This is a genomic window from Microbacterium gilvum (assembly GCF_039543865.1).
Classification (GTDB): domain Bacteria; phylum Actinomycetota; class Actinomycetes; order Actinomycetales; family Microbacteriaceae; genus Microbacterium; species Microbacterium gilvum.
In genome coordinates this window covers 777671-835186 of the sequence record NZ_BAABKO010000001.1, presented here as the reverse complement: position 1 = coordinate 835186, position 57516 = coordinate 777671, and the positions used below count along the sequence as shown (strand labels likewise).

46 protein-coding genes and 3 tRNA genes (2 of these 49 only partly in view) are annotated in these 57516 nt (G+C 71.8%); 32 read left to right on the top strand and 17 right to left on the bottom strand.

Annotated elements, in window-relative coordinates; genetic code table 11:
- Positions 1–1262: the 5' portion of an aminopeptidase P family protein gene (locus ABD998_RS04220; protein WP_345436236.1), read on the bottom strand. 154 nt of this gene lie to the left of the window's left edge; 1262 of the gene's 1416 nt are visible here — the first part of the coding sequence; it begins with the start codon at positions 1260–1262; its stop codon lies off the left edge, out of view.
- Between the two features lie 60 nt (positions 1263–1322).
- On the opposite strand from ABD998_RS04220, the gene ABD998_RS04215 reads away from it, so the two are divergent.
- Positions 1323–1739 carry a DUF3054 domain-containing protein gene (locus ABD998_RS04215; RefSeq protein ID WP_345436234.1) on the top strand — a complete coding sequence of 139 codons (417 nt, stop codon included), beginning with the start codon at positions 1323–1325 and terminating at the stop codon, positions 1737–1739.
- Here the strand turns inward: ABD998_RS04215 and ABD998_RS04210 are convergent.
- Entirely contained in the window at positions 1718–2746 is a 1029-nt protein-coding gene (locus ABD998_RS04210) for an endonuclease/exonuclease/phosphatase family protein (protein WP_345436232.1), read from the bottom strand. The genes ABD998_RS04215 and ABD998_RS04210 overlap by 22 nt on opposite strands.
- Before the next feature lie 92 nt (positions 2747–2838).
- Here ABD998_RS04210 and ABD998_RS04205 point away from each other — a divergent pair, with 92 nt between their 5' ends.
- The gene (locus ABD998_RS04205; RefSeq protein ID WP_345436230.1) at positions 2839–3714 is read left to right on the top strand and encodes a PHP domain-containing protein; all 876 of its coding nucleotides are present in this window, start codon (positions 2839–2841) and stop codon (positions 3712–3714) included.
- Positions 3715–3736: 22 nt separating this feature from the next.
- Here the strand turns inward: ABD998_RS04205 and ABD998_RS04200 are convergent, their stop codons facing one another.
- Positions 3737–5152, bottom strand: coding sequence for a DEAD/DEAH box helicase (locus ABD998_RS04200; protein ID WP_345436228.1), 1416 nt, complete (start codon positions 5150–5152; stop codon positions 3737–3739).
- Between the two features lie 190 nt (positions 5153–5342).
- Between ABD998_RS04200 and ABD998_RS04195 the strand changes: the two genes are divergently transcribed.
- The gene (locus ABD998_RS04195) at positions 5343–6062 is read left to right on the top strand and encodes a ferritin-like fold-containing protein (RefSeq protein ID WP_345436226.1); all 720 of its coding nucleotides are present in this window, start codon (positions 5343–5345) and stop codon (positions 6060–6062) included.
- Between the two features lies 1 nt (position 6063).
- On the opposite strand, the gene ABD998_RS04190 is transcribed toward ABD998_RS04195, so the two are convergent.
- Both ABD998_RS04190 and ABD998_RS04185 read right to left on the bottom strand, forming a co-directional pair.
- Entirely contained in the window at positions 6064–6354 is a 291-nt protein-coding gene (locus tag ABD998_RS04190) for a hypothetical protein (protein WP_345436224.1), read from the bottom strand.
- A gap of 2 nt (positions 6355–6356) precedes the next feature.
- Positions 6357–6581, bottom strand: a complete 225-nt coding sequence (locus ABD998_RS04185) for a DUF3107 domain-containing protein (protein ID WP_345436221.1) — start codon at positions 6579–6581, stop codon at positions 6357–6359.
- A 139-nt stretch (positions 6582–6720) separates the two neighbouring features.
- On the opposite strand from ABD998_RS04185, the gene ABD998_RS04180 reads away from it, so the two are divergent.
- Together ABD998_RS04180 and ABD998_RS04175 are read left to right on the top strand one after the other, a co-directional pair.
- Positions 6721–9933 (top strand): PD-(D/E)XK nuclease family protein, encoded by a 3213-nt coding sequence (locus tag ABD998_RS04180; RefSeq protein ID WP_345436219.1) that lies wholly within the window; start codon positions 6721–6723, stop codon positions 9931–9933.
- On the top strand, positions 9930–13403 hold the full coding sequence (locus ABD998_RS04175; RefSeq protein WP_345436217.1) for an ATP-dependent DNA helicase: 3474 nt from the start codon (positions 9930–9932) through the stop codon (positions 13401–13403). The genes ABD998_RS04180 and ABD998_RS04175 overlap by 4 nt, the downstream gene beginning before the upstream one ends.
- Positions 13404–13460: 57 nt before the next feature.
- On the opposite strand, the gene ABD998_RS04170 is transcribed toward ABD998_RS04175, so the two are convergent.
- A complete protein-coding gene (locus ABD998_RS04170) occupies positions 13461–14735 on the bottom strand; it encodes a phosphotransferase (protein ID WP_345436215.1) in 1275 nt (424 codons plus the stop codon).
- A gap of 64 nt (positions 14736–14799) precedes the next feature.
- On the opposite strand from ABD998_RS04170, the gene nudC reads away from it, so the two are divergent.
- Positions 14800–15696: an NAD(+) diphosphatase gene (gene nudC / locus ABD998_RS04165; RefSeq protein WP_345436213.1), complete on the top strand. Its 897-nt coding sequence runs from the start codon at positions 14800–14802 to the stop codon at positions 15694–15696.
- The gene (locus ABD998_RS04160) at positions 15693–17402 is read left to right on the top strand and encodes an ATP-dependent helicase (RefSeq protein ID WP_345436211.1); all 1710 of its coding nucleotides are present in this window, start codon (positions 15693–15695) and stop codon (positions 17400–17402) included. Before nudC ends, ABD998_RS04160 begins: the two co-directional genes overlap by 4 nt.
- 785 nt (positions 17403–18187) lie before the next feature.
- Here the strand turns inward: ABD998_RS04160 and ABD998_RS04155 are convergent.
- Positions 18188–19588, bottom strand: a complete 1401-nt coding sequence (locus tag ABD998_RS04155; RefSeq protein WP_345436209.1) for a zinc-dependent metalloprotease — start codon at positions 19586–19588, stop codon at positions 18188–18190.
- A 121-nt stretch (positions 19589–19709) separates the two neighbouring features.
- Between ABD998_RS04155 and ABD998_RS04150 the strand changes: the two genes are divergently transcribed.
- The gene (locus tag ABD998_RS04150; RefSeq protein ID WP_345436207.1) at positions 19710–20834 is read left to right on the top strand and encodes a YlbL family protein; all 1125 of its coding nucleotides are present in this window, start codon (positions 19710–19712) and stop codon (positions 20832–20834) included.
- Positions 20835–20883: 49 nt separating this feature from the next.
- Positions 20884–23814 (top strand): UPF0182 family membrane protein, encoded by a 2931-nt coding sequence (locus ABD998_RS04145; RefSeq protein ID WP_345436205.1) that lies wholly within the window; start codon positions 20884–20886, stop codon positions 23812–23814.
- A 124-nt stretch (positions 23815–23938) separates the two neighbouring features.
- Here ABD998_RS04145 and ABD998_RS04140 read toward each other — a convergent pair.
- Positions 23939–24012 (bottom strand) — tRNA-Met (locus ABD998_RS04140).
- Between the two features lie 94 nt (positions 24013–24106).
- A tRNA-Met gene (locus ABD998_RS04135) sits at positions 24107–24180 on the bottom strand.
- 89 nt (positions 24181–24269) lie between these two features.
- Here ABD998_RS04135 and ABD998_RS04130 point away from each other — a divergent pair.
- Positions 24270–24743: a DUF6328 family protein gene (locus ABD998_RS04130; RefSeq protein WP_345436203.1), complete on the top strand. Its 474-nt coding sequence runs from the start codon at positions 24270–24272 to the stop codon at positions 24741–24743.
- Positions 24744–24752: 9 nt separating this feature from the next.
- Complete coding sequence (locus ABD998_RS04125; protein ID WP_345436201.1) at positions 24753–25550, top strand: carbon-nitrogen hydrolase family protein; 798 nt, start codon at positions 24753–24755, stop codon at positions 25548–25550.
- A gap of 28 nt (positions 25551–25578) precedes the next feature.
- On the opposite strand, the gene ABD998_RS04120 is transcribed toward ABD998_RS04125, so the two are convergent.
- Together ABD998_RS04120 and ABD998_RS04115 are read right to left on the bottom strand one after the other, a co-directional pair.
- Positions 25579–26367 (bottom strand): glucose 1-dehydrogenase, encoded by a 789-nt coding sequence (locus ABD998_RS04120; RefSeq protein WP_345436199.1) that lies wholly within the window; start codon positions 26365–26367, stop codon positions 25579–25581.
- A gap of 106 nt (positions 26368–26473) precedes the next feature.
- Positions 26474–27679 carry an aminotransferase class I/II-fold pyridoxal phosphate-dependent enzyme gene (locus ABD998_RS04115; RefSeq protein WP_345436197.1) on the bottom strand — a complete coding sequence of 402 codons (1206 nt, stop codon included), beginning with the start codon at positions 27677–27679 and terminating at the stop codon, positions 26474–26476.
- 107 nt (positions 27680–27786) lie between these two features.
- Here ABD998_RS04115 and ABD998_RS04110 point away from each other — a divergent pair, with 107 nt between their 5' ends.
- The 3 genes from ABD998_RS04110 (at position 27787) to ABD998_RS04100 (ending at position 32011) form a co-directional block, all read left to right on the top strand.
- Positions 27787–29268: a S1C family serine protease gene (locus ABD998_RS04110; protein ID WP_345436195.1), complete on the top strand. Its 1482-nt coding sequence runs from the start codon at positions 27787–27789 to the stop codon at positions 29266–29268.
- A 65-nt stretch (positions 29269–29333) separates the two neighbouring features.
- Positions 29334–30584 (top strand): CDP-glycerol glycerophosphotransferase family protein, encoded by a 1251-nt coding sequence (locus ABD998_RS04105; RefSeq protein ID WP_345436193.1) that lies wholly within the window; start codon positions 29334–29336, stop codon positions 30582–30584.
- Entirely contained in the window at positions 30581–32011 is a 1431-nt protein-coding gene (locus ABD998_RS04100; RefSeq protein ID WP_345436191.1) for a CDP-glycerol glycerophosphotransferase family protein, read from the top strand. Before ABD998_RS04105 ends, ABD998_RS04100 begins: the two co-directional genes overlap by 4 nt.
- A 9-nt stretch (positions 32012–32020) precedes the next feature.
- On the opposite strand, the gene ABD998_RS04095 is transcribed toward ABD998_RS04100, so the two are convergent.
- On the bottom strand, positions 32021–33052 hold the full coding sequence (locus tag ABD998_RS04095; RefSeq protein ID WP_425562935.1) for a glycosyltransferase: 1032 nt from the start codon (positions 33050–33052) through the stop codon (positions 32021–32023).
- Between the two features lie 130 nt (positions 33053–33182).
- Between ABD998_RS04095 and ABD998_RS04090 the strand changes: the two genes are divergently transcribed.
- Positions 33183–34409: a CDP-glycerol glycerophosphotransferase family protein gene (locus tag ABD998_RS04090; RefSeq protein ID WP_345436187.1), complete on the top strand. Its 1227-nt coding sequence runs from the start codon at positions 33183–33185 to the stop codon at positions 34407–34409.
- A gap of 8 nt (positions 34410–34417) precedes the next feature.
- On the opposite strand, the gene ABD998_RS04085 is transcribed toward ABD998_RS04090, so the two are convergent.
- On the bottom strand, positions 34418–35260 hold the full coding sequence (locus ABD998_RS04085; protein ID WP_345436185.1) for a 3'-5' exonuclease: 843 nt from the start codon (positions 35258–35260) through the stop codon (positions 34418–34420).
- An 80-nt stretch (positions 35261–35340) separates the two neighbouring features.
- Here ABD998_RS04085 and ABD998_RS04080 point away from each other — a divergent pair, with 80 nt between their 5' ends.
- Positions 35341–36225 (top strand): alpha/beta fold hydrolase, encoded by an 885-nt coding sequence (locus tag ABD998_RS04080; RefSeq protein ID WP_345436182.1) that lies wholly within the window; start codon positions 35341–35343, stop codon positions 36223–36225.
- Here the strand turns inward: ABD998_RS04080 and ABD998_RS04075 are convergent, their stop codons facing one another.
- The gene (locus ABD998_RS04075) at positions 36226–36699 is read right to left on the bottom strand and encodes an Lrp/AsnC family transcriptional regulator (protein WP_345436180.1); all 474 of its coding nucleotides are present in this window, start codon (positions 36697–36699) and stop codon (positions 36226–36228) included.
- Between the two features lie 135 nt (positions 36700–36834).
- Between ABD998_RS04075 and ABD998_RS04070 the strand changes: the two genes are divergently transcribed.
- A complete protein-coding gene (locus ABD998_RS04070; RefSeq protein WP_345436178.1) occupies positions 36835–37926 on the top strand; it encodes a polysaccharide deacetylase family protein in 1092 nt (363 codons plus the stop codon).
- A 39-nt stretch (positions 37927–37965) separates the two neighbouring features.
- Here ABD998_RS04070 and ABD998_RS04065 read toward each other — a convergent pair whose 3' ends face one another.
- Both ABD998_RS04065 and ABD998_RS04060 read right to left on the bottom strand, forming a co-directional pair.
- The gene (locus ABD998_RS04065; RefSeq protein ID WP_345436176.1) at positions 37966–38553 is read right to left on the bottom strand and encodes a histidine phosphatase family protein; all 588 of its coding nucleotides are present in this window, start codon (positions 38551–38553) and stop codon (positions 37966–37968) included.
- A 108-nt stretch (positions 38554–38661) separates the two neighbouring features.
- A complete protein-coding gene (locus ABD998_RS04060; RefSeq protein ID WP_345436174.1) occupies positions 38662–39513 on the bottom strand; it encodes a Sir2 family NAD-dependent protein deacetylase in 852 nt (283 codons plus the stop codon).
- A 73-nt stretch (positions 39514–39586) separates the two neighbouring features.
- On the opposite strand from ABD998_RS04060, the gene ABD998_RS04055 reads away from it, so the two are divergent.
- Complete coding sequence (locus tag ABD998_RS04055; protein WP_345436172.1) at positions 39587–40414, top strand: TrmH family RNA methyltransferase; 828 nt, start codon at positions 39587–39589, stop codon at positions 40412–40414.
- A gap of 7 nt (positions 40415–40421) precedes the next feature.
- On the opposite strand, the gene ABD998_RS04050 is transcribed toward ABD998_RS04055, so the two are convergent.
- Entirely contained in the window at positions 40422–41231 is an 810-nt protein-coding gene (locus ABD998_RS04050; protein WP_345436170.1) for an SGNH/GDSL hydrolase family protein, read from the bottom strand.
- Between the two features lie 119 nt (positions 41232–41350).
- Here ABD998_RS04050 and ABD998_RS04045 point away from each other — a divergent pair, with 119 nt between their 5' ends.
- The 14 genes from ABD998_RS04045 to ABD998_RS03980 all read left to right on the top strand — a co-directional run.
- On the top strand, positions 41351–43099 hold the full coding sequence (locus tag ABD998_RS04045) for a DEAD/DEAH box helicase (RefSeq protein ID WP_345436168.1): 1749 nt from the start codon (positions 41351–41353) through the stop codon (positions 43097–43099).
- Between the two features lie 35 nt (positions 43100–43134).
- Positions 43135–44256, top strand: a complete 1122-nt coding sequence (locus tag ABD998_RS04040) for a VIT1/CCC1 transporter family protein (protein WP_425562934.1) — start codon at positions 43135–43137, stop codon at positions 44254–44256.
- A gap of 108 nt (positions 44257–44364) precedes the next feature.
- Positions 44365–44449, top strand: a tRNA-Leu gene (locus ABD998_RS04035).
- A 60-nt stretch (positions 44450–44509) separates the two neighbouring features.
- Positions 44510–45070, top strand: coding sequence for a hypothetical protein (locus ABD998_RS04030; protein WP_345436164.1), 561 nt, complete (start codon positions 44510–44512; stop codon positions 45068–45070).
- 96 nt (positions 45071–45166) lie between these two features.
- Complete coding sequence (locus ABD998_RS04025; protein ID WP_345436162.1) at positions 45167–45871, top strand: HAD family hydrolase; 705 nt, start codon at positions 45167–45169, stop codon at positions 45869–45871.
- A gap of 35 nt (positions 45872–45906) precedes the next feature.
- The gene (locus ABD998_RS04020; protein ID WP_345436160.1) at positions 45907–46899 is read left to right on the top strand and encodes a LacI family DNA-binding transcriptional regulator; all 993 of its coding nucleotides are present in this window, start codon (positions 45907–45909) and stop codon (positions 46897–46899) included.
- An 81-nt stretch (positions 46900–46980) separates the two neighbouring features.
- Positions 46981–49434, top strand: coding sequence for a glycoside hydrolase family 32 protein (locus ABD998_RS04015; RefSeq protein WP_345436158.1), 2454 nt, complete (start codon positions 46981–46983; stop codon positions 49432–49434).
- A gap of 142 nt (positions 49435–49576) precedes the next feature.
- Positions 49577–50602, top strand: a complete 1026-nt coding sequence (locus ABD998_RS04010; protein ID WP_345436156.1) for a LacI family DNA-binding transcriptional regulator — start codon at positions 49577–49579, stop codon at positions 50600–50602.
- A gap of 68 nt (positions 50603–50670) precedes the next feature.
- A complete protein-coding gene (locus ABD998_RS04005; RefSeq protein ID WP_345436154.1) occupies positions 50671–52341 on the top strand; it encodes an ABC transporter substrate-binding protein in 1671 nt (556 codons plus the stop codon).
- 59 nt (positions 52342–52400) lie between these two features.
- Positions 52401–53378, top strand: a complete 978-nt coding sequence (locus ABD998_RS04000) for an ABC transporter permease (RefSeq protein ID WP_345436152.1) — start codon at positions 52401–52403, stop codon at positions 53376–53378.
- A 39-nt stretch (positions 53379–53417) separates the two neighbouring features.
- Positions 53418–54398 (top strand): ABC transporter permease, encoded by a 981-nt coding sequence (locus tag ABD998_RS03995; protein WP_345436150.1) that lies wholly within the window; start codon positions 53418–53420, stop codon positions 54396–54398.
- Complete coding sequence (locus ABD998_RS03990) at positions 54395–55312, top strand: ABC transporter ATP-binding protein (protein ID WP_345436148.1); 918 nt, start codon at positions 54395–54397, stop codon at positions 55310–55312. The genes ABD998_RS03995 and ABD998_RS03990 overlap by 4 nt, the downstream gene beginning before the upstream one ends.
- On the top strand, positions 55309–56340 hold the full coding sequence (locus tag ABD998_RS03985; protein ID WP_345436146.1) for an ABC transporter ATP-binding protein: 1032 nt from the start codon (positions 55309–55311) through the stop codon (positions 56338–56340). The genes ABD998_RS03990 and ABD998_RS03985 overlap by 4 nt, the downstream gene beginning before the upstream one ends.
- Positions 56337–57516 carry the 5' portion of a glycoside hydrolase family 32 protein gene (locus ABD998_RS03980; protein ID WP_345436144.1) on the top strand. The gene runs 326 nt beyond the window's last position, so the window shows 1180 of its 1506 coding nt (coding positions 1–1180); the start codon lies at positions 56337–56339; its stop codon lies beyond the right edge, outside the window. The genes ABD998_RS03985 and ABD998_RS03980 overlap by 4 nt, the downstream gene beginning before the upstream one ends.

Here is a 57516-nt window from a genome sequence, read left to right as displayed (position 1 = left end):
ATCTGGAAGTAGAGGCCGGGCTCGATCGTGAACACCATGCCGGGGGCGAGCTCGCCGTCGTAGTACATCTCGCGCCGCGCCTGCGCGCAGTCGTGCACGTCGATGCCGAGGTGGTGGCTGGTTCCGTGCACCATGTAGCGGCGCTGCTGGCCGCCCCGGTCGGCGTCCAGGGCCTCCTCCGCCGTCACGGGGAGCAGACCCCACTCCGCCGTGCGGCGGGCGATGACGGCCATGGCGGCCTCGTGGACGGCGCGGAAGCGCACGCCGGGGCGCGCCGCCGCGAACGCGGCGTCCGCCGCCTCGCGCACCGTCTCGTAGACCCGGCGCTGGATGTCGGTGAAGGTGCCGCTCACGGGCAGCGTGCGGGTGATGTCGGCCGTGTAGAGGCTGTCGACCTCGGCGCCCGCGTCGACGAGGATGAGGTCGCCCGGCACGACGGCTCCGTCGTTGCGCGTCCAGTGCAGGTAGCAGGCGTGCGGGCCGGACGCCGCGATCGTGTCGTAGCCCTCCCAGTTGCCGTCGCTGCGCGCGCGCTGGTGGAACACGCCCTCCACGACGCGCTCCCCGCGCGGGTGGGCGACGATGCGGTCCAGCGAGGACACGATGTCGTCGAAGCCGTCGGCCGTCACGGCGACCGCGAGCCGCAGCTGCTCGATCTCGTACTCGTCCTTGAGGAGGCGGAGCTCGGAGACGAATCGCGTGAGCTCCTCGTCCTCCTCGAGCACGCGGTCGGCGTCGGAACGGGCGAAGTCGTCGACGTGCGCCGTCGCGAGGTCGAGATCCGCCGCCACCTGCGCGAGCGACGGGCGAGGGCCCACCCAGAACTCGCCGATCGTCGCGTCGCGGTAGAACTCGGGCGTCTCGCGCGTGGCCCGGTCGCGCACGTACAGCGTCGCGACGTGCCCGTCGCCATCCGGATCGAGCACGAGCACCGAGTCGGCGACGGCGTCGACGCCCCAGCCCGTGAGATGCGCGAAAGCCGAGTGCGCGCGGAAGGGGAAGTCGGTGTCGTTGCTGCGCTGCCGGAAGCCGCCGGCGGGGATGACGAGGCGATCCCCGGGGAAGGCGGCGGAGAGCGCTGCGCGGCGCCGGGCGGCGTACGCGGCCTGCGGTCGCGCGTCGGGGAGCGACTCCGGCCGCTCCGCCCAGCCGCGGGAGATGACGTCGAGGAAGCCCTGCGGGTAGGGCTGCCGACGGTTGGTGGTGGAGTCCTCCGCCTTGTGGGCGTCGGTGGCTTCGGTCTGGGTCTCGCCGCTCGTCATGCGTCCAGTCTCTCACCGGCCGCGCCCGCACCGGGGGCCGGTCGCGCCTACGCTGGGATGATGAGCGCGCCCGCAGCCCCGCCCCGCCCGTCCGTCGTCGCACGGGGCGTCGTCGCGTGCGCCGCCGTCGCCGATCTGCTCGTCGTCCTCGTCTTCGCGGCTCTGGGGCTCGCGAGCCACGACGGCGTGGTCGACGCCGTGGCGCTCGCGCGCGTCGCGTGGCCCTTCGCCGTGGCGCTCGCGGCCGGGTGGGCGCTGGCGCGCGCCTGGCGGCATCCGCTCGCCCCCGTGCGGACGGGGCTCGTCCTGTGGGCCGCGACGGCGGTCGTCGGGCTCGGGCTGCGGGTCCTCACGGGCGGAGGGGCGGCGCCGGCGTTCGTCGTCGTGACGGCCGTCGTCCTCCTCGTCCTTCTCGTGGGATGGCGGCTGGCCGTGACGCTCGTGGTGCGCCGCCGTCAGCCGGCGGGCTCAAGCTGAACCACGAGCGGGCGGTGGTCGCTGCCCGCGTCGTCGAGGTTCGTCAGCACGAGCGACCCCGTCGCCGTCCACGATGCCGAGTGCATGACGTGGTCGATGGGGGTCGACAGGAGCGCCGGGATGTCGGTGGGCCACGTCCCGACGGCGCCGTTGCCCGTCGATGCCGCCGCGTCGACACAGGCGCCCAGGTCGCCGCCGTCGACGCCGAGACCGGCCATGTTGTCGAGCGTGGCGTTGAAGTCGCCGGCGAGGATGACGTCCCCTCCCGCGCACTGGTCGGCGATCCACTGCAGGTCGTCGACCCACTGGTCCATGTACTCCGGCTGCGGCGAGACCGCGTGCACGGCGACGACCGTGGGTCCGACGCCGTCGACGGGCATCGCGACGACGCTCGGCACCACCTCGGTGTTGCTCGTGAGGTCGGTGGAGGCCTCGATGACCGAGTAGTCGCCGAGGTCGGGCGAGATGAGGACGGTCGTCACCCACGCCTGCGGGCCGTCGGCGATGTCGGGGCGCAGCGCCACGTGGTGGACCCACATGGGGCTCCCCATGTCGCGCATGGCGACGGCCACCTGCTCGCCCACCTCCTCGGAGGTCTCAGGGAGGGCGACGATGTCGACGTCCATCGCGACGGCGGTCTCCGCGATCTCGGCGGCGCCCATCGCGTTGCCGGCCGTGTTCCAGGTCATGACCCGCACGCTCGTGGCCGTCGCGTCGGGCAGCGACTCCGTGCCGTACCCCCGCACGCCCAGCACCACGCCGCCGGCGATCGCGCCGATCGCCGAGACGAGCGCCATGGAGAGGGCGAAGCCGCGCAGCGGCCGCGCGATGGCGAGCAGGAGGAAGACGATGGTGACGAGCGCGAACGCGACGACGAGCACACCGCGCAGAGCCGCGAGCTGGGCGATCGGGAAGACGCGCTCGACGTGGAAGAAGGCGGGCCAGGTGAGGACGGCCGTCGCGATCGCGAACAGCACGGTCACGAGGATCCCGACCAGACGCAGCACGTCTGCGAGCCTAGGCAGGCCCGCTGGGAAACCGTCGCGAGCACGCGGCGCAGGCGCCGGGAGACCGGCGCGAGCACGCCTACGATGAGGGGATGGACCAGGGCAGGATGCGCGACGTCGACGAGCCGGCCGACCTGCACCTCCACTCCACCCGCTCCGACGGCACGGAGCCGCCAGCCGAGGTGATCGCGTCCGCGCACGCGCACGGCGTGCGCACCGCCGCGCTCACCGACCACGACACGACGGCGGGGTGGGCGGAGGCTGCGGAGGCGGCGGCGTCGCTCGGGATGTCGTTCCTGCCGGGCGCCGAGCTCTCCACGCGGCTGGGGTGGCGGAGCGTGCACCTGCTGGCGTATCTCTTCGATCCCGACGACACCGCGCTGCGCACGCAGATGGACGAGGTGCGCGGCGACCGCGTCGGGCGGGCGGAGCGCATCGTGGAGAATCTGTCGCGCGACTACGACCTCCGCTGGGCGGACGTCGTCGCGCAGACGCGCGAGGGGGCGACGGTGGGCCGCCCGCACATCGCGGACGCCCTCGTCGCCCGCGGGATCGTGGCCGATCGCGGCGAGGCGTTCGCCGGCATCCTCCATCCGCGCGAGGGCTACTACGTGCCGCATGAAGCGCCGGACGTGTTCGCGGCGATCTCGGTGGTCCGCGCCGCCGGCGGCGTGCCCGTCATGGCGCATCCGGCGACCGTGTCGCGGGCGGGGATGATCCCGGTGTCGACCCTGCACGACCTGGTCGACGCGGGCCTCGCCGGGTTCGAGGTCGATCACCGTGAGAACACCGCGGACGGACGGGCGGCACTGCTGCACCTCGTGGCGGAGCGCGATCTCATCGCGACGGGGTCGAGCGACTACCACGGCCTCGGCAAGCCCAACCTGCCGGGGGAGAACACGACGCCGGCCGCGATGGTCCGGAGGATCATCGCGGCCGGCAGCGGATCGCGCCCCGTGATCGCCTGAGCGGCAGCGGGACGCGGCAGGGTCAGGCGCCCTGCTGCGCCTGACCCGACGCGCGGCGGCGCCGACGCCGGCGGCGGGCGGGAGCCGGCTTGCCGTCGTGGTGCTCGCGGCCCTCGCCGTCGTGCGTGCCGGCGCCGGCCTCCGCCTCGCCCACGGCCTCGGCGGGCGCCGCCTCGGGACGACGGCGCACGCGGCGCGGCTGCGACGGCCGGCCCGTCCCGTCCGACGTGGCGATCGCGCCCGTCACGGGTGCCTTCACGATGCGGCCCTTCGTCCCGGCGGGGATGTCGAGATCGGTGTACAGGTGAGGACTCGACGAGTAGGTCTCGGTCGGCTCGGGCTGGCCGAAGTCGAGCGCGCGGTTGATGAGCGCCCACTTGTGGAGGTCGTCCCAGTCGACGAAGGTGACGGCGATGCCGTTGCGGCCCGCGCGCCCCGTGCGGCCCGCACGGTGCAGGTACGTCTTCTCGTCATCGGGGATGGTGTGGTTGATGACGTGCGTGACGTCGTCGACGTCGATGCCCCTCGCCGCGACGTCGGTCGCGATGAGGACGTCCTTCTTGCCGGCCTTGAACGACGCCATGGAGCGCTCACGCTGCTCCTGGCCCATGTCGCCGTGCACGGCGGCCGCGTTGAAGCCGCGGTCGTTGAGCTCGTCGACGAGCTTCTGGGCGGCGCGCTTGGTGCGCGTGAAGATCACCGTCTTGCCGCGGCCCTCGGCCTGCAGGATGCGCGCGACGATCTCGATCTTGTCGAGGGCGTGGGCACGGTAGACGATGTGGCGGATGTTCGCCTGCGTGAGCCCCTCGTCGGGGTCGGTCGCGCGGATGTGGATCGGGTTCGACATGAACCGGCGCGCGAGCGCGATGATGGGGCCGGGCATGGTCGCGCTGAAGAGCTGCGTGTGCCGGCGCGGGGCGACCTTCTGGAAGATCTTCTCGATGTCGGCGAGGAATCCGAGGTCGAGCATCTTGTCGGCCTCGTCGAGGACGACCTCGGTCGCGTTCGAGAGGTCGAGCAGACGCTGCCCGGCGAGGTCGATGAGGCGTCCCGGGGTGCCGACGACGATCTGCGCACCCGCCTTGAGCTGCTCGATCTGACCCTCGTAGGCCTTGCCGCCGTAGATCGCGACGACGCTCGTGGAGCGGTTGGAGGTGAGCAGGTCGATGTCCTCGTACACCTGCACGGCGAGCTCGCGCGTGGGGACGACGATGAGGGCCTTGACGCCCGGTTCGGGATCGGGGCCCAGACGCTGGATCACGGGGATGCCGAAGCCGAACGTCTTGCCGGTGCCGGTCTTGGCCTGGCCGATCACGTCCTGGCCCGGCAGCGACAGCGGGATCGTCTGCTCCTGGATGGGGAAGGCGTCGACGATGCCCCGCGAGGCGAGAGCGTCGACGATGTCCTGGTCGATGCCGAGTTCGGCGAATGACGTCATGGAGTTGTGTGCCTGTCTCGACGAGCCGGTCCCGGTCGGGGGAAGGGCCTGCCGCTGGATGCGTCCACGCCCTCTCAGTCACAGGCGCGGTGCCCCGATCCGTCGCCGGGGCCGCCTCCAGCCTAGCCGAGGGGTGCTGCGCAGCGCGGCGGCGCCACGGCCGGGCGCCGCGAGGTCGTAGGCTCTCCCCGTGGTGAACTGGCAGTTCTGGAAGCGCCGGACGCCGGCGCGCATCCTCCGTCTGCGTCCGCGCGGCGAGCTCTCCGACGCCGTCCGCGTCGAGTTCCCCGAGCTCGCCCCCGATGTGCGGACCTACCTCGGTCAGGCCGCGTACCTGCAGCTGGGGTACTTCGAGACCCTCACCCGGCTCATCCGCGCGACCCCCGACCTCGCGGAGAAGGAGGCGCTCTCGCTCGCGGCGGGGGCGGCGCTCCGCAAGCACCTCGCGCTCCTCGCCGAGATCCGCGAGGAGGACGCGGACCCCGCCGAGCTGATGGAGCCCTTCCGGGAGCCCCTCGACGCCTTCCGTCGCGCCACCGTGGGGGCGCGCCCGCGAGAGACGATGCTGACCGTGCACATCACGGCCGGCCTCCTGGACGACTTCTACCTCGCGCTCGCCTCGGGGTACGGCGAGCGCGGACGCCGGGTCGCGCGCATCCTGAGGGCCGACAACGACCGCCGTCAGCTCGCGGAGCTCCTCACCGAGACCATCCGGGGGGACGAGGAGTGGCGGGCGCTGCTGTCGTTGTGGGCGCGCCGCCTCGTCGGCGACACGCTTCTCGTCGCTCGAGGGGCGCTCCTCCTCGACGGGGACGGACGCGGCGAGGCCGCGCGCGCGGTCGAGCCGGTCTTCACGGCGCTCATGGCCGCGCATGCGCGGCGGATGGACGCGCTCGGCCTGGCGTCCTGAGTCAGCGCACGCCAGCGGCCCGTGCGGCCGCGGCGTCGCGAGCCCCGCGGATCCGCGTGAGCACGAGCGACGAGCCGACGGCGGCGGCCGCCGCCGCGGCGAGCACGATCGCCCACTGCCAGAAGCTCGCCTCGCCCAGCCCCGCCCACGTCAGCGCCGTATAGAGGGCGGCCGCGACGGCGGCCGCCACGGCGGGGATGAGCGCGACGCCCCTCAGCTCGCGCCGCGGCGTCGCGAAGTGGACGGCGATGCCGACGACCGCCGCCGCGATGAGCGCGAGCAGGATGTACATGCTCAGGCCACGAAGCCGACGCGGCGCGTCTCCTCGGTGCCGATCTCGACGAAGGCGAGGTTGGCGGAGGGGACGAAGTAGGAGTTGCCCTTCACGTCCGTGAAGGAGAGGTGGGTCCTGCCCTCGTCGAGGGCGGCGGCGACGGCCGTCTTGACGGCGTCTGCGCTCTCCGCCGTCTCGAAGGTCAGCTCGCGGCCGGAGTTCGTGATGCCGATGCGGATCTCCACGGTGACTGCCTTTCGTCTGCGGTGTCGTTGCACCCTGAACACTACGGCACCGGTCGCGGCAGGGAGCGCGCGAACGCTCAGGGCGAACGCGCGCCCGCACGGCGCGGCGATGTCGGAGGCGCTCGATACCGTGGGACGCATGCCGAGCTGGGAATGGGATGCCGCGCAGCGCGCCGTCCTCGATCTGCCGATCGACGCGTCCGCCGCGGTCGTGGGAGGGCCGGGCTCCGGCAAGAGCGCCGTGCTCGTCGCGCGGGCGGCAGCGATGGCGGTCGACGGCGTGGGCGCAGACGAGTTCCTCGTGCTCACGCCGACCCGCGCGTCGGCGAGCCTCCTGCGCGACGTGCTCGGGGTCGCGGTGCCGGTGGCGAGTCCCGGTCCACTGGCGCGGTCGGCGGGCTCGTTCGCCTTCCAGATCGTGCGCGCCGACGCCGTGCGCCGGGGTCTCGAGACGCCGCGCCTGCTCACGGGCGCCGATCAGGACCGCATCGTCGCCGACCTGCTCGCGGGCGACGCGGAGGACGAGGCGGAGGGCGCCGCGAGATGGCCGGCCCATCTGGGGGCGCCCGTGCGCGCGACCAAGGGCTTCCGGTCCGAGCTGCGTCAGCTGCTCGCCCAGATCGCCGAGCTCGGGGTCTCTCCCGACGAGCTCGCCGCCCTCGGCTCCGAGACGTGGACGGCCGTCGCCGGCTTCCTCCGCGACTACGAGATGGTCCGGGACGGGATGCGCTCCCCGCACCGCGACGTGTCGGAGCTCTTCGCCCAGGCCGCCGCCATCGTGCGCGGCGGCGGCGCGGTGCCGGGCCTCGAACGGCTGCGCGCCGTGCTCGTCGACGACGCCCAGGAGCTCACCCGGGGCGGGGTCGGCCTCGTCGAGGCCCTCGTCGGCCGCGGTGTCGCCGTCGTCGCGTTCGGCGACCCCGACATCGGATCCGGCGCCTTCCGCGGCGTGGCGCCTGAGCTGTTCGCGCGACTGGCCGACGCGCTGGGCACGCGGCTCGTGCTGCGCGAGCCGCACCGCTCGGCACCCGGCATCGCGCGGCTCGTCCGCACCGCGACGCAGTCGATCGGCGCAGCCGGCGTCGTCGCGCACAGGCAGCCGCCGGGGCCGCCCGTCGGCGGCGACCGATCCGTCGCGGCCGTGCTGTGCGGCTCTCCGTACGAGGAGGTCGATCGCATCGCTCGGGCGCTGCGCGGCTGGCACCTCGACGAGGACATGGCGTGGAGCGGGATGGCCGTGATCGCGCACGACACCCGCCAGGTCGCGACGCTCGAAGCGGAGCTCGCGGCGCGCGAGGTGCCCACGAGGGCGGCCGGCGTGCAGCGTCCGCTGGGGAGCGAGTCGGCCGTCCGCGACATCGTCGAGGTGGTGCGTCTCGGGCTCCTGCCCGCCGCCGAGCGCACGGACGACGCGCTGCTCGATGCGCTCCGCTCGCCCTTCGGCGGTCTCGACGGCGTGGGACTGCGACGGCTGAGGGCGCACCTGCGGCACGCCGAGCTCGCCGCCGGCGGCTCGCGCCCCGCTCGCGAGCTCCTCCGAGACGCCATCGCCCACCCCGTCGCGCTCGACCTCGTCGACACGGGGGAGGCGCGCACGGCCGCGCGCTTCGCGCGAACGCTCGCGGTGCTGCACGACGACGGCGCCCGCGGGGCGACCATCCACGAGCTGCTCTGGACCGCGTGGGAGCGCGCGAGGACGAGCGAGGGCAGGCGCCTCGAACGAGTCTGGCACGAGCTGTCGCTCGCCCAGGGGCCGCTCGCCGCGGAGGCGGGGCGCGCGCTCGACGGCCTCGTGGCGCTGTTCGCCTCCGCCAAGCGCTCGGTGGAGCGGAACCCGCACGAGGGGCCGCTTCCGTTCATCCGCGAGATCCTCGACAGCGACGTTCCCGAGGACACGCTGTCGTCGCCGGATCGCGACGACGCGGTCGCCCTCCTCACCCCCGCGAACGCGCTCGGGGTCGAGTACGACGCCGTCGTCATCGCCGGAGTGCAGGACGGCGTCTGGCCGAACCTGCGGCTGCGCGGCGGCCTGCTCGAGACCTGGCGCTTCGCGGACGCCGTCGACGCCCACCGCGCCGGCCGCGCCGACATCGCGGCCGACGTCGTCGACCGGCGCAGGGCCGCCCTCCACGACGAGCTGCGCCTGTTCGCGCGTGCGGCCTCGCGCGCTCGGCGACGGCTGCTCGTGACGGCGGTCGACGACGACGACATGGGGCCGAGCCCGCTCTTCGCCCTCCTGCCCGCCCCCGACCCGCTCGACGAGGCCGCTCATCCGCTCACGCTGCGAGGACTCGTCGCCCACCACCGGCGGACGCTCACGTCCGGGCACGATGCATCCGCTCGGGCGGAGGCGGCAGGGCAGCTGCGGGCCCTCGCCGCCGCGGGGGTCGCGGGCGCCGATCCGCGCGACTGGTACGGCGTCGCGGAGCCGACCACCGCGGCTCCGCTGCGGGATCTCGCCGTCGAGCCCGCACGCGTCTCGCCGTCGCGGCTGGAGGCCTTCGAGGAGTGCGGCCTCGGATGGGCGATCTCGTCGCTCGGCGGCGACACCGCGACGGCGCCGTCCGCCGGCATCGGGACCATCCTGCATGCCGCCATGGAGCGGCACCCCGACGGCGATCTCGCGGGCCTGCGAGCGGTCGTGGACGAGCGATGGGGCGAGCTCGACTTCGAGACGCCGTGGATCGCGCGGAAGGAGCGCCGGCGAGCGGACCAGTACGTCGAGCGGCTGCACGCCTACCTCCGCGAGGTCGCCCGCGACGGAGGGAGGACCCTCGCATCCGAGGCGGAGTTCCGGTTCGGGGTCGACACGCGCGGCTCCGAGGGCGGTGAGCCCGCGGTCGTCGTCGGCGATGCCGTCGCGGCGGCGGGGCTCGCCGTCGTGCGCGGCAGCATCGACCGTGTCGAGGCGTATCCGCCCGGCGGCGGCGAGCACGCGCCCGCGCGCGGCCCGAAGTGGACGCCCATGGCCGACGGCGAGCGCGTCGTCGTCGTCGATCTCAAGAGCGGCAAGGGCGAGAGCCGGACGAGCGAGGCCGCCGTCGCCGAGCACGCCCAGCTCGCGGCATACCAGATCGCCGTGCAGGAGGGACTCGTCCCCGGCGCCGATCCCGCCGCGCTCGCCGGAGCGCGGCTCGCGATCGTGTCGCAGACCCTCGCCAAGAGCGACTACCGCGTCGCGCACCAGCACGCGCTCGGCCCCGAGTCGCGCGCCGCGTTCCTCGAGCGCGTCGTCGCCGCCGCCCGCGGGATGTCGGCGGCGAGCTTCACGGCGCAGGTGGAGGACCACTGCGCCGATGCGCAGCGTGTCCAGCTCTGCCGCATCCACACGATCGAGGCGGTGAGTGCATGACGGGCACCGCGTCGCCCAGCGGCTCCGCGGGACTCGGGATCGCCGCGACCGATCTCGCCGCGGCGCTCGGCCAGCCCGCCCCCACGACCGCGCAGCAGCGCGTCATCGAGGCCCCGCTCGCGCCCGCGCTCGTCGTGGCGGGTGCGGGGAGCGGCAAGACGGAGACGATGGCCGGCCGCGTCGTCTGGCTCGTCGCCAACGGCCTCGTCCGCCGCGACGAGGTGCTCGGCCTCACCTTCACGCGGAAGGCGGCGGGCGAGCTCGCCGAGCGCATCGCGGCGCGGCTCGACCTCGTCGACGAGTTCGGTCGGCGGGGGCTCCTCCCGCACCTCCCGCGGATCGTCGCTGAGGGCGGTCTCGCGCGCATCGAGGCGGCGCAGCCGGGGGCGCAGCGCGACGCCGTGCGGACGCAGGTGCTCGACGCGCTCGCGCGATCGTACGGCACCGACTGGTCGCCGTCCGCCCCCCGGGCGTTCGGCGACCTGCTCGCGCGGCCGCGCGTCGCGACGTACAACGCCTTCGCCGACGGCATCGTCCGCGAGCATGCCGCGCGGATCGGCCGCGACCCCGATGCGGCCATGCTGAGCGCGTCGGCGTCATGGCTCATCGCCCGCGCCGTCGTGCTGAGGGCCGACCTCCCCGGCATCGAGGATGTCGACCGGGCGCTCTCCACCCTCATCGACTCCGTCCAGGGGCTCGCGGGCGACATGCTCGACCACCGCGCCGACCCCGACGAGGTCGACGCCGTGGCGCGACGGGTGGCGGCCTCCTTCGAGCCCTACGCCGAGCGCAGGAACGTCGAGAAGGCCCTCGCGAACCTCACGAGCCTCCCCGTCCTCACGCAGCTCGTGCGCGCCTACCAGGACGAGAAGGCGCGGCGCGGCGTGCTCGACTTCGCCGACCAGGTCGCCGGCGCGTCCGACATCATCCGGGCCGCGCCCGCCGTGCGCGAGGAGCTCCGCGCGCAGCACCGCGTCGTCCTGCTCGACGAATACCAGGACACGTCGGTCATCCAGACCCGCTTCCTCGCCGAGCTGTTCGGCGACAGCGCGGTCATGGCCGTCGGCGATCCGCACCAGTCCATCTACGGGTGGCGCGGTGCCAGCGCCGACAACCTGTACGCGTTCGCGGGCGCCTTCGCTCCGACGGGCGAGGCGGAGACCTTCAGCCTCATGACCAGCTGGCGGAACGACCGGCGCATCCTCGACGCCGCGAACACGGTGCTCCGTCCGCTGCAGCGGGCCGGGGCGTTCGCGGTGCCGCCGCTCGAGCCCCGACCGGGCGCGGGCGAGGGCCGCGTGTCCGTGCGCTTCGCCGACACCGTCGACGACGAGGCGCTCGCCGTGGCCGACTGGTTCGCCGAGGCCCGCGAGGCGCATGCGCACGCAGGGTCGGCGAAGCCGCACACGGGCGCCGTGCTGTTCCGCTCGAAGCGCCACATGCAGACGTTCGCGGCCGCGCTCGGAGCCAGGGGGATCCCGCACCGCATCCTCGGCCTGGGCGGCCTGCTGTCGACGCCCGAGGTCGCCGACGTCGTCTCCGCGCTGCGGGTCGTGCACGATCCCGCGTCCGGGTCGGCGCTCATCCGGCTGCTCGTCGGGCCGCGCTTCGCGGTGGGCGTGCGCGACATGGCGGCGCTGTACGACCTCGCGGCCACGCTCGCCGTGCGCGATGCGGCGCTCGAGCCGCTTCCCGACGACGTCCGCGAGCGGGTCAGGGCCTCGTCCGGGGCCGACGAGGCCGTCTCGATCGTGGACGCGGTCGAGTTCGTGCGGACGGCGCCCGACGGCTACCGGCTGCTCGAGGCCATCACGCCTGACGGACGCCGGCGTCTGCGCGAGGCGGGGGAGATGCTCGAGCGGCTGCGTCGCGCCGCCGGGCAGCCCATCCCCGACCTCATCCGCCTGATCGAGCTCGAACTGCGCATCGACATCGAGCTGGCCGCGAACGAGTCGCGCGGGCCCGCACGCGTCGCGGGGCTGCAGCTGCGCGCGTTCGTCGACGAGGTGAGGGCCTTCCTCTCCGCCGATGAGCGCGGCACGATCGGGAGCCTGCTCGCCTGGCTCGAGCGCGCCGAGCGCGCCGACGAGCTCATGCCGCGTCCCGAGCCCCCCGAGCCGGGGGTCGTCCAGCTCCTCACGATCCACGGATCCAAGGGACTGGAGTGGGATGCCGTCGCGGTCGTCCGGCTCGTCGACGGCGAGCTCCCCGGCACTCCCAAGGACACGTCGGGATGGTTCGGGTTCGGCGCGCTGCCCTTCGAGCTCCGGGGCGACGCCGCCGCCCTCCCGCGCTTCTCGTGGGATCCGGACGCCGAGATGCGACTGGCGGGCGACGACCCGGCGAAGCGGCACAAGGCCGCCCTCGACGCGCTCGCGAGCGGGGTCACGAAGGCGCGCCCCGAGGGCGGCGCGCTCCACCGCTTCCAGGGCGCGTACCGCTCGTATCAGCAGGCGGAGGAGCGGCGGCTCGCGTACGTCGCCATCACGCGCGCCCGGTCCGAACTCCTGCTCACCGGTGCCCACTGGGCGGGGCAGAAGACCCCGCGCACGCCGAGCCCGTACCTCGTCGAGACGATGGCGGCGCTCGGTCTTCCTCCGATCCCCGGGACCGACCCCGAGGACAACCCCTACGACGGAGCCGCGCATACGCGGCAGTGGCCCCTCGACCCGCTCGGCACCCGCCGTGCGCGTGTCACGGAGGCGGCCGAGCTCGTGCGCGCGGCGCCGGAGGCCGCGCCCTCGCCGCAGCTCGCACGCCTGCTCGCGGAGCGGGCGGAGCGCGAGCGGGGGAGGACGTTCGCCGTGCCCACGCGCATCCCGGCCTCGCGCTTCAAGGACTACGTCGGGGACTTCGGCGGCACGGTCGCCGCGATCGCACGGCCGCTTCCCGAACGGCCCTACCGGCAGACCCGCATCGGCACGCTGTTCCATCAGTGGGTGGAGCAGCGATCGGGCGCCGCCGGCGCCGGGGCGTCGATCGACGATGCGCTGTGGGAGAGCGACGAGGAGGGGTGGGAGGACGCCGCCGGTCCGACGACCGAGGTGTCGGCGGACGACGAGGCGGCGCTCGACGCGCTCCGCGCCGTGTTCCTGCGGAGCGAGTGGGCAGGACTCGAGCCACTCGAGGTGGAGTCCGAGATCGACTTCCCGCTCCCCGCCGTCGACGGCGCCCCGCGGCACATCGTCATCTGCAAGCTCGACGCCGTCTACGCCCGGGGCGACCGGATCGAGATCGTGGACTGGAAGACGGGCCGCGCGCCGCGCACACCCGAGGAGCGGGAGGAGCGCATGCTCCAGCTCGCGCTCTACCGCCTCGCGTACTCGCGGCGTCACGGCGTGCCGCTCGACCGCATCGATGTCGCGCTCTACTACGTGCCGGACGACCTCGTGCTGAGGGACGAGCGGCCTCTCACGGCGGAGGAGGTGGCGCGCCGCTGGCATGCCGCCCAGGGATCGCTCCGCCGCTGACGGCGGGCTCGCCGCCGGGGCGGCCGGTCGGCGCGCGCTTCGCGGCGCGCGGCGGCGCTACCCCTGATTGCGTCGCCGCTCGGTCTCGCGCTCGAGCGCGATGAGCTCGTCCATGTCGAGCGGCACGGTCGCGTTCGCGGCGTCGTCGGCCGGCTGCGCGGACGGCAGACGGATCTCGGGGACCGTGTCGGTGGGCACGGCGCCCGTCCGCACGTCGTCGGGGTGCGCCTCCGGCTCCGGCGCGTCCCAGCCGACCTCGGCGTCGAGCGAGAGGAGGGACGGATCGTACGCGTCGGTCTGCATCGACGTGTCGGCCGACGGGGGCGCGGCGGCGGTGTCGGGAACGCGGTCGATCGCGGCGAGGGCGTCGTCGACGTCGGACGAGCCGGCGGCGAGGCCTGCCAGCAGGCGATCGTCGCGCACCCCGTCGGAGAGCGACTCGAGCAGTGCTGCGGCGTCGTCCACGACGTCGGGCCGGTGCGTCTCGAGCCCGTGCACGAGCCAGTGCGCGAACTCCAGCTCGGCGTGCAGGCGCGCGCGGACGCGAAGCGCGGCATCGGGGGCGCGATGCGCCGCGACGGCATAGGTCTCGAGGATGGTGTCGGCCGAGCGCGGCGCGGACGCGGTCCACCGCAGATCGAGTGCCGGGTCGTCGATCGACAGGCCGTGCCAGTCGAGCACGCCGGCGACCTTCGCCACGCCGGCCAGGTCGTCGGCGACGGCGTAGGCGGTGGAGGCCGCCCCGCCGAGGCTCACGGCCGACTCGAAGGCCCACAGCCGATCATCCTCGAGAGCCTCGCGCCAGCGCACCATGAGCCTGACCGGGACGCGTCCGCTCGCGCCGGCGGCGTCGAGCACCCTCTCGACCTCCGCCCTGGCCTGCTCGGGGGAGCGGACCGGCAGACCCGCCGACCGGACGACGGAGCCCGGGAGCGAGTGCACGGCCGCGATGGCGGCGCCCATCGAGCTCGCTGCCCCCCGGCCGGCGGGGATGTCGGCGGGCTCCACCTGCGAGCCGCGCACATACGACGTCACGACCGCGGTGGTGCCGTCGAACGGCACGGTGCCGTGGAAAGCGGGTGCGTCGAACGGGAGGATCCGCCGGACGCCGGACGTCAGCGCGCGCAGCGCCACGACGTCGGCGGAGAGCTCCCGCTCGGCCGCCTCGTCGACGGGGACCCGCACGACGAGCTCGCGGCCGTCGGCGAGCGTCGCGACCGCGGCGCTGTTGCGGCCGGCACCGCCCGACGTCAATGCGCGGACGCCCGTGACCTCCGCACCGGGCACGGCGGCCGTCGCGGCCGCGGCTAGAGTGAGGAGAGAGCGTGGCATGGAGACCAGGTTAGGTCGACGCCGCGCCCGTCCCCCCGCGCCACGCCCGTGAGAGAGGTACCGGATGGCCGCGCATGCCGCCCCGCTGACGATCGACAGGAGCGCGGGGGAGCGCATCGCGCCCGGCCTGCTCGACGCTCTGCTGCACGATCCCGCGACCCGCGCCCTGGTCGTCCGCGGCGATGCGGCGCCCGTCGCCGCCGGCGGTCTGCTGCTCGTCCCGACGGCGGCGGTCGCGGAGGGCGCCCGCTGGGCGTTCCTCGGCCGCGACCGGACGGGCGCCGGCGTCGTGGTGGCCGCCTTCGCCGCCGATGGGGAGCCGTTCGCCGCGGCGGGGCCCGATGCCGCCCCCGAGTGGGCCCCGCTGCGCCAGGTCGGCGCGCATCTCGCCGACGGCGAGCTGGAGGCGCTCGTCGCGGCGATCGCCATCGGCCGCTGGCTCGTCGAGGCGCCGTTCTGCCCCGCGTGCGGAGGGGCGACGACGAGCATGCAGGCGGGATGGTCGCGCGTGTGCGATGTGTGCGGCCGCGAGCACTTCCCGCGGACGGATCCCGCCGTCATCGTCGCCGTCGCGAGCGAGGACGGATCCCGCCTCCTCCTCGGCGCGAACGCCGCGTGGCAGGGCCGCATGTACTCGTGCTTCGCGGGCTTCGTCGAGGCGGGCGAGTCGCTCGAGACGGCCGTGCACCGCGAGATCGCCGAGGAGGCGGGGGTGCGCGTCGCGGACATCCGCTACGTCGGCTCGCAGCCCTGGCCGTACCCCCGTTCGCTCATGCTCGGGTTCCACGCCGCGACCGTCGCGGACGACGAGGCGCGCGCCGACGGCGAGGAGATCCTCTCCGTGCGCTGGTTCTCGCGGGACGAGATCGGAGAGGGACTCGCGGGCCGTGGCGACGTGTCGCTCCCGGGACCCGCGTCGATCGCGCACCGGCTCATCCGCTCCTGGTACGAGGGAGCGTGAGCCCGCTCGACGCCCTCGACGAGCAGCAGCGGCGCGCGGCCTCTCTGCTGCGCGGTCCCGTCGCGGTGCTCGCGGGGGCCGGGGCGGGGAAGACGCGCGTCATCACCCACCGCATCGCGCACGGTGTGGACACGGGCGCGTACACGCCGAACCGGGTGATGGCGGTGACGTTCACGGCCAAGGCCGCCGGCGAGCTGCGCGGGCGCCTCCGCGCCCTCGGCGTGGAGGGCGTGCAGGCCAAGACGTTCCACGCCGCCGCGCTCGCGCAGATCAACTTCTTCTGGCCCACCGTGACGGGCGATGTCGCGCCCACGATCGTCGACAACAAGGTCCGCCTCCTCGCGCACGCGGCCGACGGGCTGCGCCTCCGGCCCGACACGGCGACCCTGCGCGACGTGGCGGCGCAGATCGAGTGGCGCAAGGTCACGATGCGGTCGATCGCGCAGTACGCGATTCTCCAGCGCTCGGTCGGCGCCCTCACGCCGTCGGCTCTCGTGGACCTCATGCGCGCGTACGAGCGCGTGAAGGACGAACGCCGGCAGCTCGACTTCGAGGACGTCCTGCTCGCCTGCGCGGGGATGCTCGAGGCCGAGCCGCAGGTCACGCGGGCGGTGCGGGAGCAGTACCGGCACTTCACGGTCGACGAGTACCAGGACGTGTCGCCCCTGCAGAGCCGGCTGTTGGACCTGTGGCTCGGCGACCGGCGCGACCTGTGCGTCGTCGGCGACGCGAGCCAGACGATCTACTCGTTCACGGGGGCGGAGTCGAGGTTCCTGCTCGACTTCGAGCGCCGCTACCCGGATGCGACGGTCGTGCGGCTGGAGCGCAACTACCGGTCGGCGCCCGCCGTCATCGCCGTCGCCAACGCGCTCATGCGGGGACGGCCCGGCGCGCTCCGGCTCGAGCCCGCCCCGGATGCCGCGGCGGGCGACGTGCCGGTCGTGACCGGCTACCACGACGAGCACTTCGAGGCGGAGGGCGTCGCCGACGCCATCGTCGCCCAGCTCGAGACGGCGGCGCCGTCGGACATCGCCGTGCTGTACCGCGCGCATGCGCAGTCGGCGGAGATCCAGGACGCGCTCGCCCGGCGGGGCGTGCCCACCACGGTGCTCGGCGGGCGGCGGTTCTTCGACATGCCGGAGGTCCGGCAGGCCGTCATGGCGCTGCGCGGCGCGGCGATCTCGCCGGGCGAGGGCGGCTTCGCCGACACCGTCCGCGACGTGCTGCGCAGCCTCGGACACAGCGACGAGGCCCCGGCCGCGGGCGGGGCGCTGCGAGACGCGTGGGAGGCGCGCGCCGCCATCCTGCGCCTCGCCGAGGAGGCCGCTCCGGGCACGACGCTGCGCGCCTTCACGGAGCAGCTCATGGCGCGCGCGAAGGACCAGCACGAGCCGACGCTGCGCACGGTGACGCTGTCGACCCTGCACGCGGCGAAGGGCCTGGAGTGGCCGCACGTCCACCTCCTCGGGCTCGCCGAGGGGCTGCTGCCGATCTCGTACGCCACCTCCCTCGAGGGAGTGGACGAGGAGCGGCGCCTCGCCTACGTCGGGATCACGCGCGCGCGGCGATCGCTCTCCCTGTCGTGGCCGCGCGCTTCGGCGTCGGGTCGACTGCAGCGTGAGCCGTCGCGCTTCCTCGCGGAGATCGGCACAGGCACTCTGCGTGCGGGCGCCGGCTCCGCCACTCGCGGCTCCCGTCGAGCCTGACGACGGCGGAGCGCGTCGTGCCGGCATCGGCTCGCAGCAGCTCGGAGACGATCCAGGCGGCGCTCACCGTGAGCGCGTCCGGCACGGGCGCGGGCGGCCGCGCGAGCAGCTGCACCGCGAGGGATGGCCACGCCGGATCGCGGTCGCGCTCGTGCGCCGCGAGGCACGACAGGCACGGGCCGGTGCCCGGGCGGACGACGGGGCCGATCTCCGCGCGCTCGGCCGCGAAGACGACGGGCGCGTGCACGGCGTCGGCGCGCATGAGCGGCGCCCATGCGGAGGGTGCGACGGCGTGATGGGCGAGCAGGACGACGGGGACGCGGCTCCCGGCGGTGTGCGGCGGCACCCACTCCGCCGCCCATCCGCAGCCGGCGAGCGCCGTGCACAGCGCCGTCACCGTCTCCGCGGCGACCGCGTCCGACGTGACGACGTGGACGGCGGCGGGGTCGGGACGACGCAGCACGGCGGGCGCGAGGGCGGCGAGGAACGACTCGATCTCCGCCGGCTCGGCGCCCACGGCGAAGCCGAGCGACACGGGGTCGTCCTCCACGCCGTCGATGAGCCGGGCGATGAGACGCTGCTGCCAGGGCGCCGGCTCGACGACCCGGATATCGGAGTCGACTCCGAGCTGCAGCGTCGCCTCGTCGCGCCACAGCGGCGGCCGCGCGGGGTCGAGGAGGAGGAACGCCATAGCGCGATTGTGCTCCGCTTCCGCGGGCCGCGCGGCGGCTGTCCACAGGGGCGGCGACGGCGTCCGGCCGGAGCCGCCCCTGTGGACAGGAGGTTCACACGGGGCGGTCGCCCTCCGGGCGCTCGTCGTGGTCCGGGCGCTCGTCGTGGTCCGAGGACGGCTCGTCCGAGCGGCCAGCCTCCTCGGCGAGGAGCCGGGCGAGCGCGTCGTCCACCTCGTCGGCCGCCGGCTCCTCCCCGCGCGCCGTCGCCTCGAGTCGCGCGACGAGGGCGGCGGGGTCGTCGATGTCGGAGGCGTCGGGGATGAGGTCGGGGTAGTCCCAGAGGCTGTCGCGCGCGGCGATGCCGACGGCGTCGGTGACGGCGCGCCACATCGCCGCGGCCTCGCGCAGGCGCCGCGGACGCAGGCGCAGGCCGACGAGCGCTCCCAGCGCGTCCTCCGCCGGTCCGCCCTCCGCACGCCGACGGCGGATGGCCTCGGCGATCCGGTCGAGGTGGGGCACGCGCGACGTCGCGTCGGCCGTGACGACGTCGATCCAGCCCTCGACGAGCGCGAGCAGGTTCTCCAGGCGCTCGAGGGCCACGCGCTGCGCGTCGCTCTGCGCGGGCAGCAGGGCGCCGCTCTCGAGCGCGCGGCGCAGCTCCTCGGGATCGGAGGGGTCGAGCCGCGACGCCATGTCCTCGAGCGCCTCGACGTCGACGTGGATGCCGCGTGCGTAGTCGGCGATCTGCGACATGATGTGCAGCCGCAGCCACTTCGCGTGGCGGAAGAGGCGCGCCGAGGCGAGCTCCCTGGCGGCGATGTAGAGCGCGAGCTGGTCGTCGGGGATCTCGAGCCCGGCGCCCAGCTCGGCGAAGTTCTGCGGCAGGATGACGGCGGCTCCGGCGGCGAGCACGGGCACTCCGGCGTCGGCGCCGCTCACGACCTCGAGCGACAGCTTGCCGACGACCTGGCCGAGCTGGGTGGCGAACAGCGTGCCGCCGACGCCGCGCATGAGGCGGCCGGCGTTCTGCACGAGCTCCTGCATCTCCTCGGGCACCTGCGTGCGCAGCGCCTCGGTGAGGGCGTCCGCGATGCTCGTCGCGACCGGCTCGGCGATCTCCTGCCAGACCGGCAGCGTCTCCTCGACCCACTGCCCGCGCGTGACCACGCGGGGGACCTCCGCGGTCGCGGAGAGCGTCGTCGCCTCGCCGAGCCACAGGCCCGCGAGCGCGAAGGCCTGGTCGAGGTCGGTCTTCTGGCCGTCGGTCACGATGCGGCCGTCCTGGTTGGCGATGTGCAGGGCCTGCCGCCGGGTGGCGTCCCACGAGATCGCGCCGTCCTGCGCTCCCGCGAACATCCCCTGGAACTGCTGCATCATCTGGCCGAGCGCGGCCGGATCGACCGGCATGCCCGCCATGCGGGCGAGCTGCTCGGGATCGAGGGATCCGCCGCTCATGAGCCGGCGCATGAGCTCCTGGAACTCCTCCTCCGGAGTCCTGTCGTCGTCTGCCACGTCAGCCGCCTTTCAGCCGGTCTCGCTCTGTCCGATCTAGGCTAATCGCGCCCGTCGCCGCACCTCCCGCGGCGAGGCGGATGCGCTTACGCCACCCGCGAACGACAGCCGAAGGACGCCCGTGACCCTCACCGACGATCAGCCCCGACCGGAGCGCACGCGCGGGGTGTCCGCTTCGCGTCGCACCGTCGCGGGGATCTGGGCGCTCACGGCCGCGCTCCTCGCGCTCGTGGTCATCACCTTCCTCCCGACGTCCTTCGTCATCCAGCAGCCGGGTCCCGTGTACGACACGATCGGCGGCGTCGTCGACTCGGACGGGCGGGAGGTGCCGCTCATCGAGGTCGCGGACGCCGAGACGTACGAGACGTCGGGATCGCTCGATCTCACGACGGTTCAGGTCGTCGGCAACCGCGAGCGCACGCCGTCGTGGTTCGAGCTCGCGCTCGCGTGGCTCGACCCCGCCCGCGCCGTCGTGCCGCTCGACTCCGTCTTCCCGGAGGGGCAGACGACCGAGCAGCGCGAGGAGCAGAACGCCGTGGCGATGGTCGACTCGCAGGCCGAGGCGACCGCGGCGGCGCTCACGCAGCTGGGCTACGACGTGGGTGCGCACCTGCGCGTCGTGGGACCCACCAGCGACGAGTCGCCCGCGGCCGGCGTGCTCGCGGAGGACGACGTCGTCGTCGCGGCCGACGGCGAGCCGGTGTCGGACGTCGAGCACCTGAAGGAGATCATCGCGGCGGGCGAGGGCGACGCCGTCGTCCTCACGATCGAGCGCGACGGGGCGGAGCAGGACGTCGAGATCGTCCCCGACGAGGTGGAGGCCGACGGGGAGACCTCCTGGGCGATCGGGGTCTATCTGACGACCGCGTTCGACTTCCCGATCGACGTGACCATCCAGCTGGAGGACGTCGGGGGACCGAGCGCCGGCACGATGTTCGCGCTCGGCATCATCGACACCCTCACCCCGGGCGCGCTCACGGGCGGCGAGGAGATCGCCGGCACGGGCACGATCGACGCCGCAGGCACGGTGGGGGCCATCGGCGGCATCCGCCAGAAGCTGTACGGGGCGTCCGGCGCCGGCGCCGACTGGTTCCTCGCTCCGGCCGAGAACTGCGACGAGGTCGTCGGGCACGTCCCCGCGGGTCTGCAGGTGTTCTCCATCTCGACCCTCGACGACGCCCTCGCCGCCGTGGAGGCGATCGCGGCGGGAGAGACCGGCGCGCTGCCCACCTGCACGACTGGCTGAGCGTTGCCTCTGTCCGGGCGATGCCCGGGCGGTGCATGCCTAGGATGGCATGGTGACCTCGACCTCGGCGCCGACTCCGGCCACGACTCCGTCCCCCTTCCGAAGAATCGTGACGATCTCGCTGGCGGTCATCGCCGCGCTCGTCGTCGCCTTCTTCGCCTTCGCCTCGCTGTACACGGACTTCCTCTGGTACCAGCAGCTGGAGTTCGAGTCGGTGCTGCTCACGCAGTGGACGGCGCGCGTGATCATGTTCGCGATCGGCTTCGCCGGGATGGCCGTGCCGGTGTGGCTCGCGATCTTCCTCGCCTACCGCCTGCGTCCGGTCTACGCGCGGCTCAGCTCGCAGCTCGACCGCTATCAGGAGGTCGTCGAGCCGCTCCGTCGCCTCGCGATGTGGGGCATCCCCGTGTTCTTCGGCTTCTTCGCGGGCTTCGCGGCGTCGTCGCAGTGGGAGACCGCATGGCTGTGGGCGAACGGCACCGCGACGGGCGACGCCGACCCGCAGTTCGGTCTCGACACCGGCTTCTACATGTTCGCCATGCCGTTCTACGCGGCCGTCGTCGGCTTCGTGCTCGCGGTCGTGCTCATCTGCCTCCTCGTGACGGCGCTCGTGTCGTACCTGTACGGCTCGGTCCGCATCGGACAGGGCGAGCTGCGCATCTCGAAGCCGGCTCGCATCCAGCTGGCGATCACGGCGGGTCTCTACCTGCTCGCGCAGGCCGCGAGCATCTGGCTCGACCGCTTCTACACGATGGTCGATCAGGGCGACCGCATCACGGGACCCGGCTACGCGGGCGTGAACGCCGTCATCCCCGGGCAGACCATCCTCGCGATCGTCGCGGCGCTCGTCGCCCTGCTGTTCTTCGTCACGGCGATCATCGGGCGCTGGCGGTACCCCCTCATCGCGACCGCGCTCCTCGTGGTCACCTCGCTCGTCGTGGGCGTCGGATATCCGTGGGCGGTCACGACCTTCCAGGTGCGCCCCAACGAGCAGGCGTACGAGCTCGACTACTTCCAGAAGAACGTCGACGCGACGCGCGCCGCGTACGGTCTCGACGGCATCGAGACGGTGCCCTTCGCGGCCGAGACCGACGCCGAGGCCGGCCAGCTGCGCGACGACGCCGACACGACGGCCTCGATCCGCCTCATGGATCCGGGTGTCATCAGCCCCACGGTCCAGCAGCTGCAGCAGTTCCGCGCGTACTACGGGTTCCAGGACACGCTCGACGTCGACCGCTACGAGGTCGACGGCGAGACGCAGGACACCGTCGTCGCCGTGCGCGAGCTCGACCTCGGGCAGCTCGACGCCGACGCGCAGACGTGGAACAACACGACGCTCGTGTACACCCACGGCTACGGCATGGTGGCGGCGAAGGGCAACGAGCGGACGAACGAGGGCGAGCCCGTCTTCATCGAGAGCAACATCCCCTCCAGCGGCATCCTGTCCGACCTCGAGTACGAGCCTCGCGTCTACTTCGGCGAGAGCAACCCGGCCTACTCGATCGTGGGCGCCCCGGAGGGCACGGAGCCGGTCGAGCTCGACTACCCGGCCGGCGAGGAGGGCGCCTCGCAGACGAACACGACGTTCGAGGGCGACGGCGGCCCGAGCGTCGGCAGCTTCTTCCACCGCATCCTGTACGCGCTCAAGTTCCAGTCCGAGCAGATCCTCTTCTCCGACTACGTGAACGAGGACTCGCAGATCCTGTACGACCGCGACCCGCTCACCCGCGTGCAGAAGGCAGCGCCCTATCTGACGCTCGACAGCGACCCGTACCCGTCGGTCGTCGACGGCCGCATCGTCTGGATCGTCGACGGCTACACGACGAGCGCCACCTACCCGTACTCGTCGCAGGTGAGCCTGTCGCAGGCGATCAGCGACTCGACGAACCCGACGCCCAACCTCCTCATCGACGAGATCAACTACATCCGCAACTCGGTGAAGGCGACGGTCGACGCGTACGACGGCTCGGTCACGCTGTACGCGTGGGATGAGGAGGACCCGGTCCTCCAGACGTGGCAGAACATCTACCCGTCCACTCTGAAGTCGATCGACGAGATGTCGGGCGAGCTCATGAGCCACGTCCGCTACCCGACCGACCTGTTCAAGGTGCAGCGAGCCATGCTCGGCACGTACCACGTCGACAACGCGCGGGCGTTCTACCAGCGCGACAACGCGTGGACGACGCCCAACGACCCGACGAACGACCAGGCGCTCCAGCCGCCGTACTACCTCTCGATGCGCATGCCGGACGAGGAGGAGCCGACGTTCTCGATGTTCACGACGTTCATCCCCGACGGCGGGTCGCGCAACGTGCTCATGGGGTACCTCGCGGTCGACTCGGACGCCGGTTCGGAGGCGGGCGCGGTGAGCGATGAGTACGGCAAGCTGACCATGCTCGAGATCTCCGCCGACACCACGGTCCCCGGACCCGGTCAGGTGCAGAACTCGTTCGACTCGGACTCGGCGATCGCGAACGAGATGAACATCCTCACGATCGGCTCGTCCGACGTGCAGCTGGGCAACCTGCTGACGCTCCCGGTCGGCGGCGGCCTGCTGTACGTGCAGCCGGTCTACGTGCAGTCGACGAGCGGCACGTCCTACCCGCTGCTGCGCAAGGTGCTCGTGGCCTTCGGCGACCAGCTCGCGTTCGAGGACACCCTCGCGGAGTCGCTCGATGCGCTGTTCGGCGGCGAGTCCGGCGCGGAGACGGGCGACTCCGACGTCACACCGGTCGACCCCGAGACCGAGCAGCCGATCGACGAGGGATCGACGGAGGAGCCGTCGACCGATCCGACGCCGCAGCCCTCGGCGCCGTCGACCGACACGTACGAGGCGGCTCTCGCCGACGCGCAGACGGCGCTGAACGAGAAGCAGGCGGCGCTCGAGGCGGGCGACATGGTCGCCTACGCCGAGGCCGACGCCGACCTCACCGACGCGCTCGAGCGTCTGCTCGCGTTCGAGGACGCCGCGGGGGAGTGACCCCGTCGGATGGCGCCTCGCAGGCTCGACCTGCGGGGCGCCGTCGCGTGCGGGGACCGTGCGGATGGCGCCCGCGCGGGGGAACGCAGAAGGCCCGGATCCGAAGATCCGGGCCTTCTTCTTGTTGCGGGGGCAGGATTTGAACCTACGACCTCTGGGTTATGAGCCCAGCGAGCTACCGAACTGCTCCACCCCGCGGCACAAGGGACAACACTAGCACGGGAATCGGCGTGTGTCGAATCGGCGGGGGAACGCGGAAGGCCCGGATCCGAGGATCCGGGCCTTCTTCTTGTTGCGGGGACAGGATTTGAACCTGCGACCTCTGGGTTATGAGCCCAGCGAGCTACCGAACTGCTCCACCCCGCGGCACTCCTCCAGTTTAACCCGGGATGGCCGTCACGTCGAATCGAGGCGTCCGGATGGTGAACCCGGGCGTGGCGCGGGAGGATGGCCCCATGAGTGCGGCGGATGGACTGCGGCCCGGCGAATCCGAGGCGGAGAGGTACGACAGGAACTGGACCGATGTGCTGCAGGAGCTGCGGGTGCTGCAGACGGGCTCGCAGATCCTCACGGGCTTCCTCCTCGCACTGGCCTTCCAGCCGGCGTTCGCCAACCTCGACGACGCGCAGCGCGTGCTCTACCTCGTGCTCGTCGTCCTGTCGGCCGTGAGCGCCGTCGTCGCGCTCGCGCCCGTCGCCCTGCACCGCGTGCTCTTCCGCGAGGGGCGGAAGGGGCTCATCGTGCGGGTCGGCCACATCGCGCTCGTGACGGCGATGGCCGTCGTCTCGGCGCTCCTCGTGGGCGTCCTCGCGTTCGTCTTCGACGTCGTCGCGGGGGAGCAGGCGGCGTGGACGGCGGGCGGCGCGCTCGGCGTCCTCGTGGTCCTGCTGTGGGCCGCCGTCCCGCTCGCGCTGCGCTCGCGCCGCTAGGCTGGCGGCATGCCGCAGGTCGGAGTCGCCGTCGCCCAGTTCTCACCCGGAGCGGACGCTCGCGCCAACCGGGAGGCTGTGGCGGACCTCGTGCGCACGGCCGCGGAGCGCCGCGCCGGTGTCGTGGTGCTCCCGGAGTACTCCTCGTACTTCGTCGACCCCTTCGATGCGACGCTCGCCGCGCACGCCGAGGACCTCGACGGCCCGTTCTCGTCGCACCTGCGCGCACTCGCGGAGGAGACCGGCACGGTCGTCGTCGCGGGACTGCTGGAGCGTGCGGACGGCCGCCGCGTGCGCAACGCCGTCATCGCCGTCGACGCCTCCGGCGTGCGGGCGGTCTATCGGAAGGCGCACCTGTACGACGCGTTCGGCCAGCGGGAGTCCGACTGGGTGGAGGCGGGCGATCTGTCCGCTCCCGAGACCTTCGACGTCGAAGGGCTGCGGTTCGGGCTCATGACCTGCTATGACCTGCGCTTCCCCGAGTCGGCGCGCGTGCTCGCCGATGCCGGCGTGCACGTCGCGCTCGTGCCCGCCCAGTGGGTGCGCGGGTCGCTCAAGGAGCATCACTGGCGCACGCTCGCGACGGCGCGCGCCATCGAGAACACGATGTACGTCGCGGCCGCCGACCATACGCCTCCGCTCGCGGTCGGCAACTCGCTCGTCGTCGACCCGCAGGGCACAGCCATCGCGAGCGTCGGCACGGCGACCGACGTCGCGGTCGCGTTCGTCGATGCGGCCGTCGTCGAGAACGTGCGCCGCGTGAACCCCGCCCTCGCGCTGCGCCGGTACCGGGTCGCACCGCGCTGAGCGATGCGCGCCCGGGACATCGCCGGCGTCAGTAGGCGGCGGACTGCCCGCCGTCGATCGGAAGCACCGTCGCGTTGACGTAGGACGCATCGTCCGAGAGCAGGAACGCGACGACCGCGGCGATCTCGGGGGCCTCGCCGTATCGCTTCGTCGGGTTCGCCTGGATGAACTGCTCCGCGGCCTTGCGGGGGTTCTCGGGGTCGAGCTGCTTCATCGAGTTCTCGACCATCGGCGTCCAGATGGCGCCGGGAGCGATCGCGTTCACCCGCACGCCGTAGCGGCCGTACTCGATCGCCGAGTTGCGGGTGAGCCCGACGACACCGTGCTTCGCGGCCGCGTAGCCGGACTGGTTGCCGATCCCGCGGATGCCGCCGACGCTCGCGGTGTTCACGACGGACCCCGAGCCCTGCTCGCGCAGGAGGGGCAGCACCTTCTCGAGACCGAGGAAGACGCCGCGCAGGTTGATGGCCACGACCTTGTCGAACTCGGCGGCCGTGAAGTCCTCGGTGAGGTTCTGCCGGCCCTCGATGCCGGCGTTGTTGAAGAATCCGTCGATGCGGCCGAACTCCGCCTTCGCGGCGTCGACGTACGCATCGACCTGGGCCTCGTCCGAGACGTCGGCGACCGTCGTGATCACGCGCGAATCCGGAGCGACCGCACGGATCGCGTCGACGGTCGCGGCGAGCCCGGTCTCCGAGACGTCGACGAGCGCGAGCTGCGCGCCCTCCTCCGCGAGCCGGATGGCCGTGGCGCGGCCGAGACCCGATCCGCCTCCCGTAATGATGATGGTCTTGTCGGAGAACCGAGCGGTCGTCATAGCTGCCTCCTGGGCGGGTGATCGACGATCGGCGCTGCGCGCATGCGGGCGTCGGTCGGGCCGGCCGGTCGGGCCGGCCGACGTCTATTCTACACCTGCTGTGCATTCATGTGAATGGTTTGTTCGCGAGCCGGAGGGCCGCCTCCTCGAGGACATCCATCCGCTTGCAGGCCGCGAACCGGACGAGCGTCGCGTAGGGCGTCCGACGCTCGGGCGCGGCGAACGCCGTGAGGGGGATGGCCACCACCCCTGCGCGTTCCGCGAGCTCGAGGCAGAAGGCCCGGGCGTCGACCGCGCCGAGCGGCGCCGCGTCGGCGACCGTGAAGTACGACCCCCGCGGCGTCGAGACGTCGAACCCGGCGGCGCACAGCCCCGCGCCGAGCACGTCGCGCTTGGCGCGCATGTCGTCGGCGATGCCCGCGAAGAAGGAGTCCGGCAGCCTCAGGCCCGTCGCGATGGCGGGCTGGAAAGGCGCGCCCCCGACGTACGTGAGGAACTGCTTGACGGCGAGCACGGCCGTGACGAGGTCGGCGGGGCCCGACAGCCATCCGATCTTCCACCCGGTCGTGCGGAACGTCTTGCCGCCGGACGAGATCGACAGCGTGCGCTCGGCCGCGCCGGGCAGCGTCGCGATCGGCGTGTGCGGGGCGTCGAAGACGAGGTGCTCGTAGACCTCGTCGGTGACGATGAGCGCGTCGTGGCGGTGGGCGAGCCGCACGATCTCCTCGCGCACGGCCGCGGAGAAGACGGTGCCCGTCGGGTTGTGCGGGTCGTTCACGAGGATGATCCGCGTGCGGTCCGTGACGGCGCGCGCGAGCTCGTCGAGGTCGGGCTGGAAGTCCGGCCACCGCAGCGGTACCGTCCGCAGCCTCGCCCCGGCCAGCGCCACGCACGCGGCGTACGCGTCGTAGTGCGGTTCGAAGACGACGACCTCGTCGTCCGGCCCGTCGCACAGCGCGAGCAGCGTGGCCGCGATCGCCTCCGTCGCGCCCGCTGTCACGAGGATCTCGCTGCCGGGGTCGAGACGGATGCCGTAGTGCCGCGCCTGGTGCTCGGCGACGGCCTCGAGGAGGTCGGGGACGCCCCGCCCCGGCGGGTACTGGTTCGCCCCCGCGCCGATCGCGGCACGGGCGGCCTCGAGCACCTCGGCCGGCCCGTCCTCATCGGGGAAGCCCTGACCGAGGTTGATCGCGCCCGTCGAGGCCGCGAGGGCCGACATCTCTGCGAAGATCGTGGGGGTGACGGCCCCGTCGGCTCCCAGGAGCCCCGCCCCTCCAGCTGTCCGCCTCCAGGCGCCCGGGATGTCTCGCACCCGGTCAGGGTACCGGTCCGGGAAGTCACGGAGCGGCCATACCCGCGACATAGGAAGCGCACAGGCTGCGGGAACACTCTGAGGGGGACGTGGAAGAAGGAGCACCCATGGACGACCAGCGTTCCGGCGACACCCCGGACCAGACCCCTCAGGACCCCGCGGCCCGCGCGCAGGCCGCGCCCGCCGCGTACCCGAACCCGACGAGCATTCCGCCGCGGCCCGCGCCGCCGACGGGATACGGCGCCGCACCGCAGCAGCCCGCTCCGTCCGCGCCGGGCGCGGCCTTCGGGCCGGCGGCCGACACCCAGCCGACGGCGCCGCTCCCTCGCGACGGCGAGACGCAGCCCTACGGCCAGCACTACGCGTGGGCGCCCGCCCCCGTGAAGGAGCGGAAGAAGGGCTCCGGTCGCGTGGCGGCGGCCATCCTCGCCGCGGCCCTCGTCGGCGGCGCCGCAGGATTCGGCGGCTCCTGGGCGGGCAACGCGCTGTGGGGCGGTTCCACGACCGTCGCGTCCTCCTCGGACGGCTCTCCCTCCAGCATCACCGTGAACAACCCCGGGTCGGTCAACGAGGCCACCGCCGTCGCGACGGAGGTGCTGCCCAGCGTGGTCACCATCGAGGTCTCGGGTGCGTCGGCGTCGGGCAGCGGATCGGGCGTCGTGCTGAGCGACGACGGCTACGTCGTGACGAACACGCACGTCGTGACGCTCGGGGGCGCCGAGAGCGACGCCGCCATCCGCGTGACGACGAGCGACGGCCGCATCTACGACGCGACCGTCGTCGGCACCGACCCGACGTACGACCTCGCCGTCATCAAGCTGGACGGCGCGAGCGACCTCACGCCGATCGAGTTCGCCGACTCGTCGGAGCTGAACGTCGGCGCCACGACCGTCGCGGTCGGCGCCCCGCTGGGGCTCGCCAACACCGTCACGACGGGCATCGTGAGCGCCCTCAACCGCAGCATCGAGATCGCCTCGTCCGCGGCGCCCGAGGGTGACAGCACGGAGGGCGACGACAGCCAGGGCGACGAGTCGAGCCCGTGGTACTTCGACATCCCCGGCCAGGAGGAGCAGCAGACGGCGACGGAGTCGATCGCCATCTCCGTCATCCAGACCGACGCGGCCATCAACCCCGGCAACTCCGGCGGCGCGCTCGTCGACAGCGAGGGAAGGCTCATCGGCGTCAACGTCGCCATCGCGACCGCGACCTCGAGCTCGGAGGAGTCCGGTTCCATCGGCGTCGGCTTCGCCATCCCGTCGAACGTCGTCCAGCGCGTCACGGACGAGATCATCGAGACGGGGGCCGCGACGCACGGCCTCCTGGGTGCGAGCGTGCAGCCATCGAGCCAGGTCGAGGGCGCGACGATCACGGGCGCCTACATCGCCGACGTCGTGTCGGGCGGGGCGGCGGAGGCCGCCGGTCTCGAGGCGGGCGACATCGTCACCGCGTTCAACGGGGCGTCGGTGAACGACGCGATCGACCTCACCGCCCAGGTGCGCGCCGCCGCCGCGGGCAGCGAGGCCACCGTGACCTTCGTGCGCGACGGCGAGGAGCGCACCGCGACGGTGACGCTCGGCACGCTCGAGTGACAGCCGTCCCGCCCGGACGGGGCGGGACGACGAGGAGGACGCCGCCGCACGAGTACGCTCGTGGGGTGGCGTCCTTCTCGTTCGGTGCGGGCAACGCGGCCAAGATCGCCCGCATCCCGCTGTACGCCCTCGGCCGGCTCGGCACCCTCGTCATCCCGCGCGGCTCGACGTGGGCCTTCGGCTGCGGGGCGGGCGTCGGAGACGGCCCGCTCGCGGTGCAGAGGATCGCGGCCGCCGACGGGCGGCGGACGGTCTGGCTCGCCGCGACCGCGGACGAGGCCCGCGCTGCGCGGGTCGCCGGCCTCCGCGTCGTGCCCCGCCTGTCGTGGCGCGGGTACTGGGAGACGGCGCGCGCGGGTGTGCTCGTCGTCGGCTTCGGCACGGGCGACGTGAACCCCTACGCCGTCTCGGGCGGCCTCCTCGTGCAGCTGTGGCACGGCATCCCGCTGAAGCGGATCGGGCTCGATTCCGCGGAGACCCTCCGCACGGGCGCGCTGCCCGACGTCCCGCTCGTCCGCGGCGCCATCCGCCTGCTCTACCGCGCGGCACAGCGGCGCATCGCCCTCCTCCCAGCTGCCTCCCACCTCGTGCGCGGGCGGCTCGAATCGGCGTTCGGGCTGCCCGACGACCGCATCGTCGTGACGGGCGAGCCTCGCGTGGACGTGCTGAGCGCGGGCGACCCCGGCGAGAGGAGGCGCGGGGCGCGCGCGCTCCTCGCACGCGTCGCCGGAGGGTTCCGCTCGACGACGCGCCTCGTCCTCTACGCCCCCACCTGGCGCGACGGCGCGCCCGATCCGGCTGTGCCGTCGACGGGGGAGTGGCGGGCGATCGTCGACATGCTCGACCGTCGCGACGCCCTCCTGCTCGTCCGCTCGCACCGTCTCGGCGCCGGCTCCTACACGCCCCCGTTCCCCACCGACCGCGTACGCGATCTCGGCGCCGATCGGCTCCGAGACATCACGGCCGCGCTCCCCGGCGTCGACGTGCTCGTCACCGACTACTCGTCGCTCGTGTACGACGCGGGTCTCGTCCCGCTCCCCGTGATCGCGCTCGCGCCCGACCTGGAGGAGTACCGTGCGCGTCGCGGCTTCTACGGGCGCTACGAGGACGCCGCGGGCGACGATGCGGCGCGCACATGGGCGGACGCGCTCGCGCGGCTGGACGCGGTCCTCGGCGACCCGGCGCTGCTCGCAGAGGGCGCCGCGCGGTCTGCGAGACTGAGCGCACGCGTGCACGCCTTCCGCGATGGAGGGAACGCCCGCCGCGTCTACGCGGCCATCCAGGCGCGCGCCGCGCGCAGGAGAGGAAGACCATGACGACTGCCCGGTTCGAGCCGGACGGCCCGCTCCTCGTCGTGGAGGGCGAGGGCGAGCGCCCCGCGTCCGCCGTCCTGGAAGGGGCCCGCGTGCGGGTGCCCGCGCGGATGACCGGACGCGGTCGCACCTGGAAGGCGCGATTCCCCCTCACCGCGGCGCGATGGGGCGGCGAGGAGCTTCCGCTCCCGTCCGGCGAGTACCGCGTCTCGATCGACGGCGTCGACGTGGCGACGACCCTCCCTGTGCGGCTGCTGCCGGGCCTGCGCGCGGGGCTCGAGGGCGGACGGCTGCGGGTCGGACCGCCCGTCGACCCGGTCTACGACGAGCCGGAGGCGCAGGGCGCGCTCGAGCGACGGTACATCTCGCACACGGCGCCGCTCGAGGACGCGGTCTTCTTCGAGAGCTTCTACGGGCGCAATGCGAGCTGCAATCCGCTCGCGATCGACCGCGAGCTGGCCCGCCGCGCGCCGCAGGTGGTGCGCTACTGGAGCGTCGTCGACCTCTCTGTGGCCGTGCCGGACGGTGCTGTCGCGGTCGTCGAGGGGAGCCCCGAGTGGTGGCGCGCCCGCAGCGTGTCGCGCCTGCTCGTCGTGAACGACTGGCTGCGCAGGACCTTCGCGCGCCGTCCGGGCCAGCGCGTCGTCCAGACATGGCACGGCACGCCGCTCAAGCGGCTCGCGCTGCACCGCCGCGGCTTCGCGCCGCGCCGTTGGGGCGCGATCGTCAAGGAGTCGCGCCGGTGGGACGTGCTCCTTGCCCAGAACCCGTACGCGGCGGGCATCCTGTCGCGAGCGTACGCGTTCCTCAGGCGCCCCGTCTGGGTGGAGGGGTATCCCCGCAACGACGCGCTCGTGACCGGCGACGCGGCCGCCGTCCGCCGGCGGCTGGGCATCCGCGAGGGGGAGCGCGTCGTCCTGTACGCGCCGACCTGGCGCGACGACCGCGAGCGGATCGTCGACTTCCTCGACCCCGCCCGCCTCGCTGTCGACGCCGACGCCGTCGTGCTCGTCCGCGGCCACTCCCGCACCCTCATCCCCGGACATGATCTCGAGGGTCCGCGCGTCATCGACGTCACGGCCTACCCCGACACGGCGGAGCTGCTGCTCGCCGCCGACGAGCTCGTGACCGACTACTCGTCGATCATGTTCGACTTCAGCGTCACGGGGAAGCCGATGTACTTCCTCGCCCCGGACCTCGAGCACTACCGGGGCGAGCTGCGCGGCTTCTACTTCGACCTCGAGCGCCGGGCGCCGGGCCCCGTCGTCCGGAACGTCGAGGAGCTGATCGCCGCGCTCGCGGCGGACCCCTCCGCCTACGCCGGCAGGTACGAGGCGTGGCGGCGCCGGTTCAACGCACGGGAGGACGGCCGGGCGGCCGAGCGGGTCGTCGCCCGCCTCCTGGACCAGGGGATGATCCCCGGCGTCTGACGGCGGACGTCAGGGGAGCGGGGTGTTGCGACCGGACAGGCGCGACGTGTCGACCGTGTCGTCGGCGCCGCGCATCGCGCCGACGACGAACCCGGCGCCCCACGAGAGGTGCATGGTCGGGAGCACGGCGGCGAGCCACATGCGCTCCCTCGCCCCGAACGGGTGGATGCCCCGTGCCGTGAGCGCGACGCCCGCGACGAGCAGGGCGTAGGCCGCGACCGGCAGGTAGACGAGGGACGCGACGGCGGCCGCCGCCCCCGCGAGCACGCCCGTCGCCTGCAGCGCTCCGACGACGGCGGCGAGCGCCAGGACGACGAGGAGGACGGGCGGGGCGAAGTACTTGAGGGAGTTGCGTCGCCCGAAGCGGCGGAAGAGCTCCCCGCGCCATCGGCCGGTCGCGCGGAACTGGCGCGCGAGGCGCGCCCAGCTCTCCCGCGGCCAGTAGGTGACCGAGAGGGCGGGGTCGAACCACACGCGGTAGCCCGCCGAGCGGATGCGGAGGTTGAGCTCCCAGTCCTCCCCGCGGCGCACGGTCTCGTCGAAGAGCCCGATCTCGTCCAGGACGGCGCGGCGCATCACGCCGAGGTACGCAGACTCCGCCTCCGCCTCGCGCGACCCGCCGTGGTAGGCGCCGCCGCCGAGGCCGATGGGGGAGTTGTACGCCCACGCGGCGGCCCGCTGGAACGGCGTGCGGCCGTCCGCCCGCATGATGCCGCCGACGTTGCCGGCGCGCGTGCGCTCGAGTGTCGCGAGAGCGCGCGCGGCGTACCCGGGCGACAGCTCGGAGTGGGCGTCGACGCGGATGACCGTCGGGTGCCGGCTGGCCCGGATGGCCGCGTTGAGTCCCACCGGGATGTCGGCTGCCGGGTTGTCGACGAGGACGATGCGCGGGTCGTCGGCCGCGAGGGCGCGCGCGAGCTCGGTCGTCCCGTCGGTCGACGGCCCGAGGGCGAGGACGAGCTCGACGGGGCCGTCGACCTCCTGCGCGAGCGTGCTCTCGACGGCGCGCCGCAGGTAGTCGATCTCGTTGAGCACCGGCATCACGAAGGAGACGCCCGGCGCCGCGGGCGGCGCATCCCGCCGCGGCGCGCGTGGGCCCGCGGGAGGATCGTTACGCATTCGACGATCATCCCATGCCGGGGCCGCCGCGGCTCGCGGGTAGCCTGGAGACGTGGGTGCGGTGCGTGAAGCGAGGAAGTCGTTCGGTCTCCTGCGGAAGGCGCTCGCATCCCGGGTGCTGCAGAAGCGCACCGCGCGGGCTTTCGCGTCTCGTCCGCTGACGCCGCACCGCTTCCGCGTCGCTGTGTACTTCGCCGACAGCGACGTCAACATGTACCAGATGCGGCAGTGGTACCGGCCGCTGCAGGAGCTCTCCGAGACGTGGCCGGTGGTCGTCATGGCGCGCAACGCCCTCGGAGCCCGTGCGCTCCTCGACGACGGCGCCCTTCCCGTGACCTTCGTGCCGAGCGTGCTGAGCGTGGAGCGCTTCCTCGAGTCGCAGGACATCCGCGTCGTGCTCTACGTCAACCAGAACACGCGCAACTTCCAGATGTTCCGGTACGGCCGTCGCTGGCACGTGTTCATCAACCACGGCGAGTCCGACAAGATGTACATGACGACGAACCAGTACAAGGCGTACGACTACGCGCTCGTGGCCGGTCAGGCCGCCCGCGACCGCCTGACGCGCGTGCTGTGGGACTACGACGTCGACCGGCGCACGATCGAGATCGGGCGCCCCCAGGCCGACCACTACTCCGGTGCGCTCCCGTACACGCCCGACGAGCGCACGGTCGTGCTGTACGCGCCCACGTGGGAGGGCGACCGTCCGGCCGCGCACTACGGCTCCGTCCTCTCGCACGGCGTCGAGCTCGTGGCGGCGCTCCTCGCGACGGGGCGCCACCGCGTCGTCTACCGCCCGCATCCGCGCAGCGGCGTCGTCGACGCGGCGTTCGGCGAGGCCAACCAGCGCATCATCCAGGCCATCCGCGCGGCCAACGAGCAGGACCCGTCGGCGCAGCACGTCTACGACGACAAGCCGGAGCTGGGCTGGCAGCTCGCCGCCGCCGACGTCGCGATCGTCGACATCTCCGCGATGGTCTACGACCGGCTCGCCGCCGGCAAGCCGCTGCTCATCACGCGCCCCGCCGACCATGCGGCCGAGATCGACGAGGGTGGGTACCTGTCGGCGTGCGAGTGGCTCGAGCCGGAGGCCGCCCTGCGCATCGTCGACGAGGTCGACCGCGTGCGCGCCGACCCCGCGGCGACGGAGCGCCTGGCGCATTGGGTGGGCCACTACTTCGGCGACACGGCACCGGGGGCCGCGACGGCGAAGTTCCACGCGGCCGTGCAGCTGCTCATGGACCGCTGGGACGACTGGGACGCGCGCTCGACGTCCTGACCCGACCGTCAGCGGATGGGCCAGCTGCCGTCGAGCGGCTCGCTCGCGTCGATGCGGCCGATGCGCACGAAGTACTCCGTGAGGCTGGCGGCCTGCTCGCGCGCCCATCCGATCTGACGCGCGTGGAGCTCGCCGACGTCGTCGGGCATGAGGTCGGCGTACCGCTCCGCGATGGCCAGCGCCACGCGGCCCGCCGCCACGGCATCGGCCGATGCGTCGTGCGCGCCTTCGAGCGCCACGCCGTAGTGCGCGGCGACGATCTCGAGCGTGCGCTTGCCCTTCCGGTAGCGATCCCAGGTCTTGTCGACGACGAGCGGGTCGATGACCGGCGCGGGCGACGCGATCGCCTCGACCCCGTGCCGCACGGCCTCGTGCTTCAGCATCGAGAAGTCGAACGGCGCGTTGTAGGCGACGACGGGAGCGCCCTCCGCGAAGATCTCGCGCAGCGCCGTGACGACCTCGGCGACGACCTCCGCCGCCGGTCGGCCCTCGGCCCTGGCGCGTGCCGTCGTGATGCCGTGCACGGCCGTCGCCCCTTCCGGGATGTCGACTCCGGGGTCGGCCATCCAGTGGCGTTCGCGGACGACGGAGCCGTCGGCGGCGAGAAGGCCCACGTACGCCGTCACGATGCGGTCGTCCTCGACGTCCACTCCCGTCGTCTCGAGATCGAACACGCCGAGCCGCGCGAGCCCGCGCGATGGCGGCTCCTCGAAGACGAGATCGAGCGCGGCGGGAGCCGGGGTCGCGCCTCGCGCGGGCCGGGAGGACGCGCGGCGCCCGAACCACGTGGGGCGCTCGCCCGCGTCGTCGACGTCGAACAGGGGCGGCGGATCCGGCCATGATGTCGCCATACAGCGAATGTAGGGCGCGCCCCCGACAATCGCGCGGAGCCACCCCGGGCGCGTCCAGGACGCGCCCGTAGACTCGATCGGTGCCCGTCGCCTCCCCGTATGCCGAGCAGCTCTCGCGCATCCCCGTCGTCCGCGCCGAGATCGACGTGCTCGGCACGCCGACGGCGTTCTGGACCTACGGCCCCCTCGACGCCGAGACGACGATCCTCGCGGTGCACGGATTTCGCGGCGACCACCACGGGCTCGAGCCCGTCGTCGCGCATCTTCCCGGCATCCGCGTCGTCATGCCCGACCTGCCGGGGTTCGGCGAGACGCCGCCGCTGCCGGGACGGACGCTCGACCTCGACGCGTTCGCCGAGTGGCTGACGGCCTTCGCCGCAGCGGCCGCGCCAGGCGCCGTCGTGCTGGGCCATTCGTTCGGATCCATCGTCGCGGCCGCGGCCGTCGCCCGTGGTCTCCCGACGCCTCGCCTCGTGCTCGTGAACCCCATCGGCGCGCCGGCGCTGGAGGGGCCGCGCGGTCTGCTCACGCGCCTCGCCGTGCTCTACTACGACGCCGGCGCCCGCCTTCCCGAGAAGCTCGGCACCGCCATCCTGCGCCACCCCGCCATCGTGCGGGTCATGAGCATCGCCATGGCGAAGACGCGCGACCGTGCGCTGCGGCGCTGGATCCACGATCAGCACGACCGCTACTTCTCCGGGTTCGCCGACCGCGACGCGCTGCGCGACGCCTTCGTCACGAGCGTGTCGCACGACGTGCGCGCCTCCGCGCCGGCCGTCGCGCAGCCGACCCTCCTCATCGCGGCCGACCGCGACGACATCACCCCCATCGAGGCCGAGCGGACGCTCCGCGGCCTGTTCCCCGACGCGCGACTCGTCGAGATCACCGGGGTCGGGCACCTCATCCACTACGAGAAGCCGGCCGAGGCGGCCGCGGCCATCCGCGACTTCCTCGCCGAGGGGTGATCAGCGCTCGCGGCGGGCGAGCTCCATGAGCCCCGTGACGCGGTAGGGGATGGCCTCGCTCATGACGAGCGAGGTCTCCGTGCGCTCGACGCCGTCGACCGACAGGATGCGCGCGTCGACGTCGAACAGGTGGCGGGCATCGCGGCACGCCACGAGGGCGAGGAGGTCGACCTGACCGCTCACGCCGTAGACCTGGACGACCTCGGGGATGCGGCGCAGCTCGTCGGTGATGACGGGGAGCTGGGGCTGGCGGACGCCGATCGACAGGAACGCCTGCAGCGGGAAGCCGAGCACCTCGGTGGAGATCGCGCGCTCGAAGGAGTGGAAGACTCCCGCGCGCTCGAGCCGGGCCATGCGGGCCTGCACCGTGTTGCGCGAGAGGCGCAGCCGCTCTGCGAGGGCGACGACCGTCGCGCGCGGGTCCTCCGAGAGCGCGGCGAGCAGCTCGAGGTCGACGTGATCGAGGGTGGCCATAGAGTCAGACGCTAACACGCGCAGCGACCAGCGATTGCGCATCCTGCTCAGTCGTTATCGGATCGATTGCGCGACGTGGCTCGCTGGCCGCGTCGGTGCGGAACCGACTGCGCGTCTCGATATCCTGGTCGGGCCATGAGCCCTTCCCGCCGCGCGCCCGCACGTCCGCTGCTCGCCCTGGTCGTCGTCACGGCGCTCGGCCTGTCCGGCTGCGCGGCCGACCGGGTGCCGCCCGAGCCGACGGCACCCGCCGCATCGGCCGCAGTGCCGGGGGAGGCGGCGCCCGACGCCCTGGAGGCGCTGCTCGCCTCCTCCGGCGACCCCGCCGCGTGCGCCGTCTCGTTCGACGGCGCCGATGCGCCGCCCGTGCTGCAGTCGGACGGATCCCTCTTCGCTGAGCTGCCCCTTCCGCGCCGCGAGGGCGCCGTCTTCGCCGGCTGGTACTCCGACCCGGAGGCCGCGGCGCGCCGCGATGCCGCCGCCCGCGTCAACATCGCCGATGCGGTGGCGTGCGGCGACGGCGACCGGCTGGTGCTCCACGGTGCGTGGGCGACTCCCGAGGAGGCGGCGGGGCTCGATGTGGGCGTGCCCATCCTCATGTACCACCAGTTCACGGATCGGCCGGAGGGCGTGGACGATCCGCTGCGGCTCAACTGGGCGTACGCGGGCGATTTCGAGGCGCACATGGCCTATCTCGCGGACGAGGGCTACTACCTGCCGAGCTGGTCCGAGCTGTCTGCCTTCATCGACGGGGAGCTCGTGCTCCCGGAGAAGTCGGCGATCGTGACGGACGACGACGCGCACTCCTCGTGGTTCGACCTCGCCGTGCCCGTCCTCGACGCGCATCACGTGCTGGCGACGTCGTTCGTCATCACGAAGTGGAGGTCGGAGGAGACGCCGTCGCCGTACGTGCTGCAGCGCTCGCACACGCACGACATGCACGATCCCGGTGCGGACGGGCGCGGCCGGATGGTCAACTGGACGGCGGAGGAGATCGCGGCGGACCTGCGCACGTCGGCGGATGTGCTCGGGGCGAGCGAGGTGATCGCCTACCCGTTCGGGCACTACGACGAGCGGTCGAAGCGGGGCGTCGCGGACGCGGGCTTCGACATGGCGGTCACGATCGAGCCCGGCCTCGTGCGCCCCGGCGCCGACAAGCTCGCACTGCCGCGCGTGCGGATCGACTACGGCATGGGGCTCGAGGCGTTCGTCGCGAGCCTCGGCTGAGGCGGCGGCTCGGATCACCGCCCCGCGTCCCGGGGGGGTCTAGGCGTCCGCCGGTGCGGCCGAGTACGACCGCAGCGACAGGACGCCGTCGTCGTCCAGCTCGAAGAGGTGGTGCGATCCGTTCTCGACGCGCTCGCCGGGGAGGGGGAACGCGCCATCCGACGCGACGGCGATGAGCACGCGGATGAGGGCGCCGTGCGCGACGGCGATGAGCGGACCCGTCCGGCCGGCTTCGGCGTGCGCCGCCGCCGCGTGCCTGAGCGCGGCGATGGCGCGCGTCGCCACCGCCTCGTCGGGTTCGGCGTCGGGCCCCATAGCGCGGCGGCGTCGCTCCCAGAGGTCGTCGGCGGTCAGCCCCTCCGCAGAGGCGTAGTCGCGCTCGACGAGCCCGTCGTAGAGGGCGGGAGGCTCGAGCCCGAGGGCGTCCGCGATGATGTCGGCGGTCTCGCGCGCCCGTGACAGAGGGCTCGCCGCGATGGCCTCGTAGCCGCCCTCGGAGAGCCCGACCGCGGCCTCGCGCGCCTGCGCGCGCCCGGTGTCGTTGAGGGGGATGTCGGTGCGGCCCTGTACGCGGCCGAGCAGGTTCCAGTCGGTCTGTCCGTGGCGGACGAGGGCGATGACGGTCACCCCACGAGCCTACGACGTCGCGTCTGCGCCCCGGCCGTGTGCGCGGGCCGTGTGCGGCGTCCCTGGGCGCGAGCCCCGTCCGGCCTCCCTGTGTGCGGAGAGGGGTCGTCAGCGGAGGGAGGGCAGCGCCGACGCGAAGGCCGCCAGCGCCTCGCTCGTGCCCGCCTCGACCTTGACGGTCGCACGGCGGTCGGCACGGGTCTCGCCGCGGTTGACGATGACGACGGGGAGGCGGCGCCGCCTCGCGCGCTCGACGAGGCGGATGCCCGAGTTCACCACGAGCGACGAGCCGGCGACGAGGAGTGCGTCGCTCGTCGCGACGAGCTGCTCGGCCTCGCGGAACTTCTCGGCGGGGATGAACTCGCCGAAGAAGACGACGTCGGGTTTCAGCATGCCGCCGCAGACCGTGCAGTCGGGCACGACGAGGCCGTCGGAGCTGGACGGCAGGACGTCGCCGTCGGGACCCAGCTCGACGTTCTCGGGAACCGTGATCCAGGGGTTGTCGCGTTCGACGCGCTCGCCGACGTCGCGCCGGTCGAAGACCTGCCCGCACTGGGTGCACAAGACTCGGCGCATGGTCCCGTGGAGCTCGACGACGCGATGGGATCCTGCCCGCAGGTGCAGGCCGTCGACGTTCTGCGTGACGACGCCCGACGCGACGCCCGCGCGCTCGAGGGCGGCGAGGGCCGCGTGTCCGGCGTTGGGCTGCGCTGCGGCGAAGGCGCGCCATCCGAGGTGGGAGCCGACCCAGTACCGGCGCCGGGCCGCCTCGTCGGAGAGGAAGGTCTGCGCCGTCATCGGGTTGCGCCTCGGGGCGCCCTCGCCGCGGTAGTCGGGGATGCCCGAGTCGGTCGAGACGCCCGCACCCGTGAGCACGGCGACGCGACGGCCCGCGAGGGCGTCGATCGCGCGGCCGATCTGCGCCGCGGCCGGCGTGCCGACCCGGTCGGTGAGAACCATGGAGCCTCCTCGCTGCCGAGTCTACGGCGGGCGTTTGTCGGGGAGGTTACGGCGCGGATGGGACGATGGGCGGATGCAGATCGAGCAGATCGAGGATGCCGGGGATGCGCGCCTGGCCGACTACCGCGGCCTCACAGACGTGGCGCTGCGTCGCGCCACAGAGGAGGGCGCGGGGCTGTACATGGCGGAGTCGGCCAAGGTGCTCTCGCGTGCGCTCGTCGCGGGCCACCGGCCCCGGTCGGTGCTCACGGCGCGCAAGTGGCTGGACGACGTCGAGCGTCTCGTCGGCGAGAGGGACGTGCCCGTGTACCTCGTGTCCGACGACGTCGCCGCGGCCGTGACCGGATTCGCCGTGCACAGGGGGATGCTCGCGGCCATGCACCGACCCGCGCTGCCGGCCGTCGCCGACGTCCTCGCGGGGGCGCGCACCGTGCTCGTGCTGGAGGACATCGTCGACCACACCAACGTCGGGGCCGCGTTCCGCGCTGCGGCGGGGCTGGGCGCCGATGCCGTGCTCGTGACGCCGCGCTGTGCCGATCCGCTCTACCGGCGCAGCGTGCGCGTGAGCATGGGCACCGTCTTCCAGGTGCCGTGGACGAGGCTGCCGGAATGGGCGCCCCGGGAGGGTGAGGGGGCATCCGCTCAGCTGCGGACGGCCGGGTTCTACCTCGCGGCGATGGCGCTCGCGGACGACGCCACGCCGCTGGACGCCTTCGCGGCACGCCGCCCCGACCGTGTGGCGTTCGCGATGGGATCCGAGGGCGACGGGCTCAGCCGTCGCGCGCTCGCCGCGGCCGACACGGTCGTCACGATCCCGATGGCGGGCGGCGTCGACTCGCTCAACGTCGCCTCGGCCGCCGCCGTCGCCCTGTGGGCGCTGCAGCATCCGCCGGCGGCCTGACGCCCGCTCAGGAGACGGGTCCGGGCTCCGGTCGCTTCGCCGTCACGAGGTCTCCGGAGGACTGGTGGCGCAGGCGCCGCAGCACCCAGGGAACGAGGTGCGTGCGCGCCCAGACGAGGTCGTTCTGCCGCGCCGAGCGCCATGACACGAGGGGGCGCGGGTCGGGCTGCAGGTGCTGGAGGTCGTTGGGGACGTTGAGAGCGCGCAGCACCATCCGGGCGACCTCGTGGTGCCCGAGCGGGTTCATGTGGAGCCGGTCCTCGGCGAAGAATCGCGGGTCCTGGATCTCCTTGAGGGCCCACTGATCGGCGACGATGCAGTCGTGCCGCTCGGCGATCGCGCGGATGTTCTCGTTGTAGATCGCGATCTTGCCGCGGAACGGCCGGAAGACCGGCGTCCAGGCGACGTCGATCCCCGTGAACACGACGACGGCCGCGCCCTCCGCGCCGAGGCGCGTGACGGCGTCCTCGAACTGCACGGCGATGGCGTCGGGGTCGGTGCCGGGCCGGATGACGTCGTTGCCGCCCGCGCAGAACGTCACGAGGTCGGGGCGGAGCGCGAGGGCCGGCTCGACCTGCTCCGCGACGATCTGCCCGATGAGGCGGCCGCGCACGGCGAGGTTGGCGTACGCGAAGTCGTCGACCTGGGTCGCGAGCACCTCCGCGACCCGGTCCGACCATCCGCGGTGCCCGCCCGGTGCCGCAGGGTCGGGGTCGCCGATCCCCTCCGTGAACGAGTCGCCGATCGCGACGTAGCGGCGCCACGGATGCGCCTCGTCGTTGCCCACATACGGTGTCCGCGCGTCGTCCCCTGCCATGTCGTCGAGACTATCCCTGTCGTCGGAACCGGCGCCCCTGGCACCGGATCCGGCGATGCAGGCCGGCCTCGGCGAATGCTCGGAGCCGGCGTCGGCGCCCTCGTCTAGGGTTGTTCTCCGTGCTGAGTCCGTCCTATCCGCAGAGAGCCCCGTGGGGCACCGCGGGGAAGCTCCGCGCGTGGCAGCAGGAAGCGCTCGAGCTGTACTTCGCGCAGCCAGACCGCCGCGACTTCCTCGTCGCCGCGACCCCCGGCGCCGGCAAGACGACCTTCGCGCTCACGCTCGCGAACGAGCTCCGCCATCGCGGAGACATCGACCGCATCGTCGTGGTGTGCCCGACCGAGCACCTCAAGACCCAGTGGGCCGATGCCGCGGCGCGAGTGAGCATCCGGCTCGACCCCGACTTCAAGAACAGCCATTGGATGCCCGCCCGGCACTACCACGGCGTCGTCGTCACCTATGCGCAGGTGTCGATGAAGCCCGAGGTGCACCGTGAGCTCACGAAGGGCGCGCGCACGCTCGTCGTCCTCGACGAGGTGCACCACGGCGGCGACGCGCTCAGCTGGGGCGACGGCATCCGCGAGGCCTACGGCCCTGCCGTGCGCCGGCTGTCGCTGAGCGGCACGCCGTTCCGCAGCGACGACTCGCCCATCCCGTTCGTCGAGTACGCTCCCGACGCGCAGGGCCTGCGCACGTCGATCACCGACTACGACTACGGATACGGGCGCGCCCTCGCCGACGGCGTCGTGCGCCCCGTGCTCTTCCACGTCTACTCGGGGCACATGACGTGGCGCACGAAGGCGGGCGACGAGCTCGAGGCGCACCTCGGGCAGGACAACACGAAGGACATCACCTCGCAGGCGTGGCGCACGGCGCTCGACCCGAACGGCGACTGGATGCCCGCCGTCCTGCGCTCGGCCGACAAGCGCCTCACCGAGATCAGACACCACGTCCCGGATGCCGGCGGCCTCGTCATCGCGACCGACCAGACGAACGCCCGCGCCTACGCGAAGATCCTCCACGAGATCACGGGGCAGCGGCCCACCGTCGTCCTCTCCGACGAGGCGGAGGCGTCTGCGCGCATCGAGCAGTTCTCCGGCAACACGACACGGTGGATGGTCGCGGTGCGGATGGTGTCGGAGGGCGTCGACGTCCCGAGGCTCGCCGTCGGCGTGTATGCGACGTCGTCGTCGACGCCGCTCTTCTTCGCGCAGGCGATCGGCCGCTTCGTGCGCGCTCGCCGCAGGGGCGAGGCCGCGAGCGTGTTCCTCCCGAACATCCCCGTGCTCATGGCGCTCGCCACGGAGATGGAGCGCCAGCGCGACCATGTGCTCGACCGTCCCGAGAAGGACGAGGACGGACTCGACGACAGCCTGCTTGAACAGGCGGAGCGCGGCGACAAGGCGTCTGACCAGCTGACCCAGGAGTTCGAGTTCCAATCGCTCGGCTCGGTGGCGCACTTCGACAGCGTCGTGTTCGAAGGCAAGCAGTTCGGCCAGCTCGCGGAGCCGGGCACCGACGAGGAGCTCGAGTTCATCGGCATCCCGGGGCTCCTCGAGCCCGAGCACGTCCACGAGTTGCTCATGCAGAGGCAGAGCCGCCAGTCGCGGCACCGCGAGGCGCGGGAGACGCGCGAGAAGGCGACGGGGGAGGAGCCGGCGCTGCCCGCCGCGCTGCATCGCACGCTCAAGGAGCAGCGGCAGCTGCTCAACAGCCTCGTCGGGGTGTACGCGCGCCAGTCGGGCGAGCCGCACGGCGCCGTTCACGCGTGGCTCCGGAAGACATGCGGGGGGCCCGCGGTCGCCCAGGCGACGGTCGCGCAGCTGCAGAAGCGGATCGACGCGCTGCGGCGCCGCGTCCACAGCTGAGCTGCGGCCGACGGCGCCCCGTTCGGCGCGGCGAAATGCTGGCAATCGCGCCGTCGAGGCCATCCGCCGCGGCGCCCGTGGCTAGCGTGGCTGGCGTGAGAGATCGTGCATCCGACCGCCGCTGGGCACAGTACCTCGTCGACGAGCGCGCGGAGGCCGCGGTGTACCGCGGGCTCGCGGCGCGCCGCGAGGGCGAGGAGCGCGACATCCTGCTGCGGCTCGCCGAGGCCGAGGGGCGCCATGAGGCCCATTGGCTGGGACTTCTCGGCGGAGAGCCGCGGAGGCTGCCCTCGGCGAGCCTCCGCACGCGCCTGCTCGGGTGGATGGCGTCGCGCTTCGGATTCGTGTTCGTGCTCGCGCTCGCGCAGAACGCCGAGGCGCGCTCGCCGTACGACAGCGAGCCGGCGGCACCCGCGTCGATGCGCGCCGACGAGAAGGTGCATCACGAGGTCGTGCGCGGGCTGGCCGCTCAGGGGCGGCGCCGGCTGTCTGGCACGTTCCGCGCCGCGGTGTTCGGCGCCAACGACGGGCTCGTGAGCAACTTCGCCCTCGTGCTCGGCATCGGCGCGGCGGGTGTGAGCACCCACCTCGTGCTGCTGAGCGGCATCGCGGGCCTGCTCGCGGGGGCGCTCTCGATGGGCGCGGGGGAGTTCGTGTCGGTGCGCTCGCAGCGTGAGCTGCTCGAGTCCACCGAGCCGAGCGGCTTCGCCGACGACGGTCTGCCCGACCTCGACATCGAGGCGAACGAGCTGGCGCTCGTCTACCGGGCGAGGGGGATGGCGGAGGACGAGGCGCTCGGTCGGGCGCGCGCCGTCATCGAGGATGCACGGCGCGGGCGGATGCCGTCGCGCGCGCGGCATGGCGACGCGCACGAGGTGGTCGGCGGCGCGTGGCGGGCCGCGCTGTCGAGCTTCGCGTTCTTCGCGTCGGGCGCGATCATCCCCGTTCTTCCGTGGCTGCTCGGGCTGAGCGGCCTCGTCGCCGTGCTCGTCGCGCTCGTGCTCGTCGGCGTCGCGCTCATGCTGACGGGTGCGACGGTGGGACTGCTGTCGGGAGCCTCACCGCTCAAACGGGGACTGCGGCAGGTGGCGATCGGGTTCGGCGCCGCTGCGGTGACGTACCTGCTCGGACTGCTGTTCGGGGTGTCGACGGCGTGACGCGCCCGGGGTGCGCTCCGGTTCGTCGCCATCCTCGACGAGTGGTAATGTTGTCTCTCGTTGCGGGAAACGGAACGGAAAGCTCCGGAGAACGGCAGCGACACCCATGCGCGGGTGGCGGAATAGGTAGACGCGCTAGCTTGAGGTGCTAGTGCCCGTATAGGGCGTGGGGGTTCAAGTCCCCCCTCGCGCACAGCGGAAGGCCCCGGTCGAGAGACCGGGGCCTTCGCCGTATCCGAAGGGGGATGGGTGGATGAGCGATCGGCGGGATGCGCTCCTGCGTCGGGCGCGGGCGGCGTTCGGTGTGCCGCCTGCGCGAACGCTTGCGGAGGTGGGTGCGGTCATCCGCGGGCGGGGCGGGGAGCCGTTCGATCCGAGTCCGTTCCTCGACGGTCTCGCCGACGAGTTCATCCGGCGGGAGCTCATCGCGGGGGCGTTCACGCTGTCGGGGCGGGAGGCCTTGCTCAGTCGCGCCAGCGAGGAGGAGCGGGAGGCGTTCACCCTCGACGAGGAGGAGATCGCCGAGTTCGATCCGCTCGAGTACGGCGCGGAAGAGGAGCTCTGGACGACGTGGTCGTTCGGGATGAGCAACCTGGAGCGTGTGATCGTGCTGCTCGAGCGCGTCGATGCGGAGTCGGATGTGGTCGGCGGGTTCCGCGTCTACGGGGCGGGGCAGTGGGTGCGGGAGTCGCTGTGGGCCTCGACCGGTGTCGTGCCGCGTGATCCCGGGATGCCGTCGCGGGACTCGGCGCTCTTCGGGGAGGCGTTCCAGTTCGAGGGGCGAGCGCGGTTCACCGCCGCGCCGGTCGAATAGGCGCCGGCCCTGCAGCCGGCCTGCTCCTCACGTCTGTGTTGCCGGGCGTGACGAGGTTCGGTGCGTGTTCGTCATCGGCGGTGAGAGCCTACCGAGATGCTGCGTGCTGTGGTCTTCGATCTGGACGACACCCTCCTCGATGAAGCGACCGCGATTCGAAGCGCGGTATCGAAGTGGAGGACGGCGATCGATCGGGAGGGAAGCGGGTCCGCGGATGACTGGGCTCAGATTGCCGGCAGGTACTACCAGCGTTATCTCGATGGCGGACTCACATATCGTGAGCACGGCAGAAGTCGTGTGCAGGAGTTTCTGGGCGGGGGTGTCTCGGACGTCGAGGCGGAGGAGCTGTTCGAGACGTATCTGAACGCCTACCAAGGTTCTTGGCGATTGTTCGATGACGCACTGCCGGCGCTGAGGCGCGCGCGAGCGGCAGGCCTTGCCGTCGGGGTCCTCACGAACGGGGACGCCGTGCAGCAATGGCTCAAGATGGTCAGTCTTGGCATCTCCAACGAAGTCGACGGTTTCCTCGCATCCTCCGACATCGGCGTAGCGAAGCCGCATCCTTCAGCATTCCGCGCAATCATGGAGCGGCTTGGGTGCGACCCTCATGAGGCATTGATGGTTGGTGACCATCCGGTCAATGACGTCGCAGGTGCCACCGGGGCCGGACTGTCGGCGATCTTGATCGACCGGTTCGACAAGCATCGCGAAGCGGAATACGCCAGGGCCTCGTCTTTGAGCGAGATCTCTTTCGGCACGTTCTCCGCGCCCCACGCCGTGGGCGGGCACGCTCGGGTCTGATGTCTCCGCCGGTCGCGCGCATGAAAGAATCGAGCATGGTTTCACGACGCGTGTCGATGGATGACATCGCCCGACACCTCGGCGTCAGCCGCAGCACCGTGTCGTTCGTGATCAACGATCGGAGCGACATCAGGATCGCGGAGGAGACGAAGCGCAGGGTCTGGGAGGCAGTTTCCGAGCTCGGCTATCGCCCGCATGCGGCAGCGCGCTCGCTTGCTTCGAGCCGGACGAATCTGCTGGGGCTCGTGACGGACATCGCCAGCAGTCCTTTCGGAGGCGGGATCATCACGGGCGCGCAGAGAGCTGCGTGGGAACGTGGTCAGGTCCTTCTGATCGTCAGCGTGGACTCCGACGCGTCCGCCGATACGGCGATGCTGGAGATGCTGCTCGAGCGGCGCGTGGAAGGACTGATCTACGCGACAGCGGGCCATATCGGTGTCAGTCTGCCGGATGCGGCATCCGAGGTGCCGGTCGTGCTGGTGCATTGCGAGGACGTCGACGGGAGATATCCGTCGATCGTTCCCGATGAGGAGCACGGGGGATACACCGCGACGCGGCATCTGATCGGCCAAGGGCACCGTCGTATCGCCCTGATCAACCTCGACGCGCACTTTCCTGCGGACGGTCGTCGGAGCGGGTACGAGCGCGCTCTGCGTGAGGCCGGGATCGACATCGACCCCGCGCTCGTCGTGTCGGGTTCCGCTGACGCGGGAGCCGGCTACGCCCTGACGCAGCGGATACTCCGCGCGGACGACCCGCCGACCGCGCTTTTCTGCGGAACCGACCGCATGGCGATGGGCGCGTACGATGCCGCGCGCGAGGCGGGACTGCGCATCCCCGAGGATGTGGCCGTGGTGGGCTACGACGATCAGGAGATCGTGGCCGCGTATCTGAGGCCAGCGCTCACCACCATCGCGCTGCCGTTCGAGGAGATGGGAGCGGCAGCGGTGGAGGCTCTCAACGGCGATATGGACGCATTTGCGGGATCGACGATGCGCGGCTGGCTGGTGGAGCGAGCTTCCGCCTGAATCGATCTTCCCTCTTGCCGCGGAGAGGGCGGGACGATACATTAACGCGCGTTAGTAAAGCGCGTTAGTGAATGGAGACCCATGAGCACGACAAGGACGTTGCGCGCCCTCGCCCTGACGGCGGCAGCCGTGACGACAGCCTCGATCGGTGTGGGCATCAGCCCTCCCGCGGCACATGCCGACAACCCCGACGCCGAGCAGTACCGGCCTCAGTACCACTTCTCCGTCCCCGACCACTGGAAGAACGACCCGATACGTCCCGTCTACATCAACGGCGAGTACAACTACTACTACCTGTACGACGCGGACTACAACGGAGTGTCGACGCAGACCGCATGGCGACGCGCGACGACCACGGACCACGTCGTCTATCACGACGAGGGCATCGCCATCCCCGAGGACACCACTTTCGGCTCGCCGATGGCAGGGTCCATCGTCGTCGATGTCGACAACACCGCCGGATTCGGCGCCGGGGCGCTCGTCGCGCTCGTCTCTGTCGACGAAGGTCCCACGAACGCGACGGATCAGTGGGTGTACTACTCGACCGATGGGGGTGACACGTTCACCCCCTACTCGACGACGACACCGGCGATCGCGAATCCGGGGCCCGGCCTCCACGAGTTCCGCGACCCGAAGATCGAGTGGGACGCGGCGAACAACCAGTGGGTCGCACTCGTCGCCGAACCCCTGAGCGGGATCGGGTTCTACACATCCTCTGACCTGAAGAACTGGACATATGAGTCGTTCTTCGCTGCCCCGAGCGGCATCACGTTCACCGAGTGTCCCGACTTCTTCCAGATGCGCGCGGACGACAACACTCTCCAGTGGGTGGTGGGAGCAAGCACCGGGGGCGACATGCATACCTTCGCCTACTGGCCCGGCGATTGGGATGGAAGCACCTTCACTCCCGACACGACCGTGCCGCAATGGCTCGACTACGGCGATGACTTCTATGCCGCCGTGACGTACCCCGACGAGTCATCCACCGACCAGAGCAAGAGGTACCTCAAAGGCTGGGTCAACTACTGGAACCATCCGAACACGGCGAGCAGCTGGACCGTCGACGGCTTCACCGGCACGGACTCCATCACCCGCGAACTCGCGTTGAAGGAGACGGACGGCACATACCGCCTCGTATCCACCCCCATCGCCGCGCTCGACGACTACGCGACGCGATCGTGGGAGCTCGGAGACATCCCCGTGGATGGGCAAACCGATCTCGGCTACCACGGCACCGCATATCGGCTCGAGACGACCGTGTCCTGGGCGGAACTCGACAACGTGGCCATCAAGCTCCGCCGTTCGCCCGACGGCTCCCGCGACTTCACCGTCGGGAAGTTCGACGATTTCGTCTACGTCGATGCGAACGACCCGACGATGTACCGCGAGAACCATGCCCCGTACGATCCAGCTGCGACGTCGGTGCAGCTCACCATCCTCGTGGACACCACCACGGTCGAAGTCTTCGTGAACGGGGGAGAGCAGGTGCTGACGATGAAATCGAACCTCGACCCTACGGACACTGGGATCCAGCTGTTCACCGAGGGTGGCGCGGCGACATTCAACGACGTGACGATCACCGAGTTCGCCAACGTGACGGGCCAGGCCGAGGCGGGAGCGGCCTACCAGGACTTCGACAGCGGCTACGACAGCTGGTCGACGACCGGCGGCGCCTTCGGGTCTGCACCGGCGACAGGGACACTGTCCATGCAGCAGCCCGTCACGGGATGGCGGGGAACCGGCCTCGTCAACAGCTATCTCGGAGGCGACGCGTCGACGGGAACCCTGACGTCGCCGTCGTTCACGGTGACCGAACCCTACGTGAGCTTCCTTGTCGGCGGCGGCGACCACCCGACGCCGTCGGAACTGTTCAATGGCTTCGAGGGAAGTGGCTGGGGAACCGGGTGGACGGGAACGGGCAGTTACGCCGGCCAAGGCGCGAGCACAGCGAGTCTGACGAACCAGGTCGGAGCGAAAGTCGCCGACACGTTCGTCAACGGCGGGGACGCGGCGACGGGGACAATCGCCTCGCCCGAGTTCACCATCACGCGGGACTACCTCGCATTCAAGATCGCCGGCGGCGACTTCCCGTGGCCTGCCAGCGGGAACGCATCCGTCCAACTCGTCATCGACGGCGACGTTTACTTCAGCGCGACGGGGGACGGGACGGCCACGCTGCAAGACGTGGCGTGGGATGTGCACTCCTTGCGGGGGAGGACGGCGCACCTGGAGATCGTCGACAACTCCACGTCGACGTCATTCGGCCACATCATGGTGGACCAGGTCATGCTCGGGAACACCCCGACAGCCGCGGTCGGCGAGACAGATGCGCCCACCGCCGTGAACCTCAAAGTGGGTGGCGTCGTGGTCCGCACGGTGACGGGGACCGATGACGAGCGGCTGCACTGGGAGTCGTGGGATGTCGCTGACTTCATCGGTCAGACCGCCCAGCTGGAGATCGTCGATCAGAACACCACCGGGTGGGGCCACATCAACGTCGACCACGTCACCTTGTCCGACCGACCCATGGGCTGACGCCGACGGACCCGTCGGAGAGAGTCCCTCCGGCGGGCCCGCCCCAGCATGACGCGCTCTGCTTGACACCCCGACTTACTCGCGTTAGCATCGAGCAAAACCGAGGCTAACGCGAGTTAGTTTCTCATCCGAAGTTGAAGGCATGATGTCGAAGAAGACCCCGCTCACGCGAGCTGTGACGATGAAGGACGTCGCCCGTCACGCCGGCGTCTCACGCACCGCGGTCTCACTCGTGCTGAACGACCGCTTCGACGTCACCCTCGCGTCAGAGACCCGCGAGCGCGTGATGAGTGCCGCGGCCGAGCTCGGCTATCGACCGAACGCGGGGGCGCGCGCGTTGGCCCAGCAGCGCAGCGACTGGTACGGACTGGTGACCGAGATCGTGACGGCACCGTTCGCGGTCGACGTCATCAAGGGCGCACAGGATCGGGCCATGGCGGACGAGAAGTATCTGCTGATCGCGTCGACGGAGTCCGACCCGGTGGCCGAGAGCGCTGCCATCGAACGGCTGCTGGAGCAGCGCGTGGAGGGACTGATCTACGCGGCCACATGGCATCGCGGCGTCACGGTGCCGGACGTGGCGCGCGAGGTGCCCACGGTACTGGTGAACTGCTTCGACATCGAGGGTCGCTTCCCGGCCGTCGTCCCCGACGAGCGAGCGGGTGGGCACCGCGCCACCAGCCGTCTGCTCGAAGCCGGCCATCGGCGCGTCGGGTTCATCAACCTCGACCGCGGAATCCCCGCCGCGATCGGTCGACGTGAGGGGTACCTCGCAGCGCTCGAGGAGGCGGGAATCGCTCCCGACGCCGAGCTCGAGGTCACAGGTCACGCAACCGCCGACAGCGGATTCACCGCAGCCGAGGAGCTGCTTGATCTTGCTGAGCCGCCGACCGCGATCTTCTGCGCGAACGATCGGATGGCCATGGGGGCGTATGACGCGATCAAGGAACGCGGGATGCGCATCCCCGAAGACGTCGCCGTCATCGGGTTCGACAATCAGGAGCTCATCGCGGGCTACCTGAGGCCGAGTCTGACGACGGTCGCACTGCCCTTCGAACAGATGGGCGCAATGGGCGTGGACCTCCTCGCCGCGATCACGGCGGGAGAGTCGACCGGCACGAACACCGTGACGGTCGACTGCCCGCTCCTCGAACGCTCGTCGGTGTGAGTGGAATCCCTCGACGAGCAACATTCTTCGGCTTCAACGCGGAAGAGAAGAAAGGAACAGCACCAATCATGGCACTTCACAGGAGAAGGGCGGCCGTTCTCGCGGCCATCGCGACGGCAGGAGCACTTCTGCTGTCCGGCTGCACGGGGGGTGCGGAGCAGCCCGCGACCGACCTCGACGGCAGCCAGCTGCTGACCATCCCGCGCGAGGACATGGGAACCTTCGATCGCAACTTCAACCCGTTCGCGAACCCCGACTTCCCGATGACGCAGGTCGCGATCTACGAGTCGATGCTGATCTACAACCCCGCGGACGGCACCACGACGCCGTGGCTCGCGACGGACTGGGAGGTCGCGTCCGACAGCACCGGCATCACCTACCACCTGCGCGAGGGCGTGAAGTGGTCCGATGGCGAGCCGCTCGTCGCCGACGACGTCGTGGTGTCCTTCGACCTGCAGCGCGAGGTTCGCGGGGGATTCGACTACATCGAATCCGTGACAGCCGTCGACCAGCTCACGGTGCGGTTCGACTTCAACAGGCCGTTCTCGCCGGCGCTGCTCGACATCGGCCAGCAGGTGATCGCCCCGGCGCATGTGTGGAGCGGCGTCGAAGACCCGACGACGTTCGCCAACGAGGAGCCCGTGGGAACCGGCCCCTACACCGAGGTGACGAACTTCCAGGCGCAGTCGTTCGACCTGGGGAAGAACCCCGAGTACTGGCAGCCCGAGAAGCAGAATATCGAGGGCATCCGCATGCTCGCCTTCGCGGGCAACGACGGTGCGAACCTCGCCGCGGCGAACGGCGACGTCGACTGGGCGCCGCAGTTCATCCCGAACATCGAGGACGCGTACGTGGCGAAAGACCCCGAGCACCGCTTCTACTGGTTCCCCACGACGGGATCGATGATCAGCTGGCAGTTCAACACCACGATGGCGCCGTTCGACGACGCCGATGTGCGCATGGCTCTCGCGATGGCTGTGGACAGCGAGCAGGTCACCGAGATCGGCATGCAGGGGTACACGCACCCCGCCGACTGCACGGGCCTGTCGGGCTCCTACGACACCTGGCGTGACGAGGACGTCGTCGAGTCGTGCACGTGGACCGAGCGTGATCTCGAAGCCGCGGGCGAGCTGCTCGACGCTGCGGGAATCACCGTCGGCGCCGATGGCACGCGCACGCTCCCGGACGGCTCGCCGTTCGAGTTCGACTTCTCCGTGGGATCTACCTCCAGCGACTGGGTCTCCGTCGGCAACGTCATCTCGCAGAACCTCGCCGAGCTCGGGGTGACGGTGAACGTCGCGGCGAAGGACTGGGGCGACGTCGTGGCCAGCTACGAGAACGGAACGTTCGAGTCCGGAATCGTCTGGAGCGCCAACGCGCCCACGCCCTATCAGTTCTTCAACGGGGTGATGGGTACCAGCACCGTCAAGCCGGTCGGCGAGCAGGCGTTCGAGAACTACCACCGATTCGGCAGCGAAGTCGCCGACCGCCTTCTGGAGCAGTTCGCCGCGACCGCGGATGCGGCCGAGCAGCAGTCGATCATGGGAGAGCTGCAGTCGCTGTTCGCGGACACGGCACCTGTCGTGCCGTTGTTCCCCGGGCCGGAGTTCGGGGCCGCGAGCACGCAGCGGTTCACTGGCTGGCCCACAGAGGACAACCCGTACGCCACCCTCGGCGGAGTCCGCGCGCGCACAGCCGTCCTCATCCTGACCACCCTCGAGCCCGTCGTCACCGACTGAGCCATCGGGCATCCTGCCGCCCCCGGCCCGGGGCGGCAGGACGCCCGTGGAGACTTCCTATGAGCTACATGCTGCGACGCCTCGGGTTCTACCTCGTGGCGTTCTGGGTGTCGATCACCCTCAACTTCTTCCTTCCTCGCCTCATGCCGGGCGACCCGGTCTCACGCATGGTCGCCCGCCTTCAAGGCGAGATCCGACCCGATCAGATCGAGGCGCTGAAGGAGTCCTTCGGCCTCAGCGACGCATCGCTGTGGGAGCAGTACGCGCGGTACATCGGCCAGGTCTTCACCGGCGACCTCGGGTTCTCCATCTCACGGTTCCCGACCCCCGTGGTCGACGTCATCTCGAGCGTGATCGGATGGACGTTCCTGCTCGGATTCGTGTCGCTCATCGTCGCCGTCGTCATCGGCAACCTGCTCGGCATCCTGGCGGCGTGGCGACGCGGGGGCGTGCTCGACTCCGTCGTCCCACCGGTGCTGATCTTCATCGGCTCGTTCCCGTACTTCTGGCTCGCGATGGGGCTGCTCTACTTCTTCGGCGTCATTCTGGGCTGGTTTCCGCTGCGGCACGCCTACGAGGTGGGAACCTCTCCGGGGTTCTCGCTCGCCTTCGTCGGCGACGTCGCCTACCACCTCGTCCTGCCGGCGACGTCCATCGTGCTCGTCTCCGTCGGCGGCTGGATGCTCGGCATGCGCAACACGATGATCGCGACCAACTCCGAGGACTACATCGTGATGGCCGAAGCGAAGGGCCTCCATCCCAACCGGGTGATGCTCAACTACGCCGCACGCAACGCCCTCCTGCCGTCCGTCACGGCGTTCGGGATGTCCCTCGGCTTCGTGGTGGGCGGTGCGCTGCTGACCGAGGTCGTCTTCGCCTATCCCGGCATCGGGTACACCCTCCTCTCCGCCGTGCAGAACCTCGACTACCCCCTCATGCAGGGGCTGTTCCTCACGATCACCACTGCCGTGCTGATCGCCAACTTCCTCGTAGACATCGTGTACGTGCGGCTCGACCCGCGCGTGCGCGTGAGCTGAACGGAGGGTGCGATGTCACTCGCCCAGGACCCCCGCGCATTGGCTGAACTCGAATTCGGCACGCCGCCCGGCCCGGACGGGCACCCCGCTGCCCCGCAGGCTTCACGGCGGCGCGGGGGAGGAGGAGCCCTCCGAGGGCTGCTCGCCAACGGCAAAGCCGTCGCGGGCGTCATCATCCTCCTGCTGTTCATCGCGACCGCGCTGCTCGCACCTGTGATCGCGCCCGGCGATCCCACCCTCATCCAGGGAATCGGGTCGCAGCCGCCCTCGGCCGAGCACTGGCTCGGAACGACGGCGAAAGGTCAGGACGTCCTCGCGCTGAATGTGTGGGGGGCGCGCTCCTCGCTGTTCGTCGGTTTCACGGTGGGCGTCGCCGCTGTGCTCGTCGGCCTCCTCGTCGGCCTCGCCTCGGCCTACCTCGGCCGTGCTGTCGACAATCTCCTGTCCCTCGTGACGAACGTCTTCCTGCTGCTGCCGGGGCTGCCGCTCCTCGTCATCCTCGCGGCGTTCCTGCCGCAGGGTCTCGGAACGGTGATCCTCGTCCTCGTCATCACCGGGTGGGCAGGGTCGGCTCGCGTGCTCCGCTCGCAGGCCATGTCGATTCGCGGGAAGGACTTCGTCGCTGCCGCTCAGGTGACGGGCGAGTCCGCACTGCGCATCATGTTCCGGGAGATGCTGCCCAACATGGCGTCGATCGTGATGAGCACGTTCCTCGCGTGTGTCATCTTCGGCATCGGCGCTCAGGCGGGTCTCGAGTTCCTCGGGCTCGGTGACATCAGCACGGTCAGCTGGGGCACGAACCTCTACTGGGCCAGCAACGACGGTGCCCTCCTCACGGGGGCGTGGTGGGTGTTCGTTCCCCCTGGCGTGTGCATCGCGTTGGTCGCCTTCGCTCTCGCCCTCGTGAACTACGGCGTCGACGAGACGACCAACCCTCGACTGCGCAGGCCCCGTCGCCGCACCACACCCGACGCGCCCACGCGCGTCGCCACCTCGCCGCGCAAGGAGGCATCAGCATGACTACGCCGCTCCTCGAGGTCGAAGACCTCACCGTCGAATACGTGACCGATGCCCGCAGGGTCCGCGCCGTCGACCGTGTCTCGTTCTCCATCGCCGAGCGCGAGGTGTTCGGCCTCGCGGGTGAATCCGGCTGCGGCAAGTCGACGATCGCCAACGCGATCCTCCGCCTCCTGCGCGACCCCGCCGTGATCGCGGGAGGGTCCATCCGCTTCGCGGGAACCGATGTGCTGACGCTCACCGCAGATGAGCTGCGCGCCTTCCGCTGGCGCCGCGTCGCGATGGTCTTCCAGAGCGCAATGAACTCGCTCAACCCCGTGATGACCGTCGGCGATCAGATCGTCGACATCTTCACCACCCACGAGCGGATGCCCAAGCGGGCCGCTCAGCAGCGCGCCGGCGAGCTGCTGGACCTCGTCGGGATACCCAGAGCTCGACTCCGCTCATACCCCCATCAACTGTCGGGCGGGATGCGGCAACGTGTTGTCATCGCCATGGCGACGGCGCTGCGCCCGCCGCTGCTGATCATGGACGAGCCCACGACCGCTCTGGACGTGGTGGTGCAGCAGGAGATCATGGCGCAGATCAAGGACTTGCAACAGGAGCTCGGCTTCGCCGTCCTCTTCATCACGCACGACATGTCGCTCATGGTCGAGCTCTCCGACCGGATGGCGGTGATGTATGCGGGGCGGTTCGTCGAGACGGCTCCCGCACCGGACATCTTCGGCCAACCGCACCATCCCTACACGCGCGCGCTGATGAACGCGTTCCCGCCGATGAGCGGGCCCCGAGCGCGACTGAGCGGCCTCGGCGAAGGCGTGCGCTTCCATGACATCCCCGACCTCGCCCCCGTCGGGCCCGGCCACCTGGTCGCACCGACCACCGGCGGTGCGCCCACTATGGAGATGAACCGATGACCTCGCAGACCCCTGTGCTCTCCGTCCGAGGGCTGGAGAAGACGTTCACGATCGGAGGGATGTTCTCGCGAGGGCGCGTGCGCGCACTGGGCGGGGTCGACCTCGACATCGCACCGGGGGAGATCGTCGCTCTCGTGGGTGAATCGGGCAGCGGCAAGTCCACGCTCGCGCGCTGCTTGGCGAGACTCGAGCAGCCCACCAGCGGAACGTTCCTGTTCGAGGGCGAGGACATCCTCAAAGCGGAGCCGCGACGAGCAAGCCGGCAGTACCGCTCGGCCGTGCAGATGATCTTCCAGGACCCATTCGGCTCGTTGAACCCCGTGCACCGCGTCGGGCACTTCCTCGAGCGCCCGCTCCGTCTGCACGATGCGGTGACCGGCAAGACCGAGCTCGAGCGGGCGAAACGGCGTCTCATGGAGAAGGTCGACCTCCCGGTCGAGATGCTCGACCGCTTCCCGCACGAGCTCTCCGGCGGGCAACGCCAGCGCATCGCCGTCGCGCGTGCGCTCGCGGTGAACCCGCGGCTCATCCTCGCCGACGAACCGACCTCCATGCTCGATGTCTCGGTGCGCATCGGCGTGCTGAACCTCATGAGGACCCTCTGCGAGGAGCAGGGGATCTCCATGCTCTACATCACCCACGATCTCGCCTCCGCCCGCTACCTCGCCGACCGCATCGTGGTCATGTACGCCGGTGAGTTCGTGGAAGGAGGCGAGTCGATGTCGCTGCTGTCTGACCCGCAGCATCCCTACACACGCCTGCTCATCTCCGCAGTGCCCGACCCGCAGCGCCACGGGAGTTTCGACCCGGTGGAGAGAGCGCAGCTGCGCCGGGCCGTCCTGCATCCCACGTCCTGCACGCTGGGCGGACGCCCGGACTCCGAGTGCTCATCAGAGCGGGCGGTGTTCCACTCTGTCACCGACACGCCCGAGCACTGGGTGCGATGCGGGCTGTACGCCCCGCCGTCCGATGCTCCCGGTACCGCCCTCGAACTCCCCGAAACCCCGGAAGCGAGCTCTGCCGCATGACCCCGACGTCCACTCCCACGCTCGTGTCCCTGGAGCTGATCGCGCGCGCTGCTGCCGACCGGCACCGCCCTGCGTTCCATTTCACGGCTCCCGCAGGGTGGCTGAACGACCCCAACGGTCTCACCCAGCGGGATGGCGAGTACCACCTCTTCTACCAGTTCAACCCGCATGCTCCCGTCCACGACCGCATCCACTGGGGGCACGCGGTGAGCACCGACCTCGTGAACTGGCGCGACCTGCCGATCGCGCTCGCTCCGAGCGAGGGCCCCGATGTCGACGGGTGCTGGTCGGGCGTGCTCGTCTACGACGGAGACACGCCCACGATCGTGTACTCCGGACGCCATGGCGACCGGGAGCTGCCGTGCGTCGCGATCGGCACACCCGACCTCGTCGAGTGGACGAAGCTCGACGTCAACCCCGTCATCCCCTCCGCACCGCCAGGTGTGGACATCACGGCCTTCCGCGACCACTGCGTCTGGCGAGAGGGCTCGATATGGCGGCAGCTGATCGGCTCCGGCATCCGCGGGAAGGGCGGGACCGCGTTCCTCTACGAATCACCGAACCTTCGCGACTGGACGTACATCGGCCCGCTGCTCGTCGGCGACGGTGCGGCCGGCGAGCCGAGCGCCCCGGACTGGACCGGCACCATGTGGGAGTGCGTGGACATGTTCCGCATCGGAGACGATGGCTCCGCGCATCGCGACGTGCTCGTGTTCTCCGCGTGGGACGACGGCGTCACCCACCACCCGCTGTATTGGACCGGGCGCTATGAGAGCGACAGGTTCACGCCGACAGCGCTGCACCGGCTCGACCTCGGAGGACGCTACTTCTACGCTCCGCAGTCGATGCGGGACGAATCCGGCCGACGTCTCCTGTTCGGGTGGTTGCAGGAGGGCAGGCCCAACAGCGCCGCTGTCGCTGCCGGGTGGTCCGGCGTGATGTCGTTGCCGCGAGTTGTGACGCCTGCGCCCGACGGGTCTCTCCACCAGTCGCCCGCACCCGAGGTCGACGCGCTGCGTGCCGAGCAGCTCGTCACCGATTCCCATGTTCTGAGCGGTGACCCTGTCCACATCGTCAGCGGTGATGAGCTCGACCTCGAGATGCTCCTGACGATCCCCGATGGCGGCTCCGTCACGATCGTCCTGCGCGCGAGCGACGACGATGAGGAGCGCACCA

Bases quoted from the DNA above. Each gene is read 5' to 3' on its own strand.
- ABD998_RS04215 (WP_345436234.1), top strand. From the start codon at position 1,323: ATGAGCGCGCCCGCAGCCCCGCCCCGCCCGTCCGTCGTCGCACGGGGC.
- ABD998_RS04205 (WP_345436230.1), top strand. From the start codon at position 2,839: ATGGACCAGGGCAGGATGCGCGACGTCGACGAGCCGGCCGACCTGCAC.
- ABD998_RS04200 (WP_345436228.1), bottom strand. From the start codon at position 5,152: ATGACGTCATTCGCCGAACTCGGCATCGACCAGGACATCGTCGACGCT.
- ABD998_RS04190 (WP_345436224.1), bottom strand. From the start codon at position 6,354: ATGTACATCCTGCTCGCGCTCATCGCGGCGGCGGTCGTCGGCATCGCC.
- ABD998_RS04180 (WP_345436219.1), top strand. From the start codon at position 6,721: ATGCCGAGCTGGGAATGGGATGCCGCGCAGCGCGCCGTCCTCGATCTG.
- ABD998_RS04175 (WP_345436217.1), top strand. From the start codon at position 9,930: ATGACGGGCACCGCGTCGCCCAGCGGCTCCGCGGGACTCGGGATCGCC.
- ABD998_RS04170 (WP_345436215.1), bottom strand. From the start codon at position 14,735: ATGCCACGCTCTCTCCTCACTCTAGCCGCGGCCGCGACGGCCGCCGTG.
- nudC (WP_345436213.1), top strand. From the start codon at position 14,800: ATGGCCGCGCATGCCGCCCCGCTGACGATCGACAGGAGCGCGGGGGAG.
- ABD998_RS04145 (WP_345436205.1), top strand. From the start codon at position 20,884: ATGGTGACCTCGACCTCGGCGCCGACTCCGGCCACGACTCCGTCCCCC.
- ABD998_RS04130 (WP_345436203.1), top strand. From the start codon at position 24,270: ATGAGTGCGGCGGATGGACTGCGGCCCGGCGAATCCGAGGCGGAGAGG.
- ABD998_RS04125 (WP_345436201.1), top strand. From the start codon at position 24,753: ATGCCGCAGGTCGGAGTCGCCGTCGCCCAGTTCTCACCCGGAGCGGAC.
- ABD998_RS04120 (WP_345436199.1), bottom strand. From the start codon at position 26,367: ATGACGACCGCTCGGTTCTCCGACAAGACCATCATCATTACGGGAGGC.
- ABD998_RS04110 (WP_345436195.1), top strand. From the start codon at position 27,787: ATGGACGACCAGCGTTCCGGCGACACCCCGGACCAGACCCCTCAGGAC.
- ABD998_RS04100 (WP_345436191.1), top strand. From the start codon at position 30,581: ATGACGACTGCCCGGTTCGAGCCGGACGGCCCGCTCCTCGTCGTGGAG.
- ABD998_RS04095 (WP_425562935.1), bottom strand. From the start codon at position 33,052: ATGCCGGTGCTCAACGAGATCGACTACCTGCGGCGCGCCGTCGAGAGC.
- ABD998_RS04085 (WP_345436185.1), bottom strand. From the start codon at position 35,260: ATGGCGACATCATGGCCGGATCCGCCGCCCCTGTTCGACGTCGACGAC.
- ABD998_RS04075 (WP_345436180.1), bottom strand. From the start codon at position 36,699: ATGGCCACCCTCGATCACGTCGACCTCGAGCTGCTCGCCGCGCTCTCG.
- ABD998_RS04070 (WP_345436178.1), top strand. From the start codon at position 36,835: ATGAGCCCTTCCCGCCGCGCGCCCGCACGTCCGCTGCTCGCCCTGGTC.
- ABD998_RS04060 (WP_345436174.1), bottom strand. From the start codon at position 39,513: ATGGTTCTCACCGACCGGGTCGGCACGCCGGCCGCGGCGCAGATCGGC.
- ABD998_RS04055 (WP_345436172.1), top strand. From the start codon at position 39,587: ATGCAGATCGAGCAGATCGAGGATGCCGGGGATGCGCGCCTGGCCGAC.
- ABD998_RS04050 (WP_345436170.1), bottom strand. From the start codon at position 41,231: ATGGCAGGGGACGACGCGCGGACACCGTATGTGGGCAACGACGAGGCG.
- ABD998_RS04040 (WP_425562934.1), top strand. From the start codon at position 43,135: ATGCTGGCAATCGCGCCGTCGAGGCCATCCGCCGCGGCGCCCGTGGCT.
- ABD998_RS04030 (WP_345436164.1), top strand. From the start codon at position 44,510: ATGAGCGATCGGCGGGATGCGCTCCTGCGTCGGGCGCGGGCGGCGTTC.
- ABD998_RS04025 (WP_345436162.1), top strand. From the start codon at position 45,167: ATGCTGCGTGCTGTGGTCTTCGATCTGGACGACACCCTCCTCGATGAA.
- ABD998_RS04020 (WP_345436160.1), top strand. From the start codon at position 45,907: ATGGTTTCACGACGCGTGTCGATGGATGACATCGCCCGACACCTCGGC.
- ABD998_RS04015 (WP_345436158.1), top strand. From the start codon at position 46,981: ATGAGCACGACAAGGACGTTGCGCGCCCTCGCCCTGACGGCGGCAGCC.
- ABD998_RS04010 (WP_345436156.1), top strand. From the start codon at position 49,577: ATGATGTCGAAGAAGACCCCGCTCACGCGAGCTGTGACGATGAAGGAC.
- ABD998_RS04005 (WP_345436154.1), top strand. From the start codon at position 50,671: ATGGCACTTCACAGGAGAAGGGCGGCCGTTCTCGCGGCCATCGCGACG.
- ABD998_RS04000 (WP_345436152.1), top strand. From the start codon at position 52,401: ATGAGCTACATGCTGCGACGCCTCGGGTTCTACCTCGTGGCGTTCTGG.
- ABD998_RS03990 (WP_345436148.1), top strand. From the start codon at position 54,395: ATGACTACGCCGCTCCTCGAGGTCGAAGACCTCACCGTCGAATACGTG.
- ABD998_RS03985 (WP_345436146.1), top strand. From the start codon at position 55,309: ATGACCTCGCAGACCCCTGTGCTCTCCGTCCGAGGGCTGGAGAAGACG.